Source organism: Mycobacterium dioxanotrophicus, assembly GCF_002157835.1.
Taxonomy (GTDB): domain Bacteria; phylum Actinomycetota; class Actinomycetes; order Mycobacteriales; family Mycobacteriaceae; genus Mycobacterium; species Mycobacterium dioxanotrophicus.
The window spans coordinates 1,764,990-1,820,023 of record NZ_CP020809.1 but is presented as its reverse complement, the minus strand read 5'-3'; the positions used below and the strand labels follow the sequence as shown (position 1 = coordinate 1,820,023).

Sequence of the window (55,034 nt, the reverse complement as noted above, 5' to 3'; positions counted from 1 at the left end):
TGCTGCAATCACAGCGTCGGCCGTCGTGCTGCTCGGCAGCGGGATCGCCCACGCTGATCCAGCGCCACTGCCGATCGACGGTGCACAGGCGCCGGGGCTTTCGGCGATCCAGAGCCTGAGCCCCGTCATCCAGCAGGCCGCCGCCGACCCGGCGGGTGCCGCACAACTGCTGATGGCGGCGGCGCAGGCGTTCGCGGCGAACAAGTCGGCGCCCGACGACTCTCGCAACGTCGCGACGGCAGTCAACCACTTCGTCGCCGAGCCTGCCGCCGCGGCACCGGCAGCAGCGGCACCGGCAGCCCACGTGCCCGGCGCGGGCGCCGGTCCGGAGGCACACCTGCCGACGGGCATCGACCCGGCCAATGCGGTCGGCCCGGCCCAGGCGGCCGCGCCACAGGCGGCACCGGCGCCGCCTGCCGCACCGGCTCCCGCTCCCGAGGCCGCACCGGCCCAGCTCCCGCCCCAGCGGCCGCACCCGCGCCGGCTCCCGCTCCGGAGGCAGCACCAGCCCCAGCTCCTGCTCCCGAGGCCGCTCCCGCCCGGCTCCGGCCCCTGAAGCTGCTCCGGCTCCGGCCCCTGCTCCCGACGCAGCGCCGGCCCCGGCACCTGATCCCGCGCCGGCGGCGGCTCCCGCGGCCGCAGCCACCCCGGGATTCGGCCCGGACAGCCCGGTCACGCAGGACTTCATGTACCCGTCGATCAGCAACGGGTGCCTCAAGGACGGCGGAAATGTTCTGGCGACGGCGATTTCGGTGGCCGGTCCCGCCAAGATCCCGACCCCGGGACCCGGCCCGGGCCAGACGGCCTACGTCTTCACCGCGATCGGCACGCCGGGCCCCGCAGCCGACCAGAAGCTACCGCTGAACGTCACCTGGGTGAACCTGACGACGGGCAAGTCTGGCAGCGCGACGCTGACGCCGCGCTCCGACATCAACCCGCAAGGCCCGACGACGCTGACGGCCGTCGCCGACACCGGCTCGGGCAGCATCATCTCGACGATCTTCGGCCAGGTATCGACCACCGAGAAGCAGTGCCAGTTCATGCCCACCATCGGGTCGACGGTGGTGCCCTGACAACATCACGAAAAATGGGGAAACGGAATTCCCGGTCGCCGGCAACCTGCTGGCGGCCGGGAATTTTGTTCGGCCCCTTCAGGACCCGTCAGTACGCCATGAACAGGATCATTTCCCGGTCGTACTCACGGCCCGGATGCGCCTCGGCAAGATGCGCCTGAGCCTTCTCGACCAAGTCGTCCTCATCGGTTCCCGTGATCGCCTCGCCGCACGGGCAGTTGAGATGTGTCTTCGCCATATCAACACCATCGCATAGATGAGTTAGATGTAGGCATGGAGATCTACGACGTCATGCGCACCACCGGCGCCACCCGTCAGTTCACCGGCGAACCACTGCCCGATGAAGTCCTGGAACGCATACTGGACAACGCCCGGTTCGCGCCCAGTGGCGGCAACCGGCAGGGCACCCGAGTGGTGGTGATCCGCGATCCGCACACCCGCGAGGCGCTCTCCGACCTCAGCGTGACGGGCGCGCGGCGCTACATCGCGCAGCAACGCAACGGCGAGAATCCTTGGAACCCATTGCATTCCCCCGGTGTGTCCGACGAAGAGATCGCGGGGGTCGAGGTGCCACCCGCGACCCAGCTGCTCGAGGCGTCGGTGGTGCTGGTGGTCTGTGTCGACCTCGGCGTGGTGGCCGCGCTCGACCAGAACCTCGACCGGATCGGCGTGGTGTCCGGGGCGTCGGTGTACCCGTTCGTGTGGAACATCCTGTTGGCGGCCCGCAGTGAAGGCTTCGGCGGTGTGCTGACGACCATGGCGGTGCCCGAGGAGCCGCGGGTGAAGGCGTTGCTCGGCATACCCGAGCAGTTCGCGGTCGCGGCAGTGGTACCCATGGGCAAGCCCGTGCGTCAGTTCACCAAGCTCACCCGTAGGCCGGTCACCGAGATCGCCACCCGCGAGCGCTTCGACGGCGAACCGTTCACGGTGTCATAGTCTGCGCTGCCCCAGCCAGGTGTCGATCCGCTCGGCCACCGCCTTCCAGTCCGGTTCAAGCATCATGTCGTGCCCCATCCCGGCGAAGAACTCGGCTTCGGTGCCGTACGCACGCGCCGTCGCATGCACCTCGTCGCGGGTGAGCATCGCGTCGTCGTCGGCACCCAGGACCAGCAGCGGAGTCGTCACCCGGTTCACCTTGGGAAGCCTCAGGACCAGGGCGTCGACCGTCATTCGCTGGCTCTCCTCGTTGAGCCGGGCCATGTGGCGGCGAACGTCTGATTCGGCGGTCGCGGTGGAGAACAGATGCTCCCGGGCCAACTGAGCAGTGCCGAAGAACCGCAACGATTTTCCGGTGGCCATGCTCTTGGCCATCAGCCACGGGTGCTTACGCGTCATGCGACCAAGGAAGCGCGCGATGCCCTGAGGCGGCACCGACGCCAGCAGCACACCCGCCGGGGCAGCGCGGGATTCCAGATATTTCTGGGTCAGCAGGCCACCCATGGAATGCCCGACGAGCACCGGTTCGGCCCCGAGCGTCGCCGCGACCGACCTGATGTCGGCGACATAGTCGACGAGCGAACAGGTGCGCAGGGATTTGGCAGTCCGGCTCGCTCCGTGGCCGCGGATGCTGAGTGCGGTGGCGCGGTATCCGCGTTCGGCGAAGTAGTCGAGGAAGTACTCGTCCCAACACCACGCTGCGTGCCACGCGCCGTGGACGAACAGCAACGGGGTCGGATGTGGCGGTGTCACATGACCTTTGTCGATGACCTCGAGGTCCATGCCTGGCAGCATGGCTCGGGCCACGCCGACGACCTAGAGTAGGCGCCTACCCGACTTCGCCGGGTATCAGGCCTTGGCAGCCTTGGCTGCCGCTTTCATTTCCTTCTTGTACGTGCGCACCTTCTGCAGCGACCCGGCGTCGACCACATCGGCCACCGACATGTGGGTGCCGGCCTTGCCGTAGTCGCCTGCCGCGGCGCGCCAGCCGCTCGGTGTCACGCCGTACTGCTTGCCGAGCAGCGCCAGGAAGATCCGGGCTTTCTGATCACCGAAACCGGGCAGGCCCTTGAGCCGCCTCAGCACTTCCTTGCCGTCCGGGTCGCCCTCGGTCCACAGCTTGGTCACGTCACCGTCGTACTCGTCGACGATGGCCTGTGCGAGCGCCTGCACCCGCTTGGACATCGACCCCGGAAACCGGTGGATCGCAGGCGTTTCGGAGCAGAGCGCGACGAACGCCTCCGGGTCGTACTCGGCGATCTGGACGGCGTCGACGCCGCCGATGCGGTCCGCGATCTTCTTGGGTCCCGCGAACGCCGTCTCCATCGGGATCTGCTGATCAAGCAGCATGCCGACCAGCAACGCGAACGGATTCTCCTCGAGCAGGGCATCGGCGGCCGGGTCTTGAACGAGCTGCAGTTTCGCCACCTCGCCAGTTTAGGACCACGCGATGCCGGAGTTTTGCAGTCTGTGTCGGTGCAGTGTGCGAACGTGAACGCGATGACCGGTGGATATGCCCATAGGAGATGGACATGAGACGTGTGGTTGCACCTTTGTTCGCAGCGGTGCTTGCCGCTATCGCCTTGGCCGCCACCGCCAATGCCGTACCCGACCAGGGCACGCCGGCTTTCGACGAATACCTGCAAGGGCTCGACCGCAACGGCTACCACCTGAACCCGGACACCGCGTGGCGCGTCGCCCACCAAGCCTGTATCGGCGGTCTACCCGGATACATCGGTTTGGAACTGGCCGCGCAAGGGGTGATCGGCCCCGGCGCGCAGCAGCGAGTGATGGACGTGGCCAGAAAGTACGCCTGCCCGGTTCAGTGATCAGCGGTTTGACCACCTCGTCGGTTTAAGGTTGGCCGCACGATGTCCGGCGAGGTTGCGATAGCGCTGACGTTGGCGCTGACGCTGACGGCAGTGGTCGCGGTCGTGGTCGTGCGTACCCGCCGGGTGGTCGCGACGCCCACCGAGCGCGCGGTACACGCCACGTTGCACACCGCCGCCCAGGCCGCGCGGGCCCTGCGCCGCGGCCTCGACAGCGAATCCGCGCACACCGCCGCGCCGTTTTTGCGCGAGCTCACCGGGGCCGTCGGACTCGCGCTGTATGACGACGACGGTGCCCCACTCTCGCGGGATCCCGACGACGAACCCGTTTGGCCGGCCGATGTGGTCGACAGCTGCACGGCCACCGCCACCGAGTCGATCACCGGCCAGCGGCGAGTGCTCAGAAGCGTGCGCACCACGACGGTCGTCGCGCAGCCGCTGCTGACCGAGGGCGGTGAGGTGCTCGGCGCGCTCGTCGTGATCACCGGCACCACACCCGGCCCCGGCATGCTCGGTGCCGTCGGCGAGGTCGCCAGGTACGCCGCGAGCCAGATCGAACTGGCCGAGCTCGACGCCTCGCGCGCCCGCTTGGACCGCGCCGAGGTGCTCGCGCTGCGCGCCCAGATCAGCCCGCACTTCATCTACAACGCGCTGGGCACCATCGCCTCGTTCGTGCGCACCGATCCCGATCGGGCCCGTGAACTGATCCTGGAGTTCGCCGATTTCACCCGCTACTCGTTCCGCGCGGCCGGGCAGTACACCACGCTGGCCGAGGAACTGCGCAACATCGACCGGTACCTGACGCTGGAGCGCGCCCGCTTCGGGCAGGCACTGACAGTCCGGCTGCAGGTCGCGCCCGAAGTGCTCAGCGTCGTCGTGCCGTTCCTGGCGCTGCAGCCACTGGTCGAGAACGCGGTGCGGCACGGGTTGGCCGGTCAAGGAGGCGGGTCGATCGAAATCGTCGCTCGCGACGAAGGATCGGACTGCGTGATCACCGTCGAGGACGATGGCGCCGGCATGGATCCCGAGACGCTACGGGCCGGGCAGGGCGACGCGCTGGCACACCGCAGCGACGAGTCCGCGCACGTCGGGCTGACCAATGTCGACCATCGGCTGCGGGCCGCGTTCGGCAACGACTACGGTCTGGTGGTCGAAACGGCGATCGGGGCGGGTACGAAGGTCATGATGCGGGTACCGAAGTTCCGCTCAGGAGTCCGCGCGTGAGCCGGCTTCTGACCGTGCTGGCAGTCGACGACGAGGCACCCGCACTCGACGAGCTGGCCTACCTAGCTGGGCCGTCACCCCTGCGTCGGCGACGTGTACACCGCGGGCGACGCCACCTCGGCCCTGCGGGAACTCAACCGGCACCCCATCGAGGCCGTGTTCCTCGACATCAACATGCCGGGGCTCTCGGGCATCGAACTGGCCGGTGTGCTCAGCAATTTCACGAACCGGCCCGCCGTGGTGTTCGTGACCGCGCACGACGACAAGGCCGTGGCGGCGTTCGACGTGGGCGCGGTCGACTATCTGCTCAAACCGATCCGGCAGAACCGACTCGACGAGGCGGTGCGACGCGTCGCCGACGGGGTCGCCGCCACTCGACCGACCGAAACACCGTCGGACGACCAGGACTCCGACGTGATCCCGGCCGAACTCGGCGGCATCACCCAGTTGGTGCGCCGCGACAGCATCAGCTGGGTCGAGGCCGAGGGTGACTATGCCCGGCTGCATGCCGCAACCGGTGCGCATCTGGTGCGAATTCCCTTGAGCACCTTGGAAACTCGGTGGCGAGACCATGGCTTTCAACGCATCCACCGGTCGTATCTGGTCTCGCTGCGGATGGTCACCGGGCTGCGCAATGCCGACGGCGCCGTGCTGGTCCGGCTGCGCGCCAACGGATCCTCCCCCGCCGTGGAGTTGCCGGTCAGCCGGCGCCAAGCCCGCGAGCTTCGCGACCGCGTGGTACGCGATCCGATGCGCAACCTGAAACCGACCGATGAGTGACCGCCCGCAGCGTGAGCGCGTCGTGCTCGCCCACCGGCGCGGTGCCCGCATGGTGCGCACCCGCGTCGAAGTGCAGGAGCAGACCCAGGTCGGCGACGCACTGGTGCGCGGTCTGGTGCGGGCCCAGCTCGGGCTGGCCCTGCGACTGGCCGCCGTCGTCGTGACCGTCGCGGTCGCACTCGTGGTGATCACCGCGACGGTCCCGGAGTTGGCCGCGCACAGCGTGTTCGGCATTCGTCTGAACTGGCTGATCCTGGCAGGCCTGGCCTATCCCCTGCTGTACGGCATCGGGCGGCTCTACGTGCGGCTGGCCGAGCAGGCCGAACGTGACTTCGTCCGCGTCGTCGACAGCGAACCATGACGGGTTCGCCGCTCACCGCTGCCGCGTTGTTGACCGCGGCCGTCGCCACCGTCGCCATCGGCACCTACGGAGTGCGGTTGTCGCGCACCACGTCCGACTTTCTGGTGGCCTCGCGCTCCATCGGCCCACACTGGAACGCCGCCGCGATCTCGGGTGAATACCTCTCGGCGGCATCGTTTCTCGGGGTCGCCGGGCTGATCGCCAAATATGGCGCCGACGCCCTGTGGTATCCGGTCGGCTTCACCGCGGGCTATCTGGGACTGCTGCTGTTCGTCGCGGCACCGCTGCGCCGCTCGGGCGCCTACACGGTTCCCGACTTCGCCGAATTCCGGCTCGGCTCAGCACGATTGCGCAAGCTGGCCATGCTCGTGGTGGTGATGATCTGCGTGTTCTACCTGGCTCCGCAATACCAGGGCGCCGGTCTCGCGTTGAAAACGCTACTGGGAGTACCGGTCTGGATCGGCCCGCTGCTGGTCGGCACGATCGTCATCGCCAACGTGGTGGCAGGCGGCATGCGCTCGATCACCTTCGTGCAGGCCTTCCAGTACTGGCTCAAGCTGACCGCGATCGCCGTCCCGGCGTTGGCCCTGCTGGGGTTGTTCATCGGCGGCGGTGGCGAACTCGGCAGCCCGTTGCCGCCGACCGTGCAGCAGCAGACCACCGTCGCCGTCGACACCGGCGTCGTCGTGCACGTCACCGAACCGGCAGGCATCACCGTGACCGGCACCCTCGACGGACGGCGCGTCGAGGCCGTCGCGATCGGGACCGCGGGCGAGCACACACTCGGCGCCGGCACCACGCTGACCTTGGCGGCCGGCGCCGCAACCCCAGTGGTGGCCGGCGCCCCGAGCACCGGCACAGAATGGATCGCGTCCGGCGGCGGGCTCGGTGGCGGTCATCCGCTCTATCAGGTGATGTCGATCATCGTGGCCACGTTCCTCGGCACCATGGGGCTGCCGCACGTGCTGGTGCGCTTCTACACCAACCCCGACGGCCGGGCGGCCCGGCGTACCGCGCTCGCGGTGATCGCCCTGCTGTGGCTGTTCTATCTGTTCCCCACGCTGCTCGGCGTGTTCGCCCGCTTGTACGTTCCGCAGCTGCTCATCACCGGAACCGCCGACGCGGCGGTGCTGCTGGCGCCCGGCGCCGCGATCGGTGGCGTCGGCGGTCAGCTGCTGGCGGCCCTGGTGGCGGCCGGAGCCATCGCGGCCTTCCTCGCCACGTCGTCAGGACTGCTGGTCAGCATCGCCGGGGCGCTGGCCACCGATGTCCTGCGCGGGCGGGTGCGGGACTTCCGGGTGGCCGCGGTGATCGGCGGGCTGATCCCGATCCCGCTGTCGCTGGTGGTGTCCGGGCTGGAGCTTTCCCGCAGTGTCGGCCTGGCCTTCGCGGTCGCGGCGTCGACGCTGTGCCCGCTGCTGGTACTCGGCATCTGGTGGCGCGGGCTGACCGTGACCGGCGCCGCATCCGGGCTGGTGGTGGGCGGTGGCGTGTGCGGCGGCGCGGTCACGGTGGCCATCGCCGGCGGCGTCGACGAGGACGTGCTCGGTGGCTGGCCTGCCGTCATGGTGGGCTACCCGGCCGCGGTCAGTGTGCCGTTGGCGTTCCTGACGATGGTCATGGTCAGCCGTTTCACCCGGCCCACGCCGAACGTGGCGCAGATTTTCGCGCGCATGCATGTGCCCGAACGCCTCGGCATGGGCGTCGAGCGAGTGCCGCGGGGCTGATTACCCCCGCCTTACCCCTGCCGAGCAGACATTGCGGTACGCCAAACGCGGCGTGTCGCGGACCTGCGTGTCTGCTCGGCGGAAAAGGAGAGGCACCGCTCAACGTGGTTGACCGACCACTCGGCGCACGGACACCCGGCTTCGGCGTATCGCCTCGATTGTGACTCACATCTCATCTAGGTTCGATTCCCAGCTGCCTCACAGACAACCCCAAGGAGCCCCGGTGCCCGAAACCGACCTTCCGCCCCGCGTCGCGCCCAGCGGCGCGCAATTTCTCGCCGCCCAGGCCAGTCCGGAGTTCCAGGAGCTGCGCAGCAGGCTGCGCAGGTTCGTCTTCCCGATGACGGCGTTCTTCCTGCTCTGGTACGGCCTGTACGTCGTACTCGGCGCCTTCGCGCACGACCTCATGGCGACCAAGGTGTTCGGCAATGTCAATGTCGGCTTGCTGCTCGGCCTGGGCCAGTTCGTCACGACGTTCGTCATCACCGGCATCTACGTGCGCTTCGCCAACCGTGAGCTCGATCCCCGGGCCGCGGCGATCCGGGCCGAACTGGAAGGAGACGCCCAGTGACGACGCTGACGGCAGCAGCGGATTCGGTCGGCAACCCGATCGCCAACATCGCCATCTTCGGCGCCTTCGTCGTCATCACGATGTTCGTCGTGATCCGGGCCAGCGGCAACAACCGCTCCGCCGATCAGTTCTTCACCGGCGGCCGGGCCTTTTCCGGCCCGCAGAACGGCATCGCCATCGCCGGGGACTACCTGTCGGCGGCCAGCTTCCTCGGCATCGCCGGGGCCATCGCCGTCTACGGCTACGACGGCTTCCTCTACTCCATCGGCTTTCTCGTGGCCTGGCTCGTGGCGCTGCTGCTGGTCGCCGAACTGCTGCGCAACACCGGCCGATTCACCATGGCCGACGTGCTGAGCTTCCGGCTCAAGCAGCGCCCGGTGCGGCTGGCCGCGGCCACCACGACGCTGACGGTGTCGCTGTTCTACCTGCTGGCCCAGATGGCCGGGGCGGGCGGCCTGGTCGCGCTGCTGCTCAACGTGCACAGCAAGACCGGCCAGTCGCTGGTGATCGCCGTGGTCGGCGTGCTGATGATCGTCTACGTGCTGGTCGGCGGGATGAAGGGCACCACCTGGGTGCAGATCATCAAAGCGGTCCTGCTGATCACGGGCGCCGCGCTGATGACGTTCATGGTGCTGGCGAGGTTCGGGCTGAACTTCTCCGAAATCCTCGGCTCGGCGCAGTCTGCGATCTCCGATGCCACCACCAAGGGCGTCGCCAACCGGGACGTTCTCGCCCCCGGCGCCCAGTACGGCGGGTCGACCACCTCGAAGATCAACTTCCTGTCGCTGGGCCTGGCGCTGGTGTTGGGCACCGCGGGCCTGCCGCACGTGTTGATGCGCTTCTACACCGTGCCCACCGCCAAGGAAGCGCGGCGCTCCGTGGTCTGGGCCATCTCCCTGATCGGCGCGTTCTACCTGTTCACCCTGGTGCTGGGGTACGGCGCCGCAGCGATCGTCGGCCCCGACCGCATCCTGTCCGCCGCAGGCAAGGAGAACTCCGCAGCCCCGCTGCTGGCCCTCGAGCTGGGCGGGGTGGTGCTGCTCGGCATCATCTCCGCGGTGGCCTTCGCGACCATCCTTGCCGTGGTCGCCGGGCTGACCATCACCGCGTCGGCGTCCTTCGCCCACGACGTCTACGCCTCCGTGCTCAAGTCCCACAACGTGACCGAAGAGGAACAGGTACGGGTCTCCCGGATCACGGCGGTGGTCCTCGGCGTCTTCGCGATCGTGCTGGGCATCCTGGCCAACGGGCAGAACATCGCGTTCCTGGTCGCGCTGGCCTTCGCCGTCGCGGCCGCCGCCAACCTGCCGACCATCGTGTACTCGCTGTACTGGCGCCGGTTCAACACCCGCGGCGCGCTGTGGAGCATGTACGGCGGGCTGGTGTCGACCATCGTGCTGATCGTGTTCTCCCCGGCCGTATCGGGTACTCCGAAGGCCATGTTCCCCAACCTGGACTTCGCCTGGTTCCCGTTGGCCAACCCCGGCATCGTGTCCATCCCGCTGGCGTTCCTGCTCGGCGTCGTCGGCACGCTGACCTCGTCGGACCGCGGCAATCCCGAGCTCAACGCCGAAATGGAGGTGCGGTCGCTGACCGGCGTGGGCGCCGAGAAGGCCATCGCACACTGAGGTGATTTCGCCATCCCCGAACCCGTTCGGGGATGGCGAACCGCCTCGGCAACGTTGGACTGCCACATGCCCGACTCCCGGAGCTCCGCCCCACGTAACCGTTCCGTATTCGCGTTCGGCCTACTTGCCTACGCGTTCGCAGCCATCATGGTCGGCACGACGCTGCCCACCCCGATGTATGCCCTGTACGCCGAGCGCATGCATTTCGCGGTGCTCACGACGACGGTCATCTACGCCACCTACGCGGGCGGCGTGCTGTTCGCACTGCTGGTGTTCGGACGGTGGTCTGACGCGGTAGGCCGGCGACCCATGTTGCTGTTCGGTGTGGTGGCCGCCCTGGCCAGCGCGGTGGTGTTCCTCGTCGCCGATTCGGTACCGCAGTTGCTGGTGGGCCGGGTGCTCTCGGGGCTGTCAGCAGGTCTGTTCACCGGCACCGCGACGGCAGCTGTCATCGAGGCCGCCCCGCCGCGTTGGCGCACCCGCGCTGCCACGGTTGCGACGATCGCCAACATCGGCGGCCTGGGCTCGGGTCCGCTGCTGGCGGGGCTGCTGGTGCAGTACGTGCCGCATCCGCTGCAGTTGCCTTTCCTGATCCACATCGTGCTTGCGGTGATGGCCGGCGTCGCGGTCATCGTCGTTCCCGAAACCTCGGAACGCTGCGGCAGCATCGGCGTGCAGCGACTATCCGTTCCGGCCGAGGTGCGCGCAGTGTTCGTCATCGCAGCGCTGGCGGCGTTCGCCGGGTTCGCCGTGATGGGTCTCTACACCGCGGTGGCGCCGTCGTTCCTCGCCAATGTCGTCGGCATCGACAATTACGCGATCGCGGGCGCCATCGCCTGCTCGATCTTCGCCGCGTCCGCCGTCGCGCAGATCGGCGCAACGTTGATCCCGCCGCAGCGTGCGGTCGCGATCGGCTGTGCGGTCCTGGCCGCGGGGATGGCCGTTCTGACTGTCGCGCTGTACTTCTCGTCGCTGACCGGGCTGATCGTCGCGGCCGTGGTGTCGGGCGCGGGTCAGGGCATCAGCTTCAGCCGCGGGCTGGCCGCCGTCGCCGAATTGACGCCGCCCGAACGCCGCGCCGAGGTCAGTTCCACCTACTTCGTCGTCGCCTATGTGGCCATCTCGCTGCCGGTGGTCAGCGAGGGTCTGGCGGCCCGCGTCTGGGGCCTGCGGACCGCGGGCGTGGCCTTCGCCATCGCGATCGGGGTGCTTGCCGTCATCTGTCTGGTGGCCATCCTCTGGCAGGAGTCCCGGCAGGCACGTAACGCCGAATTGAGTGCAATTACCTAGATCTACGCGGCCGTGACGCCCTTAGCGTTACTGCCATGACCAGTGCTGTCGCGACACCGGCCGCCAAAGCCGCATCGCTGTTCCCAACCCCCGCCGAAGTTGAGGCGGCCACCCCGGCCGGCCGTGACCGCGCCATCGACGTCATCCGCATCGTGTCCCTGGTGGGCGTGGTGTTCGGGCACACCGTCATGGCCACCAGCACCATTCGTGACGATGTCTTCATCTGGAGCAACCTGCTCACGGCCTCAACTGTGTTTCAGGCGTTGACCTGGGTGTTCCAGATCATGCCGTTGTTCTTCTTCGCCGGGGTCGCGGCGTCGGTGACGTCTTGGCGCCCCCGTACTCCCTGGGGCGGCTGGCTACTGAAGCGCTGCACGCGGTTGTACCGGCCGGTGTTCCACTACCTGGCGTTCTGGGGCGTGGCGCTGACGGTGCTGCGGTTCGTGCTTCCGGTGCACGTGTATGAGCCGGTCGCCGGCATCTCGATTCAGCTGCTCTGGTTCCTCGGCGCCTATGTGCTGGTGCTCGCCGCTGTGCCGCTGCTGGCCCGGATCACCACGACCGCACAGCTGGCCACCGCCGTGATCGGTACCTATGCGTTCATCGCCGTGATCGACGCGATCCGGATCAACGTCGAGGGTTACGCCACGCTCGGCTACCTCAACACCGTGGTGTGGCTGATCCCCGGCATGTTCGGCGTCGCTTACCGGCGCAACCTGCTGCCCGGCCGGTCGGCGCTGGCGATCGGCATAGGCATGCTCGGCGTGAATCTGGCGCTGCTGGTCTTCGGCCCCTATGAGCTGAGCCTGGTCGGCATCGAGAGCCAGCATCTGAAGAACATGACGCCGCCCTCGCTGCTGCTGGCCGGGCACGCGATCATGATGTGCGCGTTCGCGATTGCCGCGGCACCCGCGATCTCCCGCTGGGCGCAGCGGCCGCGGGTGTGGTGGCTGGCCGCGATCGGCAACTCCGGCGCGATGACGCTGTACCTGTGGCACATGCCGCTGCTGCTGGGCATGCACCTGGTGTTCGACTACCTGGGCTTCGACCGGTACGACCCGTCTTCGGCCGGCTTCGTGGCGCTGTCCGTGCTGCAACTCGCACTCATGGCCGCGGTGGTGGCGATGGCGTTCGTCGCGCTGCGACCGCTGGAGAACTCCCCGCTGCCGCTGTGGGACGGCGGAGCGGTCGACCACCGTGGAACCCGCAGCGCCGCAGTCGGTTTGCTGCTCTGCACCGCGGGTGCGGCCACCCTCACCTCGGTGGCGTGGGGGCTCAAAGACCAGGGCCTGTACTGCGTCGCGGTGATGCTGGCCGCGCTCGTGGTGGCCCGCTGGCTGGCGTCAACGCAGAGGATCGCAGCCACCGGGTGACTGCAACCCTCGGCGTAGGTGGCTATGCGGCGCGGTCGTATCGGCCGAACGCGCACCCCGCGCCGCATGGCCGACCCGGTGCGATGATCCCGTGCCGCTGCAAAACCAGAGCAATCTTGCCCGCCGTGTGGCACGGCCGGTCGAAGACCTGCCGATACGACAGCCTGACGGTCGACCGGCCGTCGACCGCAGCATCCAGATCTCGTTCGAAGTCCGCATCCCGCCGGGTCGCCGAATCGTGAAACACCCGGCCATCGAGTTCGACCACGAGCCGTTCGCTGTACTCGGTATCGCGATAGCAGACGCCGACGGACGACGCCGAACGCTTCTGTCGGATGGCTCGGGGCAACCCGTGCGGTCGTTCGACGCGAACAAGATAGCCATGCTCAAGGACCGAGCAGGTACCGTCGGCGATGTCGACGAGAACCGCTCGCAACCATCGGCGACGACGCACGCGCCCGCGAGAATCCAGAGTTTTGAGTAGCCGGTGCGCAGTCGTGCGCCGAGATTGGCACGCATTGGCCAGGACAGCAATGGCATCGAGTTCGGATGTCGCCCGGCACGCGACGTCCAGCGCAGCGTCGTCGTAACGCATCCGCGGTGGGCCGACGTTCCACAGCGCCCGTTCCTCAAGGTGGGCGAGGTGGTAAATGCGGACTCCGGCAGGCTCCGCCAATGCCGCGCGGTCTCGCGCCACGGCGACGTGAATCGGTGAAACTTCGTCACCCATGGCCGATTCAAGGCATAGCACCGCCGGAGCCGCGTAAAGCACTGCGGCCCAGGCTCGTTGCGACCACGTCAATGGCCCGGTGTGATTGATGTACACGCCGGCATGCACCCGCGCCCACTGGTTGCGCCTGAGCAACCGCCGGATGTCGTGTTGCACCAGCCCCGCACCCAGCGCCTGCCGGCGCGATATCACCCCGTCCTGTAGCCGAAGCAGGTCGTCGATGTCCACCGCTTGGATACTCGTCGACCTGGCCGGCGGCCACCAGAGCACACGTCGACGTTCTGTGGATAACCGTCTACGCAGAGGATCGCAGCCGCCAGGTGACTGCAATCCTCTGCGCTGTTAGAACGCCTTACCCGCTCTTGCGGCGGAACTCCCTGCGGTTCTCCACGGGGCCGTGCGCGCGGGGCTGCTTGTTGCCGCCGTCCTTGTGCGCCGATCCGCCGCTTGCCTGGGCCTTCTTACGTTCCAGCGCCTCCCGGAACTTAGCCTTGGTGTCGTCTGCTTCCGGTGTCTCCGCCATGGCGCCAGCCTAGCCAATCAGCGGAGACCCGGCGGCATTCCGTACAGGTGTGAGATGGGCAGTGTCAGCTTCACGCGACGGTCGTCGACCATGGCCCGCCGGTAGTCGTCCCAGTCCGGGTGTTCCCCGGCGATGTTGCGATACAACGCGATCAGCGCCTCGACGGTGTCGTCGTCGGGTGACGCCGCGGGCGGGGTGAGGATCGCTTCGCCCTCGGCGACGGCATACGCCCAACCGTCATCCGAACTGACATGGATCGATGCCCGCGGATCGCGGCGCAGGTTACGCGTCTTGGCCCGCGGTTCGGTGATCGACACCTCCAGGGCCACCGCACGCGGGTCGAAGTAGTACGACACGTTCGACAGCTGCGGCCGCCCGTCCTGTTTGATCGTGGCCAACACGCCCAGCGAGTTGCCACTGATCAGTGCCAAGAGCTTGTCGTCGAAAACCTGGCGCCCCATAAACCGAGCGTACGTCCTTACTATCAACTCGATGAGTGTGATTGACGGCAATATCCTCGACGGTGTCTCGGCCACCACGCTGTGGACCCTGCACAACCGCGGCACCGAGGCCAAGCGCTCCGACGGCGTGATCAGGGATCCGTGGGCGGTCTCCCTGCTCGACGCGATCGACTACGACTACCTCAAGTTCGGCAAGCCCAACCAGTCCCACGGGTTGCGGGCCCGCGCGTTCGACGCCGTGGCGAGCGACTACCTCTCGGCCCATCCGCGGGCCGCGGTGGTGGCCTTGGCCGAAGGCCTTCAGACCAGTTTCTGGCGACTGGCCCGCACCGGCCTCGCAGACGAATTGACTTGGTACTCGGTCGATCTGCCACCCGTCATGGCGTTGCGCGAACAGCTGCTGCCCGCTGACGACCGCATCGTGCCCCTGGCCCAGTCCGCTCTGGACCGCAGCTGGATGGACCGAGTCGACGCGTCGCACGGGGCGTTCATCACGGCCGAAGGCCTGCTGATGTACCTGCAGCCCGACGACGTGATCGACCTGATCACCGACTGCGCCGCGCGATTCCCCGGCGGACGGTTCATGTTCGATTCGGTGCCACACTGGTTCAGTCGCCGCACCCTCAAGGGCTTACGGCTCTCCGATCGCTATGTCGCGCCGCCGATGCCGTTCGGGCTGACTGCCGACGAAGGCCTGGCCCTCGCCGAACGCATTCCCGGCGTACGGGCAGCCCGCGACATCGCGCTGCCACCCGGGCGGGGCCTGTTCAAAGTGGCGGCGTGGCCGCCGCTGGACCGGGTCGGTGCGTTCCACCGGGCGCGACCCAGCATCACGCTTCTGGAATTCTCCTAGCCCCGGCCGCCCGCGCCGAATATGGTGTCAGGCAAAGGGAGAGGGCATTGCGTCGGAGGGACCTGGCCGCCGTATTCGGCGCGGTGTTGGCAGTTGCGGTAGTGCCGTCGTGCGCGGAGAGTTCGGTTGCGCCGAAGGTGCTCGCGCCCGCGCCCGAGTTGGTCAGCCTCGCCGAGATCACGGTGGAACGGTTCTGGTACCCGATCGACGAGCGGCCCGGCTCCCCGGCCGACACCGGCCAGAACTGGGCCGACCTGTACCTGCCCGCAGGCCCGCAGCGGATCGACAGTATCCCGCTGGTGGTGCTCATCCACGGCGGCGCTTGGCAAAGCACCCTCGGCGCCAACGTATTCGACGGTCTGGCCCGCGAACTCGCCGGCCGCGGTTTCGCGGTCTACAACGTCGAGTACCGCCGGATCGGCTCCGGCGGCGGGTGGCCGAACACCTTCCGCGACGTGGCCCACGCTCTCGACAACATCATCGAGGTGGACCGCAAGTATCCCCAGCTGACCACCGACGACGAATTGGTCGTCGGGCACAGCGCGGGCGCTCAGCTCGCGGTATGGGCAGGCACCCGCAAAAACCTCAAGGCCAACGAAGAGGGCGCCCGGCCGGTGTTTCGTCCGACCCGGGTCATCTCACTGGCCGGTCCACTCGACATGGTGTATGCCGCCAACCACGGTGACGACCACATCGTCACCGTGCTCGGCGGGCGCCCCAGTGAGGTTCCGGACCGCTACGCATCGGTCGACCCGATCCAGAACATCGATCCGACGGTTCCGGTGATCGCCCTGCACGGCACCCGCGACACCGTCGTCGCACCCGCCAACTCCCAGCGTTACGTCGCGGCAGTCAAGCAGCGCGGCGGGCGGGCCGCGGTCGAGTTGCTGCCCGGCGACACCCACACCTCGATCGTGTCGGCGCGCTCCCCCAATTACCAGCACGTCCTGCATGTCATCACCACGACGTCGCAGGCGGAGCTGGCCACTCTGCTCAAGGAGTAATCCCATGCCCCGATATGCGGTCTTTCTGCGCGGCGTCAACGTCGGCGGTGTGAACCTCAAGATGGCCGAGGTGGCCAACGCCTTGACCGCGGCCGGCTTCGACAACGTCAAGACGATCCTTGCCAGCGGAAATGTGTTGCTGGACAGCAAATCCAGCGCCAAGGCCGTGCGGTCCAAGGCCGAACAGGCGCTGCGCGACACCTTCGGTTACGAGGCGTGGGTGCTGGTGTACGACGTCGATGAGCTGCGCGCGCTGTCGGATGACTACCCATTCGAGCGGGAAGTCGAAGGCCATCATTCGTATGTCACGTTCGTCAGCGACGCCGATCTGCTCGACGAATTGGCGGCCCTTGAACCGGGACCCGAGGAGAAGGTGCAGCGCGGTGACGGCGTGCTCTACTGGCAGGTGGCCCGCCACGCCACCCTCAACAGCACCATCGGCAAGACCATGGGCAAGAAGCGGTACAAGTCGTCGACCACCACCCGCAACCTGCGGACCGTGGAGAAAGTGCTGCGGTGAGCCAGAACGAGTTGAACGTGCCGCGACGAACTGCGTGGTGGATCGCTGACACCGCCGCCGGTATCAGTATCAGCTTCTCGGTGATCGCACGTGTGTGCCAACTGTTCGCTGATCACCACCGGCTCGATATGACCGGGACCGAGTACGGATTCGTCACACAAGTCGGCCACGGCTTCGGGTACGTCGCATTCGGCTGGATCGTGGTCGTGCCATCTTTGCCGTCACGAGCCGCATCAAGTACGGAATCGCCAACGACACAACGATTTACCTTGTGCTGCTTCTGCTGGCGGTCATTGCCGTCGTGGTCGTGCAGTAGGCACAACTCAGCTGACGACTACTGCGCCCACACGTCTTCGACGTATCGATCAGTGTTGACCAGATCGGCAAGCCAGCCGGCAGCCGCTTCGTCGTCGGCCCCGGTGAATCGGCGGTAGATGTCGCGGAACGCGCCGCGCACGGCGGGAGCCATCCGGGCCCCGTCTCCGCAGATGTAGACGTGCGCGTCGGTGCCCGGGTCGCCCAGCATCGCCCACACCTCGTCGGCGTCGGCGGCGATACGGTCCTGCACGTACCGGATCTCGTCTTCGGGCCGCCGTGAGAACGCCGGGCGCATCCGCACGACGCCGGCCTGTTCGGCCGATTCGAACTCTTCGCGGAACAGGTAGTCCACATCGGGATGCCGCACGCCGAAGAAGCACAGTGCCGACGTGAACGGCTCCCCGGCGGCCTGCGCCGCCAGCCGGTCGCCGATGAAGCCGCGGAACGGGGCAACGCCGGTTCCGGCGCCGACCATGATGACGTTCTTCGCCGGTTCGGCACCGGCCCGGAAGGCTTTGCGGGCGGTGTCGACGCGCATCCGGATCTGTTGTCCCGGTATGGCATCGGCGAGGTAGCTCGACGACACGCCGCGGAACACGCCGTACCCGGAGCGGGCCGGCCCCTCGAGCACACTGACCACCAGCTCGACCTCACGCGCCGACCGGCGCGCAGAAGAGGCGATCGAGTAGTGCCGGGTGCCCATCGGCTCGAACAACTCCAGCAGCTCGGCACGCGACAGCTCGGTGGCCGGGAACTCGGCCAGGCACTCGGTGACGCTCAGCGCGCGAGTCTCGGGGTTTTCGGCGAGTTCGGCCAGCGCCGTGCGTTCGGGCGGACAGGGGTTGGCCATCGCGAGCTTCAGCAGCTGGCTGCGGCTGGCGGCCTTGCGCAGCTCGATGAAATGGGTGAGCAATTCACGCACACTGACTTCCCGGTCGATGGCGATGGCACGCCGGGTGCTGCGCCGCGGATTGACCGAGATGCGGCGGTCGAGCCGCAGCTCCAGCAGTTCGGCAACCTCCTGCACCACCTCGGGACTGTTGTCAGGGAGCACCGTGACGTGGTCACCGGTGTGGTATTCGACGTCATCGGGCAACGCAATCCGGATGAGCCGCTTGCCATTTCCCATGTCGTGGGCGTCGACGTCGACCAGCGCCACGTTGTCGAGTACGGTGGCCGGTTGCACCTCGAAGCGCGCGTCGATCGCCGATGTGACCGGGCCGTCGATGGCGCGCAATTCGTAGAGCAGCTCCGTGTTGTCGGCAGCGTCGAGCGCCGCGGTACCCGACGCGGGGGCCAGCGCTTGCCACAGCGCCGCGGAGAAGTCTTCGACGGTTCCGGCGAAATCGCCCGACGTGTCGGCCTCGCCCCGCGGAATGACCGGTGCACCAATCAGTTCCGTAAGACGTTCGTCGATACGCTTCGGGACCGACTGATAGGTTTCGGCCCAGTTCCGGTCTCCCACACCCAGAACGGCGTACGGGATCACCGGTTGCGCACGTGTGCCCGTATCGTCGAGCCATTCGACGAAACGTCGTGCGTCGTCGGTGGGCTGGCCGTTGTACGACGCGGCGACCACCACCACCGCCCCCTCGCTCGGCAACGCCCCCGCCGCCGTGTCGAGGGCGGCCACAGTCGTCTGATAGCCGAGATCGGTGGCCTCGTCGGCCAGCTGCTGCGCCAAAGCCCGGCAGTTGCCGAGGTTAGAGCCATGCAGCACAGTCACTTTCGAACCTGGTGCGGCCACCGCGCGCGGGCGTGCTGCGGGTGCCACCTGCGCGGCGGCCTCGGCGTGCCGGCGATCTGCCGGAGTCCGCCGGGCCAACTCCAGATGGAACCCGACCGGTTTGCGCAGCAGGTCACTGTGGGTGCGCAGTTGGTAGTGGTCGACGTCGAGGAAGCGGTACCGATGCAGCAGAGTCGCCAACGCCATCGTCGCCTCGTGCAACGCGAACTGCCGGCCGATGCACGACCGGGCTCCGGTGCCGAAGGGCTTGAACAGGTTCGACGGCCGGTCGGCGGCCTGCTCGGGGCCGAAGCGGTCCGGATCGAAGATGTCGACGTTGTCACCCCATTCGGGCCGGCGGTGCAACGCCGAGGTGGTGATCGTGACAACCGTCCCCTTGGGTATCGGATAACGCCTCCCGATGACCGTGTCCGCCAGGGCCATTCGATCGATCTCCCGGACCGGCGGTGAGAGCCGCAACGTTTCGTCGACAATCTGGCGGATGTAGGTGAGTTTGCCGATCTCGTCGAACGCCGGCACATGGTCGTCGTCCGGTCCGAACAGCGCATCCACCTCGTGACAGGCCCGGTGCAGCACCGCCGGGTGCTTGACGATGCTGTACATCGCCGTCGGCATCAGGGTCGACGTGGTGTCCTGGCCGGCGATGAGGAACGTCAGGATCTGGTTGCGGACGGCGTCGTGGTCGAGGCGCGGTGTGCCGTCGGCGCCCGGCTCGAGCATGAGCGCCAGCAGATCGTCCAGGTCGGCGGCTCCGCCGCGATGCCCGGCGATCAGGTCGTCGATGAAGGCGTAGAGCTTGTCACGCTCGGCGTCGAAGAGGGTGCGGTCACCACCGCCCGGGGCGAGGATCTGGTCCAGCGCGGCCGCGAAGCTCGCCGGGATGTCGGCGAGCCCGTCGTGGTGATAGGAGTCGAACCGCGCGCCGAATCCGGCCAGGCCGACGGTGTCCATGGCGAGCTTGGCGAGGTCCCCGGCCACGTCGACCGCGCGCCGCCCGGCGGCGTCATCCCACTGCGCCAGGAGCTGACGGTTGATGTCCAGCATGGCCGGGTGGTAACTACGCAGCCCACTGAAACTGAAGCCGGGGATCAGGACGTCATGCGCCTGCTCCCAACCGTTTTCACCGGGATACGACGTGAACAGCCCGTTTTCGACGAGGGTGCGGAACCGGTCGAGCCGGTCGGTGATGCCCTTGGTGAACCGACTCTCGTCGCACAACTCGTCGACCAACTCGAGCGAACACGCGTACAGCCGTCGGCTGCCGGTGAAGTCCGCGTAGAACAGTGGTCCGTACTGTTCGGCGAGCACATCCGCGGGCAGCGCGTACAGCCGGCCGGGAACAGGTCCCGGTGGTAGTTCCACGCCGACGGCCGAGGGCACGCCGTCGATCTCGGGTGGCAGCGCCGGCGAGAACGTCTCCATGTGCGCCGAGCATAGCCACCGAATGCCGCTGATCCGTGAGAACGAACCTCAGACCACGAGCTGTGGAGTCTGTGCCGAATTCCTGGCAGCACGCCGGGATCCGAAGCGCAGGGCCGGGTCGACCACCGGGCCGTTGCGGAGCATGTCCGCGTCATAGGTGTAGTTCATCGACATCACCCATGGTCCGCTGGTACCCTGTCGCGGCATCTGGTCGGCGGCACGCTGCACGTAGCCCGCGGCAAAGTCGAGCAGCGGCAGCGTAGCGATACCCGGATCGTCGAATACCGGCCGCACCGAGTCAAAGCCGTTGTCGTCCATGTACTTCAGCAGTCGGCAGAAGTGTTCGCACAGCAGCCCGACCTTGAGCGTCCACGACGAGTTGGTGTACCCGAAGGCGAACGCGAAGTTCGGCACGCCGGAGAGCATGATGCCCTTGTAGGCGACGGCCTCGGGCAGATTCACCGGCTGACCATCGACGGTGAGCGTCATGCCGCCGAACAGCTGGACGTTGAGACCCGTTGCGGTGACGATGATGTCGGCGTCGAGCTCGCGGCCCGACTCGAGCAGGATGCCGCGCTCGGTGAACGTCGCGATGCGGTCGGTGACCACCGACGCGCTGCCGTTGCTGATCACCTTGAACAGATCGCCGTCGGGCACGGCGCACAAGCGCTGGTCCCACGGGTTGTACTGGGGCGCGAAGTGCTCGTCGACGGCGTATCCCTGGGGCAGCTGGCTGGCGTTGACCTTGCGGATCAGCCGCCGCGCGGCGGTCGGGTACTTCTGGCACAGCGTGTAGACGGCGCGCTGCTTGATGATGTTCTTGCGGCGGGTCAGGGCGTAACCGCGGCGATCGCCCAGCAGCCGCTTGGCGGCGTTGGCGAAAGAGTCCTTGGCCGGCACGGGAAGCACGTACGAGGGCGAACGCTGCAGCATGGTCACGTGGCCTGCCGTCGGCGCCATCGACGGAATCAGCGTCACCGCGGTCGCGCCGCTGCCGATCACGACGACCTTCTTGCCGGTGTAATCCAGGTCCTCGGGCCAGTGCTGGGGGTGCACGATCTGGCCGGTGAACCGCTCCTGCCCTTCGAAGGACGGCGCGTAGCCCTGGTCGTAGCGGTAGTAGCCGCCCGCGCAGAACAGCCAGTTCGCCGAGATCTGCACCAGCTCGACGTCCTCGCCGCGCTCGTCGGTGCGCTCGACATCGACGACCCAGCCGGCGTCGGCCGAGCTCCAGGCCGCGCCGAGCACCTTGTGGTGGAACCGGATGTTGCGGTCGATGCCGTTCTCGGTCACTGTCTCTCGCAGGTAGGCGAGGATCTTGTCGGCGGTCGCGATGGCGTGCTCGTCACGCCACGGCTTGAACTCGTAGCCGAACGTGTGCAGGTCGGAGTCCGAGCGGATTCCCGGGTAGCGGAACAGGTCCCATGTGCCACCCGTCGCGCCGCGGGCCTCGAGGATCGCGAAGTTGCGTCCCGGGTGCTCCTGCTGCAGGTAGTAGGCCGCGCCGATGCCGGAGATTCCGGCCCCGACGATCAGGACGTCAACGTGCTCGGTGTGGGTCATTCGGGCTCCCGTGAGGTGGTCTGCTGGAGATGTGTTCAATCGTCGCGGTTTCGGCGGGCGCCACCAAGGTCAAAACAAACCATTTCCGCGAGTCGATGGTGCACTGTGCACCACCGCCCTAGGCTGGCCGGATGACGTGGAAACTGCCGTCTCCGCAGGTGCGGGAGTTGATCCGACAGTGTGCGCAGATCGTCGTCACTGCCCGCCCGGAATGGCTGGAGGAGCTCGACGAAGCCGTGCTGGCCGCCAGCCCGGTGATCGCGGCGGATCCCGAACTCGCGGGTGCGGTCAGCCGCAGCAACCGGGCCAATCTGTTCTTCTGGGGCGCGGCCAATGTCCGCGACCCGGGCGCGCCGGTGCCGCCGAACACCGGTCCCGAACCATTGAGCATCGCGCGGGAAATGGTGCGGCGCGGCATCACCGGATTCCCACTCGACGCGTACCGGGTCGGGGAAGGCGTCGCGTGGCGGCGCCTCATGGAGATCGCCTTCGAGCTGACGTCGGACCCTGAGCAACTGCACGAGCTGCTCGATGTCTGCTCACGCTCGATCAGCGCGTTTGTCGATGCGACGCTGTCGGGGATCGCCGCGCAGATCGAGCTCGAGCGCGACGAACTCACCCGGGGCACGCATGCCGAACGGCGTGAGACGGTCGCGCTGATCCTCGACGGCGCCCCGATCCCGCGCCAGCGCGCCGAGACGCGACTCGGCTACGCCCTCACCGGCGCGCACACCGCGGCGGTGATCTGGACCGAACGCCCGGACAGCGACCTGGTCCGATTGGACCGCGCCGCCGAGGCTTTCGGGGTGACGCGTCCGCTGAGTCTGCTGGCCAGCGTGGCCACCCGCTGGGTGTGGACACCCGGCACCGTCGACGTGGCCGCGCTGGGCGAGCACATCCGCGCGGATCCCGATATCCGGATCGCGATCGGGCCGACCGCCGACGGCGTGGACGGCTTCCGGCGCAGCCATTTCGACGCGCTCACCACTCAGCACATGATGGCGCGGCTGCACTCACCACAGCAGATCGCCACCTTCACCGAGATCGAACTGGTGGCACTGATCACCGCCGATGCCGACCGCGCTGCCGCCTTCGTCAGCCGCGTGCTCGGTGATTTCGAGCTGGCAAGCACCGAATTGCAGGAAACGGTAAGGGTTTTCGTCGACGAGCAGTGCAACGCGTCGCGCGCGGCAGCGAGGCTCTACACGCACCGCAACACGCTGCTGCGCCGGCTGGCCCGCGCCGACGAACTCCTGCCCCGACCGCTCGCCGAGTCCACCGTCGATGTCGCGGTGGCTCTCGACGTGGTGCACTGGCGGGGTCAGACGAATCCGCGCGGCTAATCGAATGCCGTGTCGAGGTAGCGCAGCGCATCGACCTTGCCGATGCCCAGCGCCCGCGCGGCCTCGGCGAACGAATTCGCGGCCGCGGCCATCGCGGCATCCGCCGGATCGGCCCGGGCGACGAACGTGCCGTACCGGCCGCGGGTCTCCAGCACGCCTGCCGCCTCCAGCTCGCGATAGGCCCTGGCCACGGTGTTGACAGCCAGCCCGATCTGGCCGGCCAGTTCCCGGACCGTCGGCAACCGGGTGCCCGGTGAGAGCCGTCCGTCTCTGATGCCGTCGATGATCTGGATTCTCAACTGGTCGAACAACGGCCTGTCAGCATCCGGATCGACCCGGACCCAATCCCCCAACTCGGTCACGTGCTCAGTATCACCCAAAGCCGCTACGTTGGTGAACGTGCAATTGACAGTGCTCAGCGGTGCGGGCATATCGGCGGAGAGTGGCGTGCCGACCTTCCGTGACGTCGAGACGGGCCTGTGGGCCAAGGTCGACCCCTATGAGATCTCCAGCTCGGAAGGCTGGCAGCGGCACCCGGAGCGCGTGTGGGCTTGGTATCTGTGGCGGCACTACATGATGGACGCGGTCGAACCGAACAACGGCCATCGCGCCGTGGCGGCCTGGCAGGACTACGCCGACGTGCACGTGGTCACCCAGAACGTCGACAACCTGCACGAGCGGGCCGGTAGCACAAACGTGCACCACCTCCACGGCAGTCTCTTCGAATTCCGCTGTGATGCTTGCGAATCACAGTTCGAAGGGGTGCTGCCGGCGATGCCCGAGCCTGTGGAGGAGGTCGAGCCGCCACTGTGCTTCTGCGGCGGGCTGATCCGGCCGAACGTGGTCTGGTTCGGCGAACCGCTGCCCGAGCGGGCCTGGCAGCAATCGGTGGCCGCGGTCGGCAATTCCGACCTCGTCATCGTGGTCGGGACCAGCTCGATCGTCTACCCGGCGGCGGGCCTGCCCGAGGCTGCGTTGGCCAACGGCATCCCCGTCATCGAGGTGAACCCGCAGCGCACACCGCTCTCGGACAGCGCGACGGTGTCGTTGCGGGAGACCGCGGCGAGCGCACTGCCCGGTTTGCTGCAGCGCCTGCCGACACTGCTCGGCTAGGTGTACTGACAACTAGGGCCGCACCGCGCGCCCGATTGCCCACTCCGACACCGGCAGCGGCACCCACGACGGCAGCACCCATTCGCGCCGCGCGCCGTCGATCACGAATCCGGCTTCGACGATGGCGTGCTCGGTGTCGCGATGTGTGTGGCAGTTTCCCAGCAGCCGGGGCCAGACGGTGGCATCGGCGACGCGCTGCAACCGGTCCTTGTAACCCGAGCTGGCCACGTGCTCCAGGTACCGCAGTTCCCCACCCGGCCGCAGCACCGAAAACAGCTGCCGCAGAACCGAAACCGGTTCCTCGATGGAACACAGCACCAGCGAGCAGACCACCGCGTCGAACGGTTCGGAGCTCGCGAACTGTTCGGCGGTTTCACCGGTCACCGTGACGGGTACCGACGCGGCAGCCGCGGCCTGCTGCGCCACCTCGGCGAGGTGGCGTTCGGGTTCGATGGCCACGACCTCGGCGACCGTGTCCGGATAGAGCGCGAAGTTGGTGCCGGTGCCCGCGCCGACCTCGAGCACCCGGCCGGTGAGACCGGACAGGTTCTCGGCCCGCAGCCGGCGCAGCGCGTCCGGTTCGTAGCTCGACAGCGTTTTCCACACCCGCGCGAAGAACGGGTTGTCGACGATGGTCGGAGTGCTCATTGGTGGATCCCTTCGGCGAATTCCTTCAGCCGGGCGACGGTGTCGCTCGGCGCCACGTCGGTTCCGATCATGCCTCCGACGATCTGCCCGAGACACACCGCGCGCAACACCCGGTCGGCGAATTCCTCGGCGTCACCCCACGGCAGGTACGGCTTGGCGACCAGCATGGCCGCGACGCCATGGGCCGCGGTCCACAGTTCCAGCGCCATCGCCGTGGCGTCACCCGCCGGGTAGACACCCTCGGCGATGAGCGCTTCCACGGAGGTCCGCAGGTGCATGAACGCCGAACTGTTGAGCGTCAGATCAACATCGCTGCCCGGCCTGCCCTCCCCCATGGTGGCGATGCGGTAGAGCTCCGGGGTGTCCCGGGCGAAGCGCACGTAGGCCAGGCCCTGCGCGCGCAGCACCTCGATCGACGACGGCTGGTCGGAGACCGCCTGCATCTGCTCGTCGAGCTTCTCGAAGTAGCGCGCGCACACGGCGTCCAGCAGCGCGTCCTTGTCGGCGAAGTGCAGATAGATCGAAGGCGGCGTGACGCCCACCCGCTGCGCCACCGACCGAATCGACACGGCCTTGGCGTGGCCCGTTTCGAGCAGCAGTTCGGTGGCGGCGTCGAGGATCTCCTCGCGCAGTTGCTCGCCGGAACCGCGTGGGGCGCGTCGGCGCTTGAGGGGCTGTATCACGTCACCCAGCATCCGCCACGCCGACAGCGGCACATTCCCGTTCGACGGGTTTCGTTGGGCCGGAACTGGACTCGCTGATGCCGATCCGGCGATGCAAGCGGGCCAGCGGGGCCGGTGCCCACCACGACCACTTGCCCAACATATGCATGAACGCGGGTACCAGTAGGACGCGGACCAGGGTGGCGTCGACGAGGATGGCCAAGGTCAACCCAAGGCCGAACATGCGCATGAACGCGACCTGAGCCGCGATCAGTGCGGCGAACGATATCGACATCAGCAGTGCCGCTGCGGTGATCACGCGGCCGGTGCGGGCCAATCCGAGTGCCACCGCCTCGTCATTCCTGAGGCGAGGCGACGTCTCTGCGGATTCGAGCCAGTATTCGCGGATCCGCGATACCAGGAACACCTCGTAGTCCATCGACAACCCGAAGGCGATGCAGAACAGCAGCACCGGCAGGTTGGCGACGAGCGTTCCGGTGGGCGTGGTGCCCAGTGCCCCCAGATTGCCGTCCTGGAAGATCCACACCAGCGCGCCGAACGCCGCAGACAGCGACAACACGTTGAGCAGCAACGCTTTCAGCGGAAGCACGACACTGCCGGTGAGCAGGAACAGCAGGATGAACGTGATGGCCGCGATCACGCCGAGGACCAGAGGGAGCCGCGACGTGATGGCCGCGGAGCTGTCCCGGTTGACCTGCGCGGTGCCGGTCAACTGCACTGCGGCGGGGGCAGGGACAGCCCGCAGTGCGTCGAGCTGTTTCTCGGACGCGGCGCTGAACAGTGGTGCATTGCTGCCGACACTGAGGTACGCGCTGCCGTCCTTGAGCCCGGTCCCCGCCGACGGCGGGCCCACCGACCGTCCGCCGACGAAGGTGCCGCCGGGGGCGGATACCGAGGTCACGTCGGGGACCGCCGACAGCGCGCCGGCGTACCGGTCGAGATCTGCGGGCGTGAGACCGGTCGCGTCGGGGACGACGACGGTGACCGTCGTCGCCGCGTCAGTCGCGAACGATGTCCGCAACTCGTCGCCCACCTGGCGCGCCGATGCCGACTGCGGGAGTACGCGATCGTCGGGGAAGCCCCACTTGATCCCGAGGAACGGCGCGCCCAGCAGCAACAGCACAGCGACCAGCGTGACCCCGATCGGAAGTGACCGTCGCATGACGTGTTTCGTCATGCGGTACCAGAGTGTCTGGTCCACCGGCTTGCGCACCGGTTCGGGCCTGCCGAGGATGCGGCGGGCGAAGCGACGGACGTCGAACGCGTCGAGGCGGTCGCCGAGCAACACGATTGCCGCGGGGGCGATGACGATGGCGGCCAGCGCCGCCAAGCCCACCACCGCGATACCGGCGTAGGCGAACGACTTGAGGAAGTACATCGGGAACAGCACCATCGCGACCATCGACAGCGCCACGGTCATCGCCGAGAACAGCACTGTGCGTCCGGCGGTCGTCATGGTCCGCACCAGCGCCTGCTCGGGCGCGGCGCCGTCGGCCAACTCGTCGCGATACCGGCTGATGATCAGCAGGGTGTAGTCGATGGCCAGGGCCAATCCCATGGCGACGGTGAGGTTCAGCGCGAAGATCGACACGTCGGTGACCATGGTGAATCCGCGCAGCACCGCCAGCGATCCCAAGATCGCGAACCCGCCGACGGCCAGCGGCAGGGCGGCTGCCAGCAGCCCGCCGAACACCCAGACCAGCACCAGGAAGCTGAGCGGGATGGCGATGGACTCCATCATCAACAGGTCTTTCTCGCTCTGCCCGTTGATCTGGACGTAGATCATCGCTTCGCCCCCGGAGCGCACGGTGACCCCGTTGCGGTCGTGCACGAGCCGGTCCGTCAGCTCCTTGGCGTGCTTCTGCGCCCCACTCTCACCCCCGCTGATGCCCGCGACGATGAGGCCGGTTCGGCCGTCCTTACTGATCAGGCCGGCCGCGGCAGGCGGAGGCGCGGTCCACGCCGAACTGACCTGCGTCACGTCCGGGGAGCTCTGCAACGCGGTGACGATGTCGGTGCCCGCTGCCGTCGCGGCGGCACTGTGCACCCCCTGATCGGCAGTCACGCTGATCACCAGCTGCATGTCGCCGCGGTCGAACTTGTCCGAGAGCAGCTTGGCGGCCCGGGCCGACTCCGAAGACGGGTCCTGAAAGCCGCCTGCGGAGAGGCTCTTGGCGACGGGAATACCGAAGATCGCGGCTGCGGCCATCACCAGGGCGGCGATGACGAGGATGCGCCGGGGCGCGGCGATGGCCAGGTGAGCGATCCGGTTCAGCACATCGGTTCCTTCCAACGACCCATTATCAACGTTAACTTAACTCCGATAACTTAGGGACGTCAACGCCGACCTCGCTGATTCATACGGCGTACGCCTGCGAAACGTTCACACTTGATCCGCACGAGATGAATTAGCGGCCGACGACAGGTCTAGTAGTCATGACGACCACCACAGCTCTCCGCACGGAGACCACAACGACGGACATCGGTCTGCTGATCCTGCGCGTCGCCACCGGCGCCACGATGCTGCAGGCGGGCCTCATCAAAGCCTTCGACTTCGGCACTGTCACCGGGTTCATGCAGAGCGAGGGCTGGCGACTGCCGCCCCTGGCCGCCTTCATGGTGACCGCGGCCGAGACCCTGGGCGGCATCGGCTTGCTACTCGGAGTGCTGACGCCGCTTGCGGCCTTGGCGGTGATCTCGGCGATGGTCGACGCCTGGGCCGTGAACGTGTCGGGCGGCGCCTTCTGGTCGCAGCCGTTCAATGTTCCGTTCATGGTGGCCTTCGCCGCGGCGGCCCTGCTGTTCACCGGTGCCGGGACGCTGTCGATCGATCACCGGGTCTTCGGTCGGGCCCGCGGCACGCGTTCGGTCGCGGTCGCCATGTTGGTGGCGGGCGTCGCGGTCGCCGTCGTGACCTGGATCGCCCTGAACGGCACCAACCCCATCCATTTCACTCACAGCGGGAGCTGAAGAACCTGCCCCAGGGACGCCGAACCCGCCGGAAACCTACCGCGAAGTAAGTATTGCCACCATTTTCCGAATCGTGACTCAAAGATTCCTTAATGGTGACACCTACTGTTCAGTACATGTGGATCGACGACACCAATGCAGATGTCATCAAAGTCGACTTCGACGCTCTCTACCACGGCGATGTCCTCGTCGAGGGTGATACGTCGGAGCAGTTTGACGACTTCCAGCCGCTCCGTACAGCGGTATGAGAAAGCGCGCGCCTCGCGGCGCGCGCTTCACATGTTGAGTTTGCCCGGCAAGGGCGTTTCTCAGCACCCCCTGCCGTGATGGCCAGTCCCCGCCTACGCGGGGACTGTTTCTTTCTCAAGGTCAGTCTCATCGGCGCCGATCATCTCCAGCAGGCGCCCCGTGATGAGGCCTTCGGCCTCGGTCACCATCCGCGATACCAACTCACCTACCGTTGGGATGTCGTTGATCAGCCCCATCGAGGTACCGACCGACCAGATGCCGGCATCCAGGTCCCCCAGCTCATAGACCTTGTTGCCCCGCACCCCGGCCACCAGATCCTTGACATCGGGGAACTGCCCACCCTTGTTGAGGATGTCCACCACCTCCCGCGACACCGCATTACTGGCCACCCGCGCGGTGTTACGCAGCGGACGGAAGATCAACTCGGTGTCCAACTCGGAGCCGGCCACGATGGCTTCCTTGACGTTCTGATGAATCGACGACTCCGCGGTACACATGAACCGCGACCCCATGTTGATCCCGTCAGCACCCAACGCCAACGCCGCCACCAAACCCCGCGCATCGGCGAAACCACCCGAAGCGATCATCGGGATCTCGATCTTGGCCGACGCGGCCGGGATCAACACCAAGCCCGGAATGTCGTCCTCACCCGGATGGCCCGCGCACTCGAACCCGTCGATGCTGATGCCGTCCACACCCAAGCTCTGCGCCTTCACCGCGTGACGCACCGACGTGCACTTGTGCAGCACCTTGATCCCGTGGTCGTGGAACATCGGCAGATGCGGCGCCGGATTGGAGCCCGCGGTCTCCACGATCTTGATGCCCGCATCGACGATCACCTGGCGGTACTCGTCATAGGGCGGCGGATTGATCGTCGGCAGGATCGTCAGGTTCACCCCGAACGGCTTGTCGGTCAGCTCCCGCGTCTTGGCGATCTCATTGGCCAGATCCGCCGGCGTCGGCTGGGTCAACGCCGTCAGAAAACCCAACGCACCCGCATTGGCCACGGCCGCAACGAGTTCGGCGCGGCCGACCCACTGCATACCACCCTGCACGATGGGATGTTCGACCCCGAACGTCTCGGTGAACTTCGTCTTCAATGCCATGTGTTCGCCTTCCTCGTTACCGCGGCGCCATGCGGATGGCGCCGTCGAGGCGGATCACCTCGCCGTTGAGCATGGGGTTTTCGATGATGTGCACGGCCAGCGCACCGTACTCGTCGGGATCGCCCAACCGAGCGGGATGGGGCACCTGCGCACCCAGCGACTTCTGCGCCTCCTCCGGCAGCGAGCCCAACAACGGCGTCTTGAACAACCCCGGCGCGATCGTGCACACCCGAATCAACTCCCGCGACAGATCCCGCGCGATCGGCAACGTCATCCCGACCACCCCACCCTTGGACGCCGAATACGCCGCCTGCCCGATCTGACCGTCGAACGCCGCCACCGAGGCGGTATTGACGATCACCCCGCGCTCCTCCCCGAGCGGCTCGGTCTTGGCGATGCGCTCGGCCGACAGGCGGATCACGTTGAACGTGCCGATCAGATTGACCTCGACCACCTTGCGGAACCCATCGAGCGGAAACGCCCCGTTCTTACTCAACGTCTTGATCGCATTGCCGATCCCCGCACAGTTGACATTGATCCGCACCGGACCCAACGACTCGGCCACATCCAACGCCTCCGACACGCCCGTCTCGTCGGTGACGTCGGTGCCGACGAACCTCGCCCGCTCACCCAGCTCGGCGATCACCTCCCCACCCTTGAGGTCGATCACCACCACCGACGCCCCCGCATCCAACAACCGCTTCGTCGTCGCCAACCCCAAACCCGAAGCACCGCCGGTGACAACGGCTACCGAATCCCTGATCTCCATGTACCGCTTTCCTCTCCGGCCGGCCCGGTGCCGACCAACTAGTCGGTTGGGACTATACCCAGTCGCGCAAGACCGCTTCGGTGTCAGCGCCGCGCGCTCCCGGCGGCGTCGGCCGGACCGGAGTACTGCGGGAAAACCGCGGAGCCGGCATCGGCTGCAGGTTGCCGCGGTCGTCATAGAAGGTGTCGCGCTCGGCGATGTGCGGTTCGGTGAGCACCTCGGCGAACGAGAGCACCGGCGTCACGCACGCATCCGTACCGTTGAACACCGACACCCAGTGGTCGCGGTCATGTGCCCCAATGGCTTTGGTCAAGATGTCGCGCAGTTCGGGCCAGCGGGCGACGTCGTTCTGCCCGGGCAGATCGGCGGCATCGAGGCCGAGGCCCTTGAGCAGTTCGGCATAGAACTGCGGTTCGATCGCACCGACGGCGACGTAGCGTCCGTCCGAGGTCTCGTAGGTGTCGTAGTACGGCGCACCGGTGTCGAGCATGTTGACGCCGCGCTCGTCGCTCCACAACCCCTGGGCCCGGAAGCTCCACATCATCTGCATCAGCACGCTGGAGCCGTCGACCATCGCGGCGTCGATCACCTGGCCCTTACCGGAGGTCTGTCGCTCGAACAGCGCCGACAGTATGCCGACCAGCAGGAACATCGAGCCCCCACCGAAGTCGCCGGCCAGGTTCAGCGGCGGCACCGGCCTCTCCCCGTGCCGACCGACCGCGTGCAGCAAGCCGTTGAGCGAGATGTAGTTGATGTCGTGCCCGGCCTGCAGCGCGCGCGGACCCTGTTGGCCCCAGCCGGTCATCCGCGCATAGATGAGGCGCTCGTTGACCTTCGCGCAGTCATCGGGCCCCAGACCCAGACGCTCGGTAACCCCGGGACGGAAGCCTTCGATGAGCACGTCAGCCTTCGAGATGAGCGTCAGCGCCAGTTCCCGGCCCTCGTCACTCTTCATGTCCGCTTCGACCGACCTGCGGTTGCGCAGCATGGCGTCGGCGCTCGGCGTGCCGGAGCCCTTGCTCGGTCGGTCGATGCGCACCACGTCGGCACCCAAGTCGCCGAGAATCATCGCCGCGTGCGGGCCCGGGCCGATGCCGGCCAGCTCCACAACGCGCAAACCCTGCAATGGTCCTGCCATGCTCATCCGCCCTTCGTGTTCGGCCTTGGTTGACCGCCGACATAGCTTACTTGTATAACCTTCTCAACCGGCCGTAGCCTATAGCGGGCCCCCTCGCCTGCCAGACCGAAGGTGCAGATATGACATCCGCCGACACCAGCGCAGCCCCATCCACCAGGGAATACCGCAACATCGACAACCTGTCGGTGAGCCTGGCCGACGGTGTGCTGTCGGTGACGCTCAACCGGCCCGAGAGCCTCAACTCGCTGACCCAGCCGATGCTGGTCGCCATTGCCGACGCGTTGGATCTCGCCGCAGGTGACCCGGCGGTGCGCGTGGTGCGACTGGGTGGAGCGGGCCGCGGATTCAGCTCCGGCGCGGGGATCAGTGAGGCAGACCAGAACGCCGAATCCCATGACGCAGAAGGCGTTCTAGACGCGGCCAACCGCGCCGTCGGCTCGATCGTGGCGCTACCCAAGCCCGTCGTCGTGGTGGTGCAGGGCCCTGCCGCCGGAGTCGGCGTCTCGCTGGCCCTGGCCGGTGATGTCGTGCTGGCTTCCGATGCGGCGTTCTTCCTGCTGGCCTTCACCAAGATCGGGCTGATGCCCGACGGCGGCGCGTCGGCACTGGTCGCCGCGTCGATCGGCAGGGCTCGCGCGATGCGGATGGCGCTGCTGGCCGAGCGGCTCACCGCCGCCGACGCCTACGCCGCCGGCCTGATCGGCGGCGTCTACCCGGCTGCCGAACTGGACACCGAGGTGGACAAGGTCATCGCCAAACTGCGCTCGGGTCCGGCGGTGGCCCTGCGCAAGACCAAGCACGCCATCAACGCGGCCACCTTGACCGAGCTCGAGAGCGCCTTCGCCCTCGAGCGGGAAGGCCAGCTGCAGTTGTTGGCGTCCAACGACTTCCGTGAGGGCACCCGCGCGTTCCAGCAGAACCGGCGTGCGGAGTTCACCGACTCCTGACTCCCCGGGCGAAAATCGTTGGACGGGGACGGTATCCGTCCGCGACCATCGAGGGATGAGTACGCAGCTCGACACCGGCCGACCGGTCCGATGGCGCGTGCTCGCCCCGTTCCGGGTGCGGGAGTACCGGCTGCTGATCGGCGCCGTGAGCCTGTCAATCTTCGCCGAAGGTATGTGGTCGGTGGTGATGGCGCTACAGGTCATCGCTCTGGACAACGATCCGGCGTCACTGTCGCTGGTCGCCACCTGCCTCGGTGGTGGACTGGTGCTGTTCGTCCTCGTCGGCGGCATCGCCGCGGACCGCATCAACCAGCGCACCATCATCATCGCCGTCGAGTCGGTGAACCTACTCACGGTAACCGCCGTCGCTGTCCTCGGACTCCTTGGCGCTCTTCGGATCTGGCACATGGCGGTGGCCGCGGGCGTGCTCGGCATCGCCGCGGCTTTCTTCTTCCCGGCCTACAGCGCCCTGCTGCCACGCATCCTGCCTGCCGAACAACTGTTGGCCGCCAACGGGGTTGAGGGTGTCGTGCGGCCGGTGTTCCAGCGCTCGGTGGGCCCCGCGGTGGCAGGCATGGTGGTGGGTGCGACACTCCCGTCGGTTGGCGCGGTCGGCGTGGCCTGCCTGTTCGGCCTGGGCCTGGTGCTGCTGATGGCCACTCGTGGTGCCGCTGATTCGCCTGCGCCGCAAGAGAATCAGCGGTCGCATGTGCTCCACGATCTGGCCGACGGATTCCGGTTCATGGTGCGCACGCCGTGGCTGTTGTGGACACTGTTGTTCGCCAGCATCTTTGTGCTGGTGGTGGTCGGCCCCATCGAGGTGTTGCTGCCCTTCATCGCCAAGGACCGGTTCGCCGACGGTGCCCGCATATACGGCTTCATCCTGGCGTTCTTCGGATTCGGCAGTGCGCTGGGCGCATTGACGGTGTCGTCTCGACGGATGCCGCGTCGCTACCTGACCTCGTTGATGATGATGTGGGGACTCGGCGCCATCCCGCTCGTGATCGTCGGCATGACAACGTCATTCCCGTTGATGGCGGCCGCGACGTTCGTCATCGGCGTCACCGACGGAGCCGCGGTCGTGATCTGGGGAACGCTGCTGCAGCGTCGCGTGCCGACGGAGATGCTGGGCCGGGTGTCGAGCCTGGACTTCTTCGTGTCGCTGGCCTTCATGCCGCTGTCGTTCGCGATCGTCGGGCCGTTGTCGAAGGTGGTCGGAATGCACACCATCTTCCTGGTGTCGGGTGTGGTGCCGGCGGTGCTGGCCGCCGTGGCACTCGTCGCGGCGCGCATGCCCCGCGACGAGCTGGCGCATCCGCTGCGCTAGGTGAACACCTCCGCCACGGCAGCCGCAATGGCGGCGTCGACCGCGCGATGGGCGTCGGCGACCGTGAGGGCCCTTGTACTGGTGAGGAATTGATAGTACAGCGGGGCGGACACCTGCCGGATGACCGCGGCGGCATCGGTCCCGGCAGGCACCTCTCCGCGCTCCACCGCGTCGGTCACACACCCGGCCCACTCGTCGATCCGCCGGTCGTAGAAGACCTGCAGTGCCGCGGCGGTGCGTTGGTCACACGTCGCAGCGGCGATGACCGCCTTGAACAAGTTACCTTGGCGGGGGTCGTTGAGCGTGCGCCGTACCAGCTTGGCGTTGGCCCACAGATCATTACGCAGGGAGCCGGTATCGGCACGGGGCAGCGACTGATCTGCCATGTCGACCAGCAGGTCGGCCACCAGCGCCGGCGCCGTACCCCACCTGCGGTAGACCGTCGACTTGCCGACACCGGCCCGCTCCGCCACGGCCGTCAGTTCCAGACCTTCCAGCCCGGCCTCGATGAGTAGGTCGGCCGTCGCGCTCAGCACCGCGTCGCGTACGGCCGCAGTGCGCCCGCCGGGGCGTTCGGCTGCCATTGGGCTCACTTTAACAGGAATATTGTCCCGTTAGTACCGCGTTCCTTATCGGGAAGTCAATCTCGTTAAGGGGTAGGAATGGAATATCGCAGAGTTGGTGACTCTGACCTCGTGGTCTCCGAGTTGAGCTTCGGAGCAGCGACTTTCGGCGGGTCGGGAGCGTTCTTCGGCGCCTGGGGCCACAGCGGGGTAAAACAGGCGCGGGAGATGGTCGACCTCAGCCTGAATGCCGGTATCAACCTGTTCGACACCGCGGACGTGTACTCCGACGGCGCGTCGGAAGAGGTTCTCGGCGCGGCACTGCGTGGCCGCCGCGACCGCGTCCTGATCTCCACGAAGGCCGCGCTGCCGACCGGTCCCGACGACTGGGGCACGTCACGGGCACGGCTGTTACGTGCCGTCGATTCCGCGCTGACGCGCCTGCAGACCGACCGCATCGATCTGTTCCAATTGCACGCGTACGACGCGTTCACCCCGATCGACGAGGTACTGGAGGCGCTCGACACCCTCGTCAAGGCTGGCAAAGTGCGTTACACCGGAGTGTCGAACTTCTCCGGCTGGCAACTGATGAAGTCCCTGAGCCTCGCCGAGAAAAGGGATCGCCCAAGGTATGTCGCTCACCAGGTGTACTACTCGTTGATCGGGCGCGATTACGAATGGGAGCTCATGCCGTTGGCGACGGCCGAGGGCATCGGCGCGCTCGTGTGGAGCCCTCTGGGCTGGGGCCGGCTCACCGGGAAACTCCGTCGCGGCCGGCCGCTGCCGGAACACAGCCGGCTGCACGCCACCGCGGACGCCGGGCCGCCCGTCGACCACGACCTTCTCTACGGCGTCATCGACGAACTCGACGTGATCGCCGCAGAAACCGGCAGAACCGTCCCGCAGGTCGCGCTCAACTGGCTGCTTCGCAGGCCTACGGTGTCCTCGGTCATCATCGGCGCCCGTAACGAGCCGCAGCTACGCGACAACCTCGGCGCGGTCGGGTGGACGCTGGATGCCGATCAGATCGCGCGACTGGACGCCGCAAGTACCAGGGACGCGCCTTACCCCTACTTCCCGTACTACCGCCAGGACGGGTTCGCGAAACTCAATCCACCTCGCGGTGCAGCCCGGTGAGATGTGTGTAGGCCTGGGCGTTGAGCTGGTTGTGGCCCACCTCGTCGTCGCTGAGCTCGCGGCGCACCTTGGCCGGAACCCCTGCCACGAGCGATCGCGGTGGTACCACCATGCCCTGTGGTACCACCGCGCCCGCGGCGACCAGGGAACCTGCGCCGATCACGGCGCCGTTGAGCACAACGGCCCCCATGCCGATCAGACTGTCGTCCTCGACAGTGCACCCGTGCAGCACCACGTTGTGACCGACCGTCACCCCGGCCGCGATGCGACAGGGGAATCCGGGATCGACGTGCACGGTCACGCCGTCCTGGATATTGCTGCCGGCACCCACCTCGATGGGTTCGAACTCGGCGCGCAGCGTGGCGCCGTACCAGACGCTGGCACCGGCCGCGAGCGAAACCTGGCCGATCACATTGGCATTGGGCGCGATCCAGGCGTCGGGATCCACGGATGGGGTATGACCGGCGACGGACACGATGAGCGGCTCAGGCATGTCGGCCATGGTAATCAGGCGGTCACGCGATGTGCGCCCAGCCTCAAGTTCCCTGGAATACCTTGCGATAGCTCGACGGTGACATGCCGAGCCCGCGGCGCAGGTGATGACGTAGGTTGCCGGCACTGCCGAGCCCGGCGCGCCGGGCCACCTCATCGACCGAAAGGTCCTGGGATTCCAGCAGTTCCCTGGCGCGGTCCACGCGCCTGCTGCGGATCCACGCTCCGGGAGCCTGGCCGGTTTCGGCGAGGAACCGGCGGCTGAACGTGCGTGCGCTCATGTGGGCGTGCCGGGCCAGCCGCTGCACGGTGAGCTCCTCGTCGAGGTGCGCCAGTGCCCATTGACGGGTGGCGGCGGTGGACGCCAGCGGCACGTCCGGCTCGGCGACCGGAGCGATGAACTGCGCCTGGCCACCCTCGCGCCAGGGCGGCACCACGCAGTAGCGCGCCACGCCGTTGGCCACCGCAGCGCCGTGATCGCTGCGAATGATGTGCAGGCACAGGTCGATTCCGGCGGCCAGACCCGCCGAGGTGAGCACATCCCCGTCGTCGACGAACAGCACGTCCTCGTCGAGCCGGACCGCGGGATGCAGCCGCCGCATGTCCGCGGCGAAACGCCAATGCGTGGTGGCAGGTCGCCCGTCGAGCAGCCCGGCGGCGGCGAGCACGAACGCCCCGGTGCAGATCGATACCAGACGCGTTCCCGGGCGGATGCGGGCCAGCGCCTCGGACACCTCGGCATCCAGCACCCCATCGATGCGCGCCGGGGCATAGCGCGTTCCCGGGATCACCACGGTGTCGGCAGTATCCAATGCCTCCGGCCCGGCCGCGGGCACGATCGCGAAGCCGTTGGTGGCGGGCACCGGTGCGGTGTCGAGGCCACACGTCACAACGTCGTAGAGCGGATTGCCGTCGGCGTCGACGGCGTTGGAGAACAGTGTCGGCGCGATGGCCGCGTCAAAGCCGACCACCTCGGCCAGCAGCAGTACGCCCACGCGGTGCATACCCGATTCTGGCATGTTTTTGATGGATGATGGCATTTATGCCACTGGCCGGTCGGCCGCCCGTCGGACACAGTGATCGGGTGAAAACCCGCATCCACTGGGCCTGGGTGGTGGCGGCGGTCAGCTTCGTCGCGATCCTCGGTGCCGCCGGCTTCCGCTCGATCCCCGGCGTCATGATGAACCCGCTGCACCACGAATTCGGCTGGTCGCACGGCACTGTCGGCCTGGCGATGTCGGTCAACATGACGTTGTACGGCCTCACCGCGCCGTTCGCCGCGGCGCTGATGGACCGCTTCGGTGTCCGGCCGGTGCTGACAGTGTCCCTGCTGCTGATCGCGACCGGTTCGGCGGTGAGCACCCTGATGACCGCGAGCTGGCAACTGGTGCTGCTGTGGGGCGTCCTGGTGGGTATCGGCACCGGCTCGATCTCGATGGGCTTCGTCGCCACGGTCGCCACCCGCTGGTTCGACGCGCGTCGCGGCCTCGTCACCGGCGTGCTCACGGCTGCCAGCGCGACGGGTCAGTTGATCTTCCTGCCGATCGTCGCGGCCGTCACCACGTCCCATGGCTGGCGCTGGGCCTCGCTCATCGTCGCGGCTGCCGCGCTGGCGGTCGTGCCGCTGGTGGCACTGTTCATGCGCAATTACCCCAGCGATAGAGGCCTCGCCCCCTACGGCGCCGACGCCGTCGCACCGCCCACGCCCCTGGCCACCGGCAGCTTCACCGCGGCCTTCGACGGACTGCGCATCGGCTCGCGGGTGCCCGCGTTCTGGCTGTTGGCGGGTAGCTTCGCGATCTGCGGCATGACCACCAACGGTCTGATCGGCACGCACTTCATTCCCGCCGCCAACGACCACGGCATGCCGACCACGGTGGCCGCCGGCTTGCTGGCCACCATCGGCGTCCTCGATGTGGCAGGCACGGTGTTCTCCGGCTGGCTCACCGACCGTGTCGATCCCCGCCTGCTGCTCCTGGTGTACTACGCGGGCCGGGGCGTCTCACTGCTGCTGTTGCCATCGCTGCTCTCGCCACACGCCGAACCGAGCACCTGGGTCTTCGTCTTGTTCTACGGCCTGGACTGGGTGGCCACCGTGCCGCCGACGATCGTGCTGTGCCGCGAGTACTTCGGCGATCGCTCCCCCGTCGTGTTCGGATGGGTGTTCGCGTCGCATCAGCTGGGCGCGGCCGTGGCCGCAGCGGGCGCGGGCTGGCTACGTGATCTGAACGGCAGCTACGACGTCGCGTTCTACCTGGCTGCGAGCCTGTGCTTCGTCGCGGCGGCGTTCTCGGCGGGCATCAGAAAGGTGCAGGTCGGTACAGTCGAGCGGGCGGCAGTAGACACTTCTGCTTTGCCGTAACCGCACAGTTACCTTTACCATCCGATGCGGCGCCGCGGGGAACGCCGAGGCCGTCGTATCTTCGCGTGCCCCCATGGGACACGCGCGCCACCGGCTGCCGACGAACCACAGGCCTGGCATGAGCGGGAGGAAAACCCACCTATGAAGACTCGCACCAAGACTCTTGGCGCAGCCGCGGCGGTCGCCGCCATCGCGGCGTCGCTGCCGTTGTCGATCACCGCAAACGCCGATCCGGCGGCACCGACGACGACAGAGACGATCACCGTCGAGATCCCGGACCCACAGGGCCCCGGCTGCGACAACTTCAAGAAGGAAATGCCGGACTGGAAGGCGCTGTCCAAGCAGCCCGTCAGCAAGGTCCTGGCGAGCATCCCCGAGATCAGCACGTTCAACTCCGCGGTCGCCGGTGGGATGAACCCGGCGGTCAACATCACCGCGGTTCTCGACAACGGCCCGTACGTGGTGTTCGCCCCGACCAACGACGCATTCGCAGCGATGGAGCCGGGCAAGCTCGACGCGCTGAAGGGCGACGTCGCGGCGCTCACCAGCCTGGACTACTACCACGCGTTCCTCGGTCTGCTGGGCCCGGACGACGTCAAGGGCCAGCGGCCCACCCAGCAGGGCGCTGAGATCAAGGTGACCGGTAAGGGCGGCGACATCAAGGTCAACGACACCGCCAAGATCGTCTGCGGTGGCATCGAGGCCCAGAACGCCCGGATCTACATCATCGACGCCGTGCTGGACCCCAACTCGCCGCCGGAGCCGTTCACCCCGACCGGTGTCAGCACCACGTCCACGACCCCGACGACCCTGTCGAGCGAGGCTCCCAAGCCGTCGCCGACCGCGACCCCGGCGGCCGACGCACCGATCGGCTGATTTCCTTCTCTGCGCGGGTTTCTTTCTCTGCGCGAACAGACACAAATGTCCCCGACACGCCGATGTGTCGGGGACATTTATGTCTGTTCGCCGTGATTACACGCCACGCCGGCGGGCCGGCTACACCCCGAGGTCGCGGCCGATGATCTCCTTCATGATCTCGGTGGTGCCACCGAAGATCGTCTGGATCCGCCCGTCGACATAGGCGCGCGCGACGCGGTACTCCATCATGTAGCCGTAGCCGCCGTGCAGCTGCACGCAGTTGTCGATGACCTTCTTGGCGGTCTCGGTCGCCCACCACTTGGCCTTCGCCGCCTCGACGGCCGTCAGCTCGCCGTCGACGACGGCCTGCAGGCAGCGGTCGATGTAGCTCTCGGTGACCTCCAGCTCGGTGTCCATCTCCGCGAGCAGGAACCGGTTGTGCTGGAAGCTGCCGATCGGCTGGCCGAATGCCTTGCGGTCCTTGGCGTATTGCAGGGTCTCCTGCCACACCGCGCGGGCGCCGTAGATCGCGGAGATGGCGATCGAGAGCCGCTCCGACGGCAGGTTGGTCATCAGGTGGTAGAACCCGCGCCCTTCCTTGCCGAGCAGGTTGGCGTTCGGCACCCGCACGTTCTCGAAGTGCAGCTCGGAAGTGTCCTGGCTGTGCAGGCCCATCTTGTCGAGCTTGCGGCCGCGGGTGAAGCCCTCCATGCCGCGCTCCACCACGAACAGCGTGAAGCCCTTGTGCCCGGCCTCGGGATCGGTCCGGGCGACCACGACGACGAGGTCGCTGTTGATGCCCGATGAGATGAAAGTCTTGGAGCCGTTGATGATCCAGTCGTCACCGTCGCGCACCGCGGAGGTCCGGATACCGGCGAGGTCGCTGCCTGCGCCGGGCTCGGTCATCGCGATGGCGATGATCAGCTCGCCGCTGGCGATGCCGGGCATCCAGCGCTGCTTCTGTTCGTCGTTGGCCAGCTCCTTGAAGTACGGGCCGACGACGTCGTTGTGCAGGCTCAGCGCGGGGCCGTGTACGCCGGCACGGGCGATCTCCTCGTCGATGATCGCGTTGAACCGGAAGTCGCCCGAACCGCCGCCGCCGTACTCCTCGGGCATGTTGAAGCCGATGACGCCGTATTTGCCCGCGGCCGTGTATGCCGAGCGGTCGACGATGCGCTCGCTCTCCCACTTCTCGCTATTGGGGACGAGCTCGCGCTCGATGTATTCCTTGACGGTCTCGCGGAACGCTTCGTGTTCTGGGGTGTAGATCTGTCGCTTCATGGCTTACCTTGCCTTCCAAACAGGTTGGCGCTTCTGAGCGAAGGCCAGCGGCCCCTCTTTGGCGTCTTCGGTCTGCAGCAGCGTGCTGAATTCGCGGTTGGTGCGCTTCCAGCCGTCCTTGTCTGCGGTGATGACGCCGTCGTCGACGCCGTAGGCCACCCGCTTGCTGGCCTGCACGGCCAGCGGCGCGTTGCCCGTGATCCGTTCGGCCAGTTTGAGTGCGGCGTCGACGACGGTGCCGTCGGGGACCACCTGGTTGATCAGGCCCCACCGCAGCGCGTCGGCCGAAGACATCGGCTCACCGGTGAACAGCAGCTCGTTCGCCACCTTGCGGGGCAGCTGCTCGGCGATGCGGAACACGCCACCGGCGCCCGCGATGAGTCCCCGCTTCACTTCGGGCAGGCCGAATTTCGCGCTTTCCTCGGCCACGATCAGGTCACTGGCCAGGGCCAGTTCGGTGCCGCCGCCCAGCGCAGTGCCGTTGACCGCGGCGATTGTCGGCTTGTCGATGAAATGGCTGACGTATCCGGCGAATCCGTATTCGGGATGGTCGGGATGGAAGAGGTTTTCCCCGCGCGAGATCGCCTTCAGATCGGCGCCCGCACAGAACGACTTGTCGCCCGATCCCGTGATCACCACGGCCCGGATCTCCGGATCGTTCTGGGCCTGCTCCAGCGCGTCGCCGACGGCGATGCTCACCGAGGAGTTGACCGCGTTGCGCGCCTCGGGCCGGTTGATGGTGATGAGCAGGACGTTGCCGCGCTTTTCAACAATCGCGCCGAGCGTGCCTTCCTCGGTCACAGCAGCTCCAGGATGGTCGCGTTGGCCTGGCCGCCACCCTCGCACATGGTCTGCAGGCCGTACTGAATGTTGTTGTCCCGCATGTGGTGCACGAGTGTGGTGAGGATGCGGGCGCCGGATCCGCCGAGCGGGTGGCCGAGCGCGATGGCGCCGCCGTTGGGGTTCAGGCGGTTCTCGTCGGCGCCGATCTCTTTGAGCCATGCCAGCGGCACCGGCGCGAAGGCCTCGTTGACCTCGAACGCACCGATCTGATCGACACTGAGGCCGGATTTCTTGAGCGCCTTTTCGGTGGCCGGGATCGGCGCGGTCAGCATGATGACCGGGTCGGCGCCGGCGAGCACCGCGGTGTGCACCTTGGCAATCGGCTTGAGCCCCAGCTCTTTCGCCTTCTCGACCGACATGACCAGCAGCGCGGCCGACCCGTCGGAGATCTGGCTCGAGTTGCCTGCGTGGATCACGCCGTCTTCCTTGAATGCGGGCTTGATGGCAGCCATGGACTCGACCGTGCCGCCGCGACGGATGCCGCCGTCCTCCAAGACGATGCCACCGTCCTGGTCTTTGATCGCCACGATCTGATCCTTGAACGCGCCTGAATCCTGTGCCGCGGCAGCTTTTTCATGCGATCTCAGCGAAAACTCGTCGAGCTGGGTACGCGAAAGGCCCCACTGCTCGGCGATCATCTCGGCACCGATGCCCTGGTTGGGCGTCTTGTGGTCGTAGCGCGCCTGGAACGCCTCGGGATAGGGATGTCCGCCGTTGGCCAGCGAGGAACCCATCGGGGTGCGCGACATGGACTCGACGCCGCCGGCGACGACGACGTCGTAGTGCCCGGCGATCACGCCGGCAACGGCGAAGTGCAGCGACTGCTGACTGGAGCCACACTGGCGATCCACGGTGACGCCGGGGACCGTCTCGGGCCACCCGGCGGTCAGCACCGCGGTACGCGCGATGTCGAGGGCCTGCTCACCGGCCTGCATGACACAGCCCCAGATGACGTCATCGACAAGGGCCGGATCGACGCCGGCACGCTCCACCAGCGCCTTGAGCACCTGCGCGGAGAGTTCCGCGGGGTGCACACCCGACAGCGCGCCGTTGCGCTTGCCGACCGGGGAGCGCACCGCCTCCACGATGACAGCTTCAGCCATGGACTTCTCCTTCGAAGTTGGGTTGGCGTTGACAAAGCCTCTGTATTACAAGTGAACGTAGAACAGAAGGTTTACTAGGTCAACCTACTAGTTGGTAGACGGCCATAGCCTGCGGTTTCGGGTACGGTGATTGCTCCGTTTGCCGCGGCTACCGCGTCCCACATGGTTTACTGAGTTGTACACCTAGCCGCAGCGGCCGGGTCGTTCAGTGTTATTGGGAGAGTTAGCAGGAGACCGTTGTGGCTGGAAGTACACCGCTGGCGCCGATGATCGGGCCGGACTCGATGACGCCGCACACCCCGGTCCGCTCCCCGAAGACCGCCGAGCTCGTGGCAGGCACCCTGCGCCGCATGGTCGTCGACGGCCAGCTCAAGGAAGGCGACTTCCTGCCCAACGAAGCCGAGCTCATGGAGCACTTCGGGGTCAGCAGGCCCACGTTGCGCGAGGCGGTGCGCGTGCTGGAATCCGAACGGCTGGTCGAAGTGCGGCGCGGCTCCCGCACGGGTGCCCGGGTCCGGGTGCCCGGTCCCGAGATCGTCGCGCGCCCGGCCGGCCTGCTGCTCGAGCTCTCCGGTGCCGACATCGCCGATCTGCTGGTCGGGCGTGCGGCGATCGAGCCGATGGCCGCACGCCTGCTGGCCGAGAAGGGCGACGAAGAGGCTTTCGCCGAACTGGAACAGATGCTCGACGAGCACATCCCGAAGGACTACCAGTCAGACCGACTGGCCGAGACCACCGGAGATTTTCACCGCCGGGTCGTGGAGCTGTCGGGCAACGCCACCTTGGGGATCATCGCCGGCATGCTGCACGAGATCACCGTGCGACACCACGCCTTCCTGTTCAAGGAGCGCCGGCCGGTCGCCAAGAACGACTACGACAAGCTGATGCGCTCCTATCGCAAGCTGATTCAGCTCATCCGCTCCGGTGACGGCGACGCCGCCGAGGCGCACTGGCGCAAGCATCTGGACACCGCGCGCGTCCTCATGCTCAAGGACATCGAGAGCGTCAAAGTCCGCGACGTCATGCGCTGAGCACCGGCTCAGTCCGGCCAGACCGCCAGCCGCGCAGCGGTATCCCGCCACCCGTCGGCGGTCTTCCATCGCATCGGCAGCAGCCGGTAACGCCAGCTCCCTGGTGGGCCGCTGGCGCCGACATGGTCGACGCTGATCGAGATCATATCGGCCGCAATCAGTTTCGCATGGGTCTCCAAGTAGATCCCGGCCTCGTCGTCGAGTTCGGACATCAACTCACCGAACAGCAGTCGCGGTCCCGGCGGCCGATGCACCAGGACGCACTGAGAACGCTGCGCACAGTGACCCGCTCGCACGGTCGCGTGACATCCCGTGTCCACGGCGCCCAGATCGCTCATGAGCCGGCCGGTCTCGTCTCGCCAGACCGCAACGGGCTCAGGCGAAGTCATCTCGATGGACGTGCACCGGCACGTCATCGGCCCATGGCTGACGGGTCACCATGTCGGCGACGTTGACGTATCCGCTCTCGAATTCGCCCGTCGCGGCGTCGACCAGTCGGTACTGCTGCGTCTGCCGGTGGATGGGTTGCGCGTCGAGCATGACGATGCGAACCTCGCCCGGCTCGAAGCCGCATCGCTTGTGCAATGCGGCAACCAACTGCTCGTTGCTCATGTGCCCGTCGCCGAAGTTCCAGCCGATGGCGGTGCTGACGATGCGCTCACCGTCAGTGAGGGTGTAGTCGTCCTCGTTCTGCCCGGCCATCGCTCGGTGGGCCAGGGTGAACAGCGCCCGGCCGTGAGTGTTGAACGCGCGGAAGGCATATCCCATGTACAGCGGGATCTGCGCGGCCTCCTTGCTGCCATAGAACCGCTCCAGTTGCGCGGCGGGCATGCTGGCGATCGCGACGACGCCCTTGCCGATCTTCTCGTCGGCCGATCCCTTGATGCACCACAGCGACGTATCCCAGTTGCCCGCGTAGTACCGCATGCCCGGCAGGAAGGACACCTTGCGCGGGAACAGGTTTCCCAGCGCCACCGTGCCCGCGACGACGGCGAACAGCACGATCGGCCAGGGCGTCGCGAGGTCACCGAGCCCGACGCCCGCGTGGCCGACGAACAGGGCCAGCACCGAGAACATCATGAAGACGTTCCATTCCAGTGGCACCCCCATCGGGATCGAGGACAGGATGCCGAAGTGGAAGCACAGCATGACGAAGGCCGCGACGTACGTGGGCCAGCCGCCACCGGAGAAGAACAGCACCAACGGCACCAGGCCCTCGATCGCCGTGCTGAAATGCGCGAGGGACCGCGACAGCAGCCCCGGCCGTAGATCGTCCGGGAAGTGCTCGAAGAACCTGCGCTTGATCCAGCGAGGACGGACCACCGGGTTGTTGCTCATCATCGTCGAGATGACGAACGGGAAGTGCTTGTTGAGCTTGGACGTGGCTGCGCCGAGCCAGATCACCAGGCAGACCAGTTTGGCGGCGATGACGATGTCGGCGCCGGTGAACAGGAAGCACACGGCCAGCGAGCCGTACACCTCGCCGCGGGCGGCCAGGAAGATGACCTTGTCCCGCAGGCCGACCGCGGCGAGCAGCCCGACGATCGTCGCGGTCTGCCAGACCGGCAGCACGCCGATCTCAGTGCCGAGCGCCGGGATGGGGCCGGTGCCCTGCGAGAACAGCGCCACCAGCAGCCCCACCAGGAGCGCGGCGTAGAGCAGCACATCCAGTGGTGTGCGGCTGTCGCCCGCAGTGAGCGGGATCCGGCTGGGCCACGGTGGCAGCCGAATGGTCTTGGGGCGCAACCAGTACAACGCCGAGCCCATCGGCGGGAAGAACCGGTTGTTCAGCGGCCCGAAGCCGCAGCCGAACCCCACGACCTCGAACAGCATCGTGAAGAACACGACCTTCTGGTACACGATCGGTTCGGCATACCAGTGCGCGACATTGATGAAGCCGTCGATGCCGACCGTGCTGAGCGCGATCAGCCAGGCCACCAGGATGTAGGCGGCGATCTTCGCGACGTAGAACAGGTGCAGTGCGACCGGGGTGCCGAAGCCGACCTCGGCCCAGTGCCGGGCCATCGGCACGATCTTCTCCGCCCGCGTGCCCTTGCTCCACTGCTCGAAGTCGATCTGTGGGGTGTCCTGTTTGAGAAATCCCATGCCGGCAAGATTAGAACGTGTTCTAGTCGAAATTGTCCCCGAACGCCGAAACTACGGTTTTTGGCGCGAAAACGCCGGAAATGCAGCAGAAACCGTAGTGTCGGCGCTAGGCGCTGCCCGCCTTGACGGGCGGACGGAAGAAGATCACCAATTGGCCGACGCCACCGGCCAACCCGAGCACCACGGCGATCGCCAGTCCGCACCATCCGTGCAGCAGGTGATAGAACCCGGACGTGTGGAACAGGGCGTAGTCCAGGCTGTAGCGACCGGCCCCGGTACCGGCGATCGCGACCGCGGTCACCGCGAGGATCAGGTTGTACTCCCAGCCCTCCTTGACGATGAAGAACCCGTTGTGCCGGTGCACGGTCCAGGCCGCCACCAGCATGAGCGCGACGAACCCGGCCGCGGGCACCGGCGTCAGCAGACCGAGCGCCAGGCCCAGGCCGGCGGCCAGCTCGGTACTGGCCGCCACCCGGGCATGGAAGGTCCCCGGCTTCATGCCGATGCTCTCGAACCATCGCGCGGTTCCGGCGATCCGGCCCCCGCCGAAGAACTTGTTGTAGCCGTGGGCGGCCATGGTCAGCCCGAGAACCACCCGCAGAATCAGGATCGCAACGTCAGCAGCCATGTAACAGAATCTAGGTCATCTGTTAAACAGCCGCCCAGCCACCATCCACACTGAGTACCGCGCCGTGGATGTTGGCGGCGTCATCGCCCGCCAGGAAGACGACCGCGGCAGCGACCTCCTCGGGCGTGCTCATGCGCCGCGACGGGATCCGGGCCAGTACCGGTGCGACATGGTCGGCCGCCTCGGCGGCGCGCTCGGTCGCGATCGGTCCGGGCGCGACGGCGTTGACCCGCACGCCGGCCGGGCCGTACTCGGCGGCCCACGACTTGGTCAGCGAATGCACGGCCGCCTTGGTCGAGTTGTACAGCGCGGACTTGTCACCGCCGATCAGGCCCGTGATGGAACCGATGTTGACGACCGCGCCTCGGCCGCGCGCGACCATGGCAGGCGCCAGCGCGCCGGTGAGCAGGAACGGGCCGACGACGTTGGCGCGGTAGGACTCCAGCAGGGTGGCCTCGGTGATGTTGGCGGTGGGCTCCGGGGAGGACCACACGCCGGCATTGTTGACGAGGATGTCGACGTCGCCTGCGGCCGTGGCGAGGCGACGGATCTCGTCCTCCCCCGCACCGAGATCGGCGGCGACGAAGTCCGCGCCCCCGCCGGCGGACCGGATGTCGGCAACGACGGCGTCGCCGCGCACCTTGTTTCGCCCCGTGACGATGACCCGGGCGCCCTCGGCGGCCAGCGCTTTGGCGATGGCGACGCCGAGTCCCCCGGTGGACCCTGTGACCAGTGCTGTCCGACCTTGCAAACGCGTACTCTCTGGACTCATGAGTTCAGGTGTACTGCGATGAAAATGGACCTGCAAGTCCAGAAATTCACCGCCAAAGGGCAGGCGACCCAGCGGCGCATCATCGAGGGTGCCGCAGCCGAGATCCGCAGCCGCGGCGTGGCCGAGACCACGCTCGACGACATCCGCGCCCGCACGCAGACATCCAAAAGCCAACTGTTCCACTACTTCCCGGGCGGCAAGGAGCAGCTGCTGCTCGCCGTCGCGGCACACGAAGCCGATCAGGTGCTCGCCGACCAGCAACCGCATCTCGGCGCACTGACGTCGTGGGCGGCGTGGCAGCGCTGGCGCGACGCCGTCGTCGATCGCTACCGCCGGCAGGGCCAGAGCTGCCCGATGAGCATGCTGATGTCGGAGACCGGGCGCACCACCCCGGGCGCCCAAGCCGTCACCGCGACGCTCGTGCGGCGCTGGCACGACGACATCGCGGCAGGGATCACGGCGATGCAGACCCAGGGCAAGATCTCGGCACGCATCGACGCCGACCGCGCATCGGCGGCACTGCTGGCCGGGATCCAGGGTGGCGTCGGCATCCTACTGGCCACCGGCGACATCTCGTATCTCGAGACGGCGCTCGATCTCGGGATCGAGAATCTGCGCCGCTGAGCAGCACATAGCGACAATCATTAAACAAACTTGTTGACTATTCGCATCGCGCGTGATGTCCTGGAAGAACATTCAACAGAGTTGTTTAACGATCGAAGGGATGGCTCGGCATGACGACCGCTGACCCCGTCTACGTCTGGACCCTCTACCGCGATACCCGGCAGCGCATCATCGACCTGATGACCAAGGACGCGTGGGAGGCCAGCGTGCCGGCCTGTCCGCTGTGGTCGGTACGCGATGTCGTCGCGCACATGACCGCGGTCGCTGAAGACTGGGCCGCCGGCACGCTGACCGTACCGCCGTCCGACGCCGAAACCGCCGCGCAGATAGCACGTTTCGAGGGACATGACACCACCGCGGTGCTGACCGCCTGGGACGCTGCGGCGACCCAGTTGCAACGCCTCGCCGAGCGGGGAACCGCTCCCCCGCTCGGCGACATCGTCGTGCACGAGCACGACATCCGGGGCGCCCTCGGCGCGCCTGGTGCCCGCACGGATGCCGCAGTGGCACAGGCCTCCGATCAACTGCTGAACATTCTGAACACTCCCGTCCCGATGCGGGTGACCGTCGAGGACGGCGACTACCGGACCGGTCCGCAGGACGGCAGCGAGATAGGCTTGCGCACCACGCGATTCGAGGTCTTGCGGTGGCGCACCGGGCGACGCAGCCGCGCTCAACTCGCAGCCATGGACTGGTCAGCCGATCCGACGCCCGTGCTCGAGCACCTGTATATGTTCGGGCCCGCCGACACTGACCTCGCCGAGTAGGAGGCCCCGTGAACGCCGAATCACCAAGCCGGCCCGCGATTGTCGACCGGTCGGTGTTCGAAGCCGACCTCGCGGCACTGCGCGTGCGCGAGAAGGCGCACGTCCGCGAGGGCGACGCGATCGCCGCGGCACGCCGACGGCTGCCCATGGTGGAGGTCGACGCGACGTCGCAACTGATCGGGCCCGCCGGGCCCACCACCCTGCTCGACGCCTTCGAAGGCCGCCGCCAACTGCTGGTGTATTACTTCATGTGGCATGCCGGGCATCCCGCGCCGGAGCAGTGCGAGGGGTGCACCTGGGTGACCACGCAGGTCGCCGAACTGTCCTACCTGCACTCCCGCGACATCACCTACGCGGTCTTCGCGCAAGGCCCGTATCCCGAAACGGCCCGGTATCGCGAGTTCATGGGCTGGCAGGTCCCGTGGTATTCCGCGCTGCCCTCGCTGGACACCCTCCTGGTCGGGCGCAGCGTCGGGATGATGCACATCGTCTGCTACCTGCGCGCCGATGACCGCGTCTTCGAGACGTACTGGACCACCCGCCGCGGCGTGGAAGCCATGGACTACAGCTACGCACTCATGGACCTGACCGTGTACGGGCGGCAGGAACCCTGGGAGGACTCCCCCGCGGGGTGGCCGCAGCACTGGCCGGTCGACGGTTCCAACACACGCATCGACGGCAGGCCGATACCGCAATGGTCCCGGCTGGCGGCCGGTCGCTCCGACGACCTCACCGGCGGCTAGTCAGCGCCCGCTCAAGCCGGGCCACGTAGGCATCGATATCGCCGACCGCCGACTCGGCGGCATGGACGCTGACAGCGACGGTGGACCCGATGCCGTGCACGCCGTGTGTCAGGCCCATCATCGGCGACAATGCCGGGTACCCGGCTGTCATCACCACCGGCGTGGCACCGAACCGCAGATCGCCCGCGCCACGGTTGACGCTGGACACCACGGTATTGCCGGTCACCGTGGGCGAACGCTGTGAGGAATCGAATTGCGTCACACCCCACCGCAACAACGGCGCGGGGGTCGCGGCGTAGGCCCGGCTGGCGGCGAGCATCGCGGGATGCTGCGCGCGGCGGCGCCGCTGGGCGAGATCTTCCGCGATCCGTGCGGTGCGGGCGTCGCGCTCGAGCATCGGGTAGAGCCCGACGCCGACATTGCCGAACTGGTTGTTCGCCGTGCGGGCACCGGCTTTGGCCATCGGCACCTCGGCGCCCAGATCCGCGGGATCGTCGCCGAACTCACGCAGGTGTTCGGCGAGGGCTGCCGACACTGCCGCCAGCACCGTGACCGTGACGGTCGGACCACCCAGTTGATCGCGGTTACGGACGATCGTGCGCACCGAGATCTTTCCCGCGGGCGCAGCGTTACTGTGCAGCGCCGCACGGGAATCCGCCTGCCGCGGGACCTGGCCACTCTCTTCGTCGCGCACCAGCCGGCGGTGCCACCGGGCCGCTTGCGCCGCCCGCCATGGCAGCCTGGCGGTCACCACCCGGGGTACCTCGACGGCTCGCACCCCGCCCGGCCTGCCGAACATCAATCCCGCCAAATCCGCAGACCGGCCGCCGTCGGCAAGCGCGTGCGCCATCTGCACGACAACCACCGTCCCCGCATCGGTGGCCGCGGGTATGTCGCGGACCCGAGGGAACACATGCACGCGCCAGGTGGCCCGAGTCGCATCGAGCGGGTGATCGGCCAAAGCAGCCACGGCGGTGAGGCAGTCGTCGAAGCCCGGGTCGCCGAGGTCGTGTACGACGAACTGGTCGTCGCCGACATCGCGGGGTACCCACACCGGATATCTCAGCCGATGGTCGTCCCTGATCCGCAGCCCCAGTTCGGGGCAGCGCCGGGCGCGCTGACGCACGTCACGCAACGCTGCGCCCAGTTCTGTTGGCACACCGGAGAACCCGTACAGCAGGAACTGATCGTTGGGAATCGCGGACGACATCCAGTAGTTCTGGGCATCGATCGCCGCCAGCCTGCGCACTATTGCGGCGTCCGGGCGCTGCCGATGAAGTCGAGGATGCGTCCGGCGACCCCGTCGGGCTGTTCGAGCTGCAGGAAATGCCCGGCTCCCGCCACGATGCCGACATCACTGCCCTCGGGCAGGATCCTCTGCACCCAGCGGACGTAATCCGGTGTGGCGCAACCGTCATCGGCTCCGTGCAGGTACAACGACGGGATGCGCGGTGGGGACATCCAATGCTGGTGCAGGTTCGTGTACCGGGCCGGGGGCGTGGTTCCGCGGAGCATCGCCCGGTAGTAGCCGATCGCAGCTCGCCACCGCGCGGGGGCACCGATCGCGGCGTCGACGTGCCGCAGATCGTCGGCCGCGGCATATCCCGGCGACCACCAGCGCCACAGCCGGGGCACCACCCACGACGCGGAACGTTCAGGAAGCCAAGGCAATTGGAAATACAACATGTACCAGCTGCGGAGCAACTGTCTTGGCAGCTGCGCGGCGAGCCGGGCACTGTCGGGCACTCGTCCCAACGGCTGGAACGACGCAAACGGCGGCACCGACATGATCACGGCCCGCCGAAACGGTCCGTCGGGCAGCGCCGACAGACCGGTGGCCGCCATGGCCCCCCAGTCGTGCCCGATGACCACGTCGCGCCCGGTCGGCCCGACCGACTCGAGCAGCTGCAGCGCGTCATCCATCAACGCGCCGACGTGGTAGCTGCCGTCCGCCGGGATTCCCGACGGTACATAGCCACGCTGGAACGGCGCCACCACTTTCCAGCCGGCGTCGGCCAAGACCGGAGCGACCGTGCGCCAGCCGTAGGCGGTATCGGGAAAACCATGGAGACACAACGCAATCGGCCCGTCCTGCGGACCCCACACCAGTGCCCGCAGTTGTACGGCGGGGGTGGTGACGTCACACCAGCGGGGCTCGGTCACTGCGCCGTCACAGGCTCGAACTTCGACATCAGCCATCGCCCGTCCTCGTTCACCATGGTGACCCGCACCGTCGACACCGTTTTCTGCGGCGGTTTCTGCGCGACGGTGACGGTCTGGTCCAGGTACAGCAGCACCTCGGCGTGGTCGAGGCTCGCGCTCACCGAGCCGGCCTGCGGCACCTCGGCGAATGCCGTGACACCCTGCGACTTGGCCCCCGGGATGACTGCGTTCTCGATCATCGCCGTGTAGATGCCGAGAAATTCTCCCGTCATCCTCTCGCGCGCGGTGTGGAGTTGCTGCTCGACCTTGTCGGGTTGGTAGGACAGCATCTCGACAGTGATATCCCGTGCCGCCTGAACGGATTCGGTGCGGGCCCGCTCAACACCGGTCGACGAGGCAATCTGCCACTTGAAGACCGCGGCGGCGAGAGCGAGCACCAGTGCGACAGCAGGCAGCACGCCCAGCACCAGGATCCGCGTCCGCCTGGTCGGCTCGAAACCGTGTTTGCCGGTCACTGGATGAAATCCACGTTGGACACCTTCGTCACACCCTGGCTGTCCTGCATCCTCAGCACCATCCGCCAGGACTGTGACTGGCCGGCCACACCGGCATTGCTGGAGTTGACGGTCATGGCCACCATCACCTGCGCGTCGTTGTCCGACGCCGACACCAGTGCCGAACCGGTGATCGTGCCGACCGCCTTCGATTTGGCCTGCTTGACGACGGCGAGATAGGCCTGCGATCGCCTCTCGAAATCGTCGTAGAACTGACCGCTGGCCGAGTCGAGCACCCGCTGCACGTCGTCGTCGGCGTGCTCCCAGTCGACATTGGTCAGCGTCAACGCCGCCTGCCGGCCCGCATCGAGAAACATCTGACGCTTCTCGTCGGCCCGATGGGTCTGCACGGCACGAAACCCCAGCCACCCGGTGACAGCCACCAACACGACCACGACCGCCGCCCCGGCCAGGGCCGCCGACCGCAGCTGCGACATCCGCGGCCGCGGGCTCTCGCCGGCATCTGCGGGCTCGGAGTCTTCGGTGGCGGGCTCCTGCACATCCTCAGCCGACTCGACCGACTCCTGCGCGTCGGCGCTGTCGTCTGCCATAAATGCTCCTCCGCGGGACCACAAGTTCACACACTCGCCGTCCAACGTAACGTGCCGCAGCGTCGTGCCGGGTGGGCGGCTGCCGACACGGGGGAGCTAGGCGCCGTCGGCGGCTGCTTCCAACTCGGCGACCACCAGTTTGCGCATCCCCATCATCGCCTTGGTCGCGGCCTGCGCCCGCGCAGGATCGGGATCACTGATGAGTTCGAACAGCCGGTCCGGAACAACCTGCCAGCTCAACCCATACCGATCCTTGAGCCAGCCGCACTGAGACTCCTGCCCGCCGTCGGTGAGGCGGCTCCAGTAGTAGTCGACTTCGTCCTGGTCCTTGCAGCCGATCATGAACGACACCGCCTCGGTGAACGGGAACTGCGGGCCGCCGTTGATGCCGATGAAGCGGTGGCCGTCCAGCACGAAAACCACAGACACGTCGTTGAGCTCTTCGATCGACGAGTTGGGGAACACCGAGAGGTAGAACTCGGCAGCTTCAGCAAGATGACCGTCGAACCAGAGGGCGGGCGTGATCGGTGGCATTGGGGCCTCCTTGTGCGTGTCCGGCAGGTGTCGTTTCCAGAACAGACCCTCCCGCCGCCCGAAACTCATCGCCGCCCTGGGTAACGTGACGGCACGGGGGGCGGCCGAGAGGAATGTCCGTGAGCACCGGGAAACACAGCGAATCACGCGTCGTCACGTTCCGCGGGGTCGACGACCTCAGTCTGGTGGGCGACGAATGGAACGCCGACGCATCCAACGACCGGCCCGCCGTGCTGTTGCTGCACGGCGGCGGCCAGAACCGGCATTCCTGGAAGAACACCGGCCAGATCCTGGCCGACCAGGGGTTGCGTGTCATCGCTCTGGATTCCCGCGGCCACGGCGACAGCGATCGGTCCCCGAGCGCCAACTATTCGATCGAGACGCTGTGCGGCGATGTGGTGCAGATCCTCTACCAGCTGGGTCGGCCGGTGGTGCTGATCGGCGCGAGCATGGGCGGGTTGACGGGGATACTGGCCGCCCATGAGGCCGGGCCGGACCTGGTGACCAAGCTGGTGCTGGTCGACGTGGTGCCCCGCTTCGAGAAAAGCGGTAGCGCCCGCATCCGCGACTTCATGTTCAACCATGTGCACGGCTTCGACTCGCTGGAGCAGGCGGCCGACGCGGTCGCCGAGTACCTTCCACACCGCACCAAACCGCGCAGCCCCGAGGGCCTGAAGAAGAACCTGAGACTGCGCGACGGCCGGTGGTACTGGCACTGGGATCCTGCGTTTTTGACCAAACCTGAAGACGACCCGTTCATGCGGGTGGACAAAATCGAGCGTGCGGCGATGGCCCTGACCATCCCGATCCTGCTGATCCGCGGAAAGCTCTCGGATGTGGTGAGCACCGCGGGGGTTCAGGATTTCCTGGAGAAGGTGCCCGCCGCGGAGTTCGCCGAGCTTTCCGAGGCCGGCCACACCGCCGCAGGCGACGACAACGATGCGTTCACCGAAGTTGTCGTGGAGTTCGTGAACCGATGACCACTGAGCGTGTGAACACCATCGGATTCAACTTCCTCACCGAGCCCGAACTGCCCGCGCCGCAGGTCACCGAGACACGGGCCCAGCAGCTGCTCGCGACCCACTTCGGCATCGAGGCGCAGGCGAAATCGCTGGGCAGCCAACAGGACAAGAACTTTCTGGTGACCCAGGGCGACACCGTCATCGGTGTGCTCAAGATCGCCAACCCGGCATTCAACGAGACCGAGCTGACCGCCCAGGATCTGGCAGCCGAACTGATCGCGACGACCGAGCCGGGCCTGCGGGTCGCGGTCCCCCAGCCCAACATCCGTGGCGAGATACGCACCGCGGTCACCGGATTGCTCGACGGTACGGCGTACTTGCGGCTGCTGCGCTACCTGCCAGGAGGCGCACTGCTCGACGCCGGCTACCTGTCCCCGGACACCGTCGCCGAACTGGGCGACGTGGCCGGCCGCGTCACGCGCGCACTGGCCGGGTTCAACCACCCGGGCCTGGACCGCATCCTGCAGTGGGACCTGCGCTACGGAGCCGACGTGGTGACGACGCTGGCCTCCCACGTCGCCGATGAAGGAGACCGGGGCCGCATCGTGGCCGCGGCCCAATCCGCCTGGGCCCGTATCGAACCGTACGCCGACGCGCTGCCCCGGCAAGCCATCCACATGGACCTGACCGATGCCAACGTGGTGGTGTCGCACGCCCCCGGCGGCGCCGTGCAT

Annotated in this window: 57 protein-coding genes and 2 pseudogenes (2 of these 59 cut by a window edge); 29 read left to right on the top strand and 30 right to left on the bottom strand. The window is 67.3% G+C overall.

All coding sequences use genetic code 11. The features are described from left to right. Positions 1 to 1,073 (top strand): annotated as a pseudogene (locus BTO20_RS08795) (Rv1157c family protein); it begins 29 nt to the left of the window's first position. An 88-nt stretch (positions 1,074 to 1,161) separates the two neighbouring features. Here the strand turns inward: BTO20_RS08795 and BTO20_RS08790 are convergent. After that, the gene (locus BTO20_RS08790) at positions 1,162 to 1,311 is read right to left on the bottom strand and encodes a DUF1059 domain-containing protein (RefSeq protein ID WP_063827611.1); all 150 of its coding nucleotides are present in this window, start codon (positions 1,309 to 1,311) and stop codon (positions 1,162 to 1,164) included. A gap of 35 nt (positions 1,312 to 1,346) precedes the next feature. On the opposite strand from BTO20_RS08790, the gene BTO20_RS08785 reads away from it, so the two are divergent. Continuing rightward, positions 1,347 to 2,009 (top strand): nitroreductase family protein, encoded by a 663-nt coding sequence (locus tag BTO20_RS08785; RefSeq protein WP_087075073.1) that lies wholly within the window; start codon positions 1,347 to 1,349, stop codon positions 2,007 to 2,009. Here the strand turns inward: BTO20_RS08785 and BTO20_RS08780 are convergent. Next, the gene (locus BTO20_RS08780; protein ID WP_087081830.1) at positions 2,004 to 2,792 is read right to left on the bottom strand and encodes an alpha/beta hydrolase; all 789 of its coding nucleotides are present in this window, start codon (positions 2,790 to 2,792) and stop codon (positions 2,004 to 2,006) included. The two genes, BTO20_RS08785 and BTO20_RS08780, sit on opposite strands and share 6 nt — an antisense overlap. A gap of 66 nt (positions 2,793 to 2,858) precedes the next feature. Beyond that, positions 2,859 to 3,437 (bottom strand): HhH-GPD-type base excision DNA repair protein, encoded by a 579-nt coding sequence (locus tag BTO20_RS08775; protein WP_087075071.1) that lies wholly within the window; start codon positions 3,435 to 3,437, stop codon positions 2,859 to 2,861. 98 nt (positions 3,438 to 3,535) lie between these two features. Between BTO20_RS08775 and BTO20_RS08770 the strand changes: the two genes are divergently transcribed. From BTO20_RS08770 to BTO20_RS08730, 9 genes and pseudogenes are all read left to right on the top strand, one after another. Further along, complete coding sequence (locus BTO20_RS08770) at positions 3,536 to 3,838, top strand: DUF732 domain-containing protein (protein WP_198344303.1); 303 nt, start codon at positions 3,536 to 3,538, stop codon at positions 3,836 to 3,838. Positions 3,839 to 3,880: 42 nt separating this feature from the next. Next, positions 3,881 to 5,062 (top strand): sensor histidine kinase, encoded by a 1,182-nt coding sequence (locus BTO20_RS08765; RefSeq protein WP_087075069.1) that lies wholly within the window; start codon positions 3,881 to 3,883, stop codon positions 5,060 to 5,062. Further along, positions 5,059 to 5,842, top strand: a pseudogene (locus BTO20_RS08760) (LytR/AlgR family response regulator transcription factor). Before BTO20_RS08765 ends, BTO20_RS08760 begins: the two are co-directional and overlap by 4 nt. Continuing rightward, the gene (locus BTO20_RS08755) at positions 5,835 to 6,203 is read left to right on the top strand and encodes a hypothetical protein (protein ID WP_198344302.1); all 369 of its coding nucleotides are present in this window, start codon (positions 5,835 to 5,837) and stop codon (positions 6,201 to 6,203) included. Before BTO20_RS08760 ends, BTO20_RS08755 begins: the two are co-directional and overlap by 8 nt. Then, positions 6,200 to 7,930, top strand: a complete 1,731-nt coding sequence (locus tag BTO20_RS08750) for a sodium/solute symporter (RefSeq protein ID WP_087075067.1) — start codon at positions 6,200 to 6,202, stop codon at positions 7,928 to 7,930. Before BTO20_RS08755 ends, BTO20_RS08750 begins: the two co-directional genes overlap by 4 nt. Before the next feature lie 223 nt (positions 7,931 to 8,153). Further along, positions 8,154 to 8,501 (top strand): DUF485 domain-containing protein, encoded by a 348-nt coding sequence (locus BTO20_RS08745; protein ID WP_087075065.1) that lies wholly within the window; start codon positions 8,154 to 8,156, stop codon positions 8,499 to 8,501. Next, positions 8,498 to 10,129, top strand: a complete 1,632-nt coding sequence (locus tag BTO20_RS08740; RefSeq protein WP_087075063.1) for a solute symporter family protein — start codon at positions 8,498 to 8,500, stop codon at positions 10,127 to 10,129. The genes BTO20_RS08745 and BTO20_RS08740 overlap by 4 nt, the downstream gene beginning before the upstream one ends. Before the next feature lie 66 nt (positions 10,130 to 10,195). Continuing rightward, positions 10,196 to 11,419, top strand: a complete 1,224-nt coding sequence (locus BTO20_RS08735; RefSeq protein WP_087075061.1) for an MFS transporter — start codon at positions 10,196 to 10,198, stop codon at positions 11,417 to 11,419. 35 nt (positions 11,420 to 11,454) lie between these two features. Beyond that, a complete protein-coding gene (locus tag BTO20_RS08730; protein WP_087075059.1) occupies positions 11,455 to 12,792 on the top strand; it encodes an acyltransferase family protein in 1,338 nt (445 codons plus the stop codon). 22 nt (positions 12,793 to 12,814) lie between these two features. Here the strand turns inward: BTO20_RS08730 and BTO20_RS08725 are convergent, their stop codons facing one another. The 3 genes from BTO20_RS08725 to BTO20_RS08715 form a co-directional block, all read right to left on the bottom strand. Beyond that, positions 12,815 to 13,750 carry a type IV toxin-antitoxin system AbiEi family antitoxin domain-containing protein gene (locus BTO20_RS08725; RefSeq protein WP_087075057.1) on the bottom strand — a complete coding sequence of 312 codons (936 nt, stop codon included), beginning with the start codon at positions 13,748 to 13,750 and terminating at the stop codon, positions 12,815 to 12,817. A 124-nt stretch (positions 13,751 to 13,874) separates the two neighbouring features. Next, positions 13,875 to 14,045: a DUF5302 domain-containing protein gene (locus BTO20_RS08720; protein ID WP_087075055.1), complete on the bottom strand. Its 171-nt coding sequence runs from the start codon at positions 14,043 to 14,045 to the stop codon at positions 13,875 to 13,877. Positions 14,046 to 14,062: 17 nt separating this feature from the next. After that, on the bottom strand, positions 14,063 to 14,506 hold the full coding sequence (locus BTO20_RS08715) for a PPOX class F420-dependent oxidoreductase (RefSeq protein WP_087075052.1): 444 nt from the start codon (positions 14,504 to 14,506) through the stop codon (positions 14,063 to 14,065). 31 nt (positions 14,507 to 14,537) lie between these two features. Here BTO20_RS08715 and BTO20_RS08710 point away from each other — a divergent pair, with 31 nt between their 5' ends. Genes BTO20_RS08710 through BTO20_RS08700 form a run of 3 tightly spaced genes read left to right on the top strand, consistent with a single transcriptional unit; the run spans position 14,538 to position 16,883 of the window. Further along, positions 14,538 to 15,359, top strand: a complete 822-nt coding sequence (locus BTO20_RS08710; protein ID WP_087075050.1) for a class I SAM-dependent methyltransferase — start codon at positions 14,538 to 14,540, stop codon at positions 15,357 to 15,359. A 47-nt stretch (positions 15,360 to 15,406) separates the two neighbouring features. After that, positions 15,407 to 16,363 (top strand): alpha/beta hydrolase family protein, encoded by a 957-nt coding sequence (locus BTO20_RS08705; RefSeq protein ID WP_408632158.1) that lies wholly within the window; start codon positions 15,407 to 15,409, stop codon positions 16,361 to 16,363. A gap of 4 nt (positions 16,364 to 16,367) precedes the next feature. Then, positions 16,368 to 16,883, top strand: coding sequence for a DUF1697 domain-containing protein (locus tag BTO20_RS08700; protein WP_087075046.1), 516 nt, complete (start codon positions 16,368 to 16,370; stop codon positions 16,881 to 16,883). 334 nt (positions 16,884 to 17,217) lie between these two features. Here BTO20_RS08700 and BTO20_RS08695 read toward each other — a convergent pair whose 3' ends face one another. Next, the gene (locus tag BTO20_RS08695) at positions 17,218 to 20,370 is read right to left on the bottom strand and encodes a bifunctional cytochrome P450/NADPH--P450 reductase (RefSeq protein ID WP_087075044.1); all 3,153 of its coding nucleotides are present in this window, start codon (positions 20,368 to 20,370) and stop codon (positions 17,218 to 17,220) included. A gap of 48 nt (positions 20,371 to 20,418) precedes the next feature. Continuing rightward, entirely contained in the window at positions 20,419 to 21,933 is a 1,515-nt protein-coding gene (locus BTO20_RS08690; RefSeq protein WP_087075042.1) for a flavin-containing monooxygenase, read from the bottom strand. A gap of 131 nt (positions 21,934 to 22,064) precedes the next feature. On the opposite strand from BTO20_RS08690, the gene BTO20_RS08685 reads away from it, so the two are divergent. Then, entirely contained in the window at positions 22,065 to 23,276 is a 1,212-nt protein-coding gene (locus tag BTO20_RS08685; RefSeq protein ID WP_087075040.1) for an Rv1453 family transcriptional regulator, read from the top strand. Here BTO20_RS08685 and BTO20_RS08680 read toward each other — a convergent pair. Beyond that, positions 23,273 to 23,638 (bottom strand): GntR family transcriptional regulator, encoded by a 366-nt coding sequence (locus BTO20_RS08680; protein WP_198344301.1) that lies wholly within the window; start codon positions 23,636 to 23,638, stop codon positions 23,273 to 23,275. The genes BTO20_RS08685 and BTO20_RS08680 overlap by 4 nt on opposite strands. Before the next feature lie 37 nt (positions 23,639 to 23,675). Here BTO20_RS08680 and BTO20_RS08675 point away from each other — a divergent pair, with 37 nt between their 5' ends. Next, positions 23,676 to 24,389, top strand: a complete 714-nt coding sequence (locus BTO20_RS08675) for an NAD-dependent deacylase (RefSeq protein WP_087081822.1) — start codon at positions 23,676 to 23,678, stop codon at positions 24,387 to 24,389. 12 nt (positions 24,390 to 24,401) lie between these two features. On the opposite strand, the gene BTO20_RS08670 is transcribed toward BTO20_RS08675, so the two are convergent. The 3 genes from BTO20_RS08670 to BTO20_RS08660 are packed head-to-tail and all read right to left on the bottom strand — an operon-like array spanning position 24,402 to position 27,998. After that, the gene (locus tag BTO20_RS08670) at positions 24,402 to 25,037 is read right to left on the bottom strand and encodes a class I SAM-dependent methyltransferase (RefSeq protein WP_087075038.1); all 636 of its coding nucleotides are present in this window, start codon (positions 25,035 to 25,037) and stop codon (positions 24,402 to 24,404) included. Then, the gene (locus tag BTO20_RS08665; protein ID WP_087081820.1) at positions 25,034 to 25,732 is read right to left on the bottom strand and encodes a TetR/AcrR family transcriptional regulator; all 699 of its coding nucleotides are present in this window, start codon (positions 25,730 to 25,732) and stop codon (positions 25,034 to 25,036) included. Before BTO20_RS08665 ends, BTO20_RS08670 begins: the two co-directional genes overlap by 4 nt. Next, the gene (locus tag BTO20_RS08660) at positions 25,722 to 27,998 is read right to left on the bottom strand and encodes an MMPL family transporter (protein WP_087075036.1); all 2,277 of its coding nucleotides are present in this window, start codon (positions 27,996 to 27,998) and stop codon (positions 25,722 to 25,724) included. The genes BTO20_RS08665 and BTO20_RS08660 overlap by 11 nt, the downstream gene beginning before the upstream one ends. A gap of 158 nt (positions 27,999 to 28,156) precedes the next feature. Here BTO20_RS08660 and BTO20_RS08655 point away from each other — a divergent pair, with 158 nt between their 5' ends. Beyond that, the gene (locus BTO20_RS08655; protein ID WP_087075034.1) at positions 28,157 to 28,690 is read left to right on the top strand and encodes a DoxX family protein; all 534 of its coding nucleotides are present in this window, start codon (positions 28,157 to 28,159) and stop codon (positions 28,688 to 28,690) included. 116 nt (positions 28,691 to 28,806) lie between these two features. Continuing rightward, a complete protein-coding gene (locus BTO20_RS41070) occupies positions 28,807 to 28,938 on the top strand; it encodes a hypothetical protein (protein WP_087081818.1) in 132 nt (43 codons plus the stop codon). A 93-nt stretch (positions 28,939 to 29,031) separates the two neighbouring features. Here the strand turns inward: BTO20_RS41070 and BTO20_RS08645 are convergent, their stop codons facing one another. Genes BTO20_RS08645 through BTO20_RS08635 form a run of 3 tightly spaced genes read right to left on the bottom strand, consistent with a single transcriptional unit; the run spans position 29,032 to position 31,952 of the window. Beyond that, on the bottom strand, positions 29,032 to 30,045 hold the full coding sequence (locus BTO20_RS08645; protein ID WP_087075032.1) for an NAD(P)H-dependent flavin oxidoreductase: 1,014 nt from the start codon (positions 30,043 to 30,045) through the stop codon (positions 29,032 to 29,034). A 16-nt stretch (positions 30,046 to 30,061) separates the two neighbouring features. Then, positions 30,062 to 30,814, bottom strand: coding sequence for a 3-hydroxyacyl-CoA dehydrogenase (locus BTO20_RS08640; RefSeq protein WP_087075030.1), 753 nt, complete (start codon positions 30,812 to 30,814; stop codon positions 30,062 to 30,064). A 52-nt stretch (positions 30,815 to 30,866) separates the two neighbouring features. Next, positions 30,867 to 31,952, bottom strand: coding sequence for a CaiB/BaiF CoA transferase family protein (locus tag BTO20_RS08635; protein WP_087081816.1), 1,086 nt, complete (start codon positions 31,950 to 31,952; stop codon positions 30,867 to 30,869). Positions 31,953 to 32,071: 119 nt separating this feature from the next. Between BTO20_RS08635 and BTO20_RS08630 the strand changes: the two genes are divergently transcribed. Together BTO20_RS08630 and tet(V) are read left to right on the top strand one after the other, a co-directional pair. Continuing rightward, positions 32,072 to 32,899, top strand: a complete 828-nt coding sequence (locus BTO20_RS08630; RefSeq protein ID WP_087075028.1) for an enoyl-CoA hydratase — start codon at positions 32,072 to 32,074, stop codon at positions 32,897 to 32,899. A 55-nt stretch (positions 32,900 to 32,954) separates the two neighbouring features. Then, positions 32,955 to 34,226 carry a tetracycline efflux MFS transporter Tet(V) gene (gene tet(V), locus BTO20_RS08625; protein ID WP_087075026.1) on the top strand — a complete coding sequence of 424 codons (1,272 nt, stop codon included), beginning with the start codon at positions 32,955 to 32,957 and terminating at the stop codon, positions 34,224 to 34,226. Here tet(V) and BTO20_RS08620 read toward each other — a convergent pair. Further along, a complete protein-coding gene (locus tag BTO20_RS08620; protein WP_087075024.1) occupies positions 34,223 to 34,810 on the bottom strand; it encodes a TetR/AcrR family transcriptional regulator in 588 nt (195 codons plus the stop codon). The genes tet(V) and BTO20_RS08620 overlap by 4 nt on opposite strands. 78 nt (positions 34,811 to 34,888) lie before the next feature. Here BTO20_RS08620 and BTO20_RS08615 point away from each other — a divergent pair, with 78 nt between their 5' ends. Continuing rightward, the gene (locus tag BTO20_RS08615; protein WP_087075022.1) at positions 34,889 to 35,926 is read left to right on the top strand and encodes an aldo/keto reductase; all 1,038 of its coding nucleotides are present in this window, start codon (positions 34,889 to 34,891) and stop codon (positions 35,924 to 35,926) included. Here BTO20_RS08615 and BTO20_RS08610 read toward each other — a convergent pair. Together BTO20_RS08610 and BTO20_RS08605 are read right to left on the bottom strand one after the other, a co-directional pair. Beyond that, on the bottom strand, positions 35,898 to 36,419 hold the full coding sequence (locus tag BTO20_RS08610; protein WP_087081814.1) for a gamma carbonic anhydrase family protein: 522 nt from the start codon (positions 36,417 to 36,419) through the stop codon (positions 35,898 to 35,900). The genes BTO20_RS08615 and BTO20_RS08610 overlap by 29 nt on opposite strands. Before the next feature lie 43 nt (positions 36,420 to 36,462). Beyond that, positions 36,463 to 37,422, bottom strand: a complete 960-nt coding sequence (locus BTO20_RS08605) for a GlxA family transcriptional regulator (RefSeq protein ID WP_087081812.1) — start codon at positions 37,420 to 37,422, stop codon at positions 36,463 to 36,465. A 38-nt stretch (positions 37,423 to 37,460) separates the two neighbouring features. On the opposite strand from BTO20_RS08605, the gene BTO20_RS08600 reads away from it, so the two are divergent. Beyond that, positions 37,461 to 38,780 carry an MFS transporter gene (locus tag BTO20_RS08600; RefSeq protein WP_087075020.1) on the top strand — a complete coding sequence of 440 codons (1,320 nt, stop codon included), beginning with the start codon at positions 37,461 to 37,463 and terminating at the stop codon, positions 38,778 to 38,780. 141 nt (positions 38,781 to 38,921) lie between these two features. Continuing rightward, positions 38,922 to 39,656 carry a fasciclin domain-containing protein gene (locus BTO20_RS08595; RefSeq protein ID WP_087075018.1) on the top strand — a complete coding sequence of 245 codons (735 nt, stop codon included), beginning with the start codon at positions 38,922 to 38,924 and terminating at the stop codon, positions 39,654 to 39,656. 120 nt (positions 39,657 to 39,776) lie between these two features. Here BTO20_RS08595 and BTO20_RS08590 read toward each other — a convergent pair whose 3' ends face one another. Genes BTO20_RS08590 through BTO20_RS08580 form a run of 3 tightly spaced genes read right to left on the bottom strand, consistent with a single transcriptional unit; the run spans position 39,777 to position 42,865 of the window. Continuing rightward, positions 39,777 to 40,919, bottom strand: coding sequence for an acyl-CoA dehydrogenase family protein (locus tag BTO20_RS08590; RefSeq protein ID WP_087075016.1), 1,143 nt, complete (start codon positions 40,917 to 40,919; stop codon positions 39,777 to 39,779). A 3-nt stretch (positions 40,920 to 40,922) separates the two neighbouring features. Next, positions 40,923 to 41,720 (bottom strand): crotonase/enoyl-CoA hydratase family protein, encoded by a 798-nt coding sequence (locus BTO20_RS08585; RefSeq protein ID WP_087075014.1) that lies wholly within the window; start codon positions 41,718 to 41,720, stop codon positions 40,923 to 40,925. Further along, a complete protein-coding gene (locus BTO20_RS08580; RefSeq protein WP_087075012.1) occupies positions 41,717 to 42,865 on the bottom strand; it encodes a thiolase family protein in 1,149 nt (382 codons plus the stop codon). Before BTO20_RS08580 ends, BTO20_RS08585 begins: the two co-directional genes overlap by 4 nt. Positions 42,866 to 43,104: 239 nt before the next feature. Between BTO20_RS08580 and BTO20_RS08575 the strand changes: the two genes are divergently transcribed. Beyond that, a complete protein-coding gene (locus tag BTO20_RS08575) occupies positions 43,105 to 43,896 on the top strand; it encodes a FadR/GntR family transcriptional regulator (protein ID WP_087075010.1) in 792 nt (263 codons plus the stop codon). 8 nt (positions 43,897 to 43,904) lie between these two features. Here the strand turns inward: BTO20_RS08575 and BTO20_RS40340 are convergent, their stop codons facing one another. The 4 genes from BTO20_RS40340 to BTO20_RS08555 all read right to left on the bottom strand — a co-directional run bounded on the left by BTO20_RS40340 (position 43,905) and on the right by BTO20_RS08555 (position 47,402). Next, on the bottom strand, positions 43,905 to 44,108 hold the full coding sequence (locus BTO20_RS40340; protein ID WP_232491093.1) for a hypothetical protein: 204 nt from the start codon (positions 44,106 to 44,108) through the stop codon (positions 43,905 to 43,907). A gap of 163 nt (positions 44,109 to 44,271) precedes the next feature. Next, positions 44,272 to 46,002, bottom strand: coding sequence for a DUF3556 domain-containing protein (locus tag BTO20_RS08565; protein ID WP_087075008.1), 1,731 nt, complete (start codon positions 46,000 to 46,002; stop codon positions 44,272 to 44,274). Between the two features lie 106 nt (positions 46,003 to 46,108). Beyond that, positions 46,109 to 46,630 (bottom strand): DoxX family protein, encoded by a 522-nt coding sequence (locus tag BTO20_RS08560; RefSeq protein ID WP_087075006.1) that lies wholly within the window; start codon positions 46,628 to 46,630, stop codon positions 46,109 to 46,111. A 22-nt stretch (positions 46,631 to 46,652) separates the two neighbouring features. Next, positions 46,653 to 47,402 carry an SDR family NAD(P)-dependent oxidoreductase gene (locus tag BTO20_RS08555; protein ID WP_087075004.1) on the bottom strand — a complete coding sequence of 250 codons (750 nt, stop codon included), beginning with the start codon at positions 47,400 to 47,402 and terminating at the stop codon, positions 46,653 to 46,655. A gap of 24 nt (positions 47,403 to 47,426) precedes the next feature. Between BTO20_RS08555 and BTO20_RS08550 the strand changes: the two genes are divergently transcribed. From BTO20_RS08550 to BTO20_RS08540, 3 genes are all read left to right on the top strand, one after another. Further along, a complete protein-coding gene (locus BTO20_RS08550; protein WP_087075001.1) occupies positions 47,427 to 48,026 on the top strand; it encodes a TetR/AcrR family transcriptional regulator in 600 nt (199 codons plus the stop codon). A gap of 110 nt (positions 48,027 to 48,136) precedes the next feature. Then, complete coding sequence (locus BTO20_RS08545) at positions 48,137 to 48,793, top strand: maleylpyruvate isomerase N-terminal domain-containing protein (RefSeq protein WP_087074999.1); 657 nt, start codon at positions 48,137 to 48,139, stop codon at positions 48,791 to 48,793. Positions 48,794 to 48,801: 8 nt separating this feature from the next. Beyond that, positions 48,802 to 49,536, top strand: coding sequence for a DUF899 family protein (locus tag BTO20_RS08540; protein WP_087074997.1), 735 nt, complete (start codon positions 48,802 to 48,804; stop codon positions 49,534 to 49,536). Here the strand turns inward: BTO20_RS08540 and BTO20_RS08535 are convergent. The 5 genes from BTO20_RS08535 to BTO20_RS08515 form a co-directional block, all read right to left on the bottom strand. After that, complete coding sequence (locus tag BTO20_RS08535) at positions 49,523 to 50,785, bottom strand: WS/DGAT/MGAT family O-acyltransferase (RefSeq protein ID WP_087074995.1); 1,263 nt, start codon at positions 50,783 to 50,785, stop codon at positions 49,523 to 49,525. The genes BTO20_RS08540 and BTO20_RS08535 overlap by 14 nt on opposite strands. After that, a complete protein-coding gene (locus tag BTO20_RS08530; protein WP_198344482.1) occupies positions 50,785 to 51,699 on the bottom strand; it encodes an alpha/beta fold hydrolase in 915 nt (304 codons plus the stop codon). Before BTO20_RS08530 ends, BTO20_RS08535 begins: the two co-directional genes overlap by 1 nt. Then, positions 51,696 to 52,214: a hypothetical protein gene (locus tag BTO20_RS08525; RefSeq protein WP_087074991.1), complete on the bottom strand. Its 519-nt coding sequence runs from the start codon at positions 52,212 to 52,214 to the stop codon at positions 51,696 to 51,698. The genes BTO20_RS08530 and BTO20_RS08525 overlap by 4 nt, the downstream gene beginning before the upstream one ends. Then, positions 52,211 to 52,804 carry a hypothetical protein gene (locus BTO20_RS08520; RefSeq protein ID WP_087074989.1) on the bottom strand — a complete coding sequence of 198 codons (594 nt, stop codon included), beginning with the start codon at positions 52,802 to 52,804 and terminating at the stop codon, positions 52,211 to 52,213. Before BTO20_RS08520 ends, BTO20_RS08525 begins: the two co-directional genes overlap by 4 nt. 96 nt (positions 52,805 to 52,900) lie before the next feature. Next, the gene (locus BTO20_RS08515; RefSeq protein WP_087074987.1) at positions 52,901 to 53,338 is read right to left on the bottom strand and encodes a VOC family protein; all 438 of its coding nucleotides are present in this window, start codon (positions 53,336 to 53,338) and stop codon (positions 52,901 to 52,903) included. A 119-nt stretch (positions 53,339 to 53,457) separates the two neighbouring features. Between BTO20_RS08515 and BTO20_RS08510 the strand changes: the two genes are divergently transcribed. Beyond that, positions 53,458 to 54,318, top strand: a complete 861-nt coding sequence (locus BTO20_RS08510) for an alpha/beta fold hydrolase (RefSeq protein WP_087081808.1) — start codon at positions 53,458 to 53,460, stop codon at positions 54,316 to 54,318. Continuing rightward, positions 54,315 to 55,034, top strand: partial view of an aminotransferase gene (locus tag BTO20_RS08505; protein ID WP_087074985.1) — the 5' end (the start) only. It continues 2,217 nt past the right edge of the window; 720 of the gene's 2,937 nt are visible here — the first part of the coding sequence; it begins with the start codon at positions 54,315 to 54,317; its stop codon lies off the right edge, out of view. Before BTO20_RS08510 ends, BTO20_RS08505 begins: the two co-directional genes overlap by 4 nt.

Excerpts from the sequence above, each read along its gene's own strand:
- BTO20_RS08750 (WP_087075067.1), top strand. The coding sequence starts at position 6,200 with ATGACGGGTTCGCCGCTCACCGCTGCCGCGTTGTTGACCGCGGCCGTC.
- BTO20_RS08615 (WP_087075022.1), top strand. The coding sequence starts at position 34,889 with ATGGAATATCGCAGAGTTGGTGACTCTGACCTCGTGGTCTCCGAGTTG.
- BTO20_RS08515 (WP_087074987.1), bottom strand. The coding sequence starts at position 53,338 with ATGCCACCGATCACGCCCGCCCTCTGGTTCGACGGTCATCTTGCTGAA.
- BTO20_RS08710 (WP_087075050.1), top strand. The coding sequence starts at position 14,538 with ATGAGTGTGATTGACGGCAATATCCTCGACGGTGTCTCGGCCACCACG.
- BTO20_RS08785 (WP_087075073.1), top strand. The coding sequence starts at position 1,347 with ATGGAGATCTACGACGTCATGCGCACCACCGGCGCCACCCGTCAGTTC.
- BTO20_RS08735 (WP_087075061.1), top strand. The coding sequence starts at position 10,196 with ATGCCCGACTCCCGGAGCTCCGCCCCACGTAACCGTTCCGTATTCGCG.
- BTO20_RS08765 (WP_087075069.1), top strand. The coding sequence starts at position 3,881 with ATGTCCGGCGAGGTTGCGATAGCGCTGACGTTGGCGCTGACGCTGACG.
- BTO20_RS08790 (WP_063827611.1), bottom strand. The coding sequence starts at position 1,311 with ATGGCGAAGACACATCTCAACTGCCCGTGCGGCGAGGCGATCACGGGA.
- BTO20_RS08715 (WP_087075052.1), bottom strand. The coding sequence starts at position 14,506 with ATGGGGCGCCAGGTTTTCGACGACAAGCTCTTGGCACTGATCAGTGGC.
- BTO20_RS08520 (WP_087074989.1), bottom strand. The coding sequence starts at position 52,804 with ATGGCAGACGACAGCGCCGACGCGCAGGAGTCGGTCGAGTCGGCTGAG.
- BTO20_RS08690 (WP_087075042.1), bottom strand. The coding sequence starts at position 21,933 with ATGACCCACACCGAGCACGTTGACGTCCTGATCGTCGGGGCCGGAATC.
- BTO20_RS08580 (WP_087075012.1), bottom strand. The coding sequence starts at position 42,865 with ATGGCTGAAGCTGTCATCGTGGAGGCGGTGCGCTCCCCGGTCGGCAAG.
- BTO20_RS08780 (WP_087081830.1), bottom strand. The coding sequence starts at position 2,792 with ATGGACCTCGAGGTCATCGACAAAGGTCATGTGACACCGCCACATCCG.
- BTO20_RS08565 (WP_087075008.1), bottom strand. The coding sequence starts at position 46,002 with ATGGGATTTCTCAAACAGGACACCCCACAGATCGACTTCGAGCAGTGG.
- BTO20_RS08770 (WP_198344303.1), top strand. The coding sequence starts at position 3,536 with ATGGACATGAGACGTGTGGTTGCACCTTTGTTCGCAGCGGTGCTTGCC.
- BTO20_RS08620 (WP_087075024.1), bottom strand. The coding sequence starts at position 34,810 with ATGGCAGCCGAACGCCCCGGCGGGCGCACTGCGGCCGTACGCGACGCG.
- BTO20_RS08590 (WP_087075016.1), bottom strand. The coding sequence starts at position 40,919 with ATGAAGCGACAGATCTACACCCCAGAACACGAAGCGTTCCGCGAGACC.
- BTO20_RS08700 (WP_087075046.1), top strand. The coding sequence starts at position 16,368 with ATGCCCCGATATGCGGTCTTTCTGCGCGGCGTCAACGTCGGCGGTGTG.
- BTO20_RS08630 (WP_087075028.1), top strand. The coding sequence starts at position 32,072 with ATGACATCCGCCGACACCAGCGCAGCCCCATCCACCAGGGAATACCGC.
- BTO20_RS40340 (WP_232491093.1), bottom strand. The coding sequence starts at position 44,108 with ATGTCCGAACTCGACGACGAGGCCGGGATCTACTTGGAGACCCATGCG.
- BTO20_RS08655 (WP_087075034.1), top strand. The coding sequence starts at position 28,157 with ATGACGACCACCACAGCTCTCCGCACGGAGACCACAACGACGGACATC.
- BTO20_RS08755 (WP_198344302.1), top strand. The coding sequence starts at position 5,835 with ATGAGTGACCGCCCGCAGCGTGAGCGCGTCGTGCTCGCCCACCGGCGC.
- BTO20_RS08645 (WP_087075032.1), bottom strand. The coding sequence starts at position 30,045 with ATGGCATTGAAGACGAAGTTCACCGAGACGTTCGGGGTCGAACATCCC.
- BTO20_RS08550 (WP_087075001.1), top strand. The coding sequence starts at position 47,427 with ATGGACCTGCAAGTCCAGAAATTCACCGCCAAAGGGCAGGCGACCCAG.
- BTO20_RS08640 (WP_087075030.1), bottom strand. The coding sequence starts at position 30,814 with ATGGAGATCAGGGATTCGGTAGCCGTTGTCACCGGCGGTGCTTCGGGT.
- BTO20_RS08720 (WP_087075055.1), bottom strand. The coding sequence starts at position 14,045 with ATGGCGGAGACACCGGAAGCAGACGACACCAAGGCTAAGTTCCGGGAG.
- BTO20_RS08605 (WP_087081812.1), bottom strand. The coding sequence starts at position 37,422 with ATGCACCGCGTGGGCGTACTGCTGCTGGCCGAGGTGGTCGGCTTTGAC.
- BTO20_RS08635 (WP_087081816.1), bottom strand. The coding sequence starts at position 31,952 with ATGGCAGGACCATTGCAGGGTTTGCGCGTTGTGGAGCTGGCCGGCATC.
- BTO20_RS08670 (WP_087075038.1), bottom strand. The coding sequence starts at position 25,037 with ATGAGCACTCCGACCATCGTCGACAACCCGTTCTTCGCGCGGGTGTGG.
- BTO20_RS08730 (WP_087075059.1), top strand. The coding sequence starts at position 11,455 with ATGACCAGTGCTGTCGCGACACCGGCCGCCAAAGCCGCATCGCTGTTC.
- BTO20_RS08610 (WP_087081814.1), bottom strand. The coding sequence starts at position 36,419 with ATGCCTGAGCCGCTCATCGTGTCCGTCGCCGGTCATACCCCATCCGTG.
- BTO20_RS08560 (WP_087075006.1), bottom strand. The coding sequence starts at position 46,630 with ATGGCTGCTGACGTTGCGATCCTGATTCTGCGGGTGGTTCTCGGGCTG.
- BTO20_RS08555 (WP_087075004.1), bottom strand. The coding sequence starts at position 47,402 with ATGAGTCCAGAGAGTACGCGTTTGCAAGGTCGGACAGCACTGGTCACA.
- BTO20_RS08685 (WP_087075040.1), top strand. The coding sequence starts at position 22,065 with ATGACGTGGAAACTGCCGTCTCCGCAGGTGCGGGAGTTGATCCGACAG.
- BTO20_RS41070 (WP_087081818.1), top strand. The coding sequence starts at position 28,807 with ATGTGGATCGACGACACCAATGCAGATGTCATCAAAGTCGACTTCGAC.
- BTO20_RS08695 (WP_087075044.1), bottom strand. The coding sequence starts at position 20,370 with ATGGAGACGTTCTCGCCGGCGCTGCCACCCGAGATCGACGGCGTGCCC.
- BTO20_RS08595 (WP_087075018.1), top strand. The coding sequence starts at position 38,922 with ATGAAGACTCGCACCAAGACTCTTGGCGCAGCCGCGGCGGTCGCCGCC.
- BTO20_RS08545 (WP_087074999.1), top strand. The coding sequence starts at position 48,137 with ATGACGACCGCTGACCCCGTCTACGTCTGGACCCTCTACCGCGATACC.
- BTO20_RS08665 (WP_087081820.1), bottom strand. The coding sequence starts at position 25,732 with ATGCTGGGTGACGTGATACAGCCCCTCAAGCGCCGACGCGCCCCACGC.
- BTO20_RS08600 (WP_087075020.1), top strand. The coding sequence starts at position 37,461 with ATGCCACTGGCCGGTCGGCCGCCCGTCGGACACAGTGATCGGGTGAAA.